At 35.3% G+C, this 57,671-nt stretch carries 52 protein-coding genes and 2 tRNA genes (1 of these 54 only partly in view); 31 read left to right on the top strand and 23 right to left on the bottom strand.

All coding sequences use genetic code 11. The features are described 5' to 3' along the window. Together ATE49_RS12390 and ATE49_RS12395 are read right to left on the bottom strand one after the other, a co-directional pair. Window positions 1-144, bottom strand: the 5' end (the start) of a protein-coding gene (locus ATE49_RS12390) for a DUF3526 domain-containing protein (RefSeq protein WP_065082443.1). Its footprint begins 1,275 nt before the window's first position; only the first 144 of its 1,419 coding nucleotides appear in the window; the start codon lies at window positions 142-144; its stop codon lies off the left edge, out of view. 130 nt (window positions 145-274) lie between these two features. Beyond that, on the bottom strand, window positions 275-976 hold the full coding sequence (locus ATE49_RS12395; protein WP_065082444.1) for an ABC transporter ATP-binding protein: 702 nt from the start codon (window positions 974-976) through the stop codon (window positions 275-277). A gap of 324 nt (window positions 977-1,300) precedes the next feature. On the opposite strand from ATE49_RS12395, the gene ATE49_RS12400 reads away from it, so the two are divergent. From ATE49_RS12400 to pgl, 5 genes are all read left to right on the top strand, one after another. Then, entirely contained in the window at window positions 1,301-1,633 is a 333-nt protein-coding gene (locus tag ATE49_RS12400) for a hypothetical protein (protein WP_059345457.1), read from the top strand. A 6-nt stretch (window positions 1,634-1,639) separates the two neighbouring features. Continuing rightward, window positions 1,640-2,095, top strand: a complete 456-nt coding sequence (locus tag ATE49_RS12405; RefSeq protein WP_166460624.1) for a nuclear transport factor 2 family protein — start codon at window positions 1,640-1,642, stop codon at window positions 2,093-2,095. Window positions 2,096-2,277: 182 nt separating this feature from the next. Beyond that, window positions 2,278-3,696: an NADP-dependent phosphogluconate dehydrogenase gene (gene gndA, locus ATE49_RS12410; RefSeq protein ID WP_065082445.1), complete on the top strand. Its 1,419-nt coding sequence runs from the start codon at window positions 2,278-2,280 to the stop codon at window positions 3,694-3,696. Window positions 3,697-3,708: 12 nt separating this feature from the next. Continuing rightward, window positions 3,709-5,190, top strand: coding sequence for a glucose-6-phosphate dehydrogenase (gene zwf / locus ATE49_RS12415; RefSeq protein WP_065082446.1), 1,482 nt, complete (start codon window positions 3,709-3,711; stop codon window positions 5,188-5,190). 24 nt (window positions 5,191-5,214) lie between these two features. Next, entirely contained in the window at window positions 5,215-5,925 is a 711-nt protein-coding gene (pgl, locus tag ATE49_RS12420; RefSeq protein ID WP_059345454.1) for a 6-phosphogluconolactonase, read from the top strand. A 54-nt stretch (window positions 5,926-5,979) separates the two neighbouring features. On the opposite strand, the gene ATE49_RS12425 is transcribed toward pgl, so the two are convergent. From ATE49_RS12425 to ATE49_RS12440, 4 genes are read right to left on the bottom strand one after another with little or no spacing between them, the layout of a single operon-like run. Further along, window positions 5,980-6,771, bottom strand: coding sequence for a TerC family protein (locus tag ATE49_RS12425; RefSeq protein WP_065082447.1), 792 nt, complete (start codon window positions 6,769-6,771; stop codon window positions 5,980-5,982). Continuing rightward, window positions 6,772-7,971: a cation:dicarboxylate symporter family transporter gene (locus ATE49_RS12430; protein WP_065082448.1), complete on the bottom strand. Its 1,200-nt coding sequence runs from the start codon at window positions 7,969-7,971 to the stop codon at window positions 6,772-6,774. 49 nt (window positions 7,972-8,020) lie between these two features. Further along, the gene (locus tag ATE49_RS12435) at window positions 8,021-9,307 is read right to left on the bottom strand and encodes a CitMHS family transporter (protein ID WP_059345451.1); all 1,287 of its coding nucleotides are present in this window, start codon (window positions 9,305-9,307) and stop codon (window positions 8,021-8,023) included. Between the two features lie 21 nt (window positions 9,308-9,328). Then, window positions 9,329-10,021 (bottom strand): DUF2490 domain-containing protein, encoded by a 693-nt coding sequence (locus tag ATE49_RS12440; RefSeq protein ID WP_065082449.1) that lies wholly within the window; start codon window positions 10,019-10,021, stop codon window positions 9,329-9,331. 230 nt (window positions 10,022-10,251) lie between these two features. Here ATE49_RS12440 and ATE49_RS12445 point away from each other — a divergent pair, with 230 nt between their 5' ends. After that, window positions 10,252-11,286, top strand: a complete 1,035-nt coding sequence (locus tag ATE49_RS12445) for a sensor histidine kinase (RefSeq protein WP_065082493.1) — start codon at window positions 10,252-10,254, stop codon at window positions 11,284-11,286. Next, the gene (locus ATE49_RS12450) at window positions 11,279-11,980 is read left to right on the top strand and encodes a LytR/AlgR family response regulator transcription factor (RefSeq protein WP_065082450.1); all 702 of its coding nucleotides are present in this window, start codon (window positions 11,279-11,281) and stop codon (window positions 11,978-11,980) included. The genes ATE49_RS12445 and ATE49_RS12450 overlap by 8 nt, the downstream gene beginning before the upstream one ends. A 70-nt stretch (window positions 11,981-12,050) precedes the next feature. On the opposite strand, the gene ATE49_RS12455 is transcribed toward ATE49_RS12450, so the two are convergent. The 4 genes from ATE49_RS12455 to ATE49_RS12470 all read right to left on the bottom strand — a co-directional run bounded on the left by ATE49_RS12455 (window position 12,051) and on the right by ATE49_RS12470 (window position 18,159). Next, window positions 12,051-14,477 carry a TonB-dependent receptor domain-containing protein gene (locus ATE49_RS12455; protein ID WP_065082451.1) on the bottom strand — a complete coding sequence of 809 codons (2,427 nt, stop codon included), beginning with the start codon at window positions 14,475-14,477 and terminating at the stop codon, window positions 12,051-12,053. Between the two features lie 67 nt (window positions 14,478-14,544). After that, window positions 14,545-15,831, bottom strand: coding sequence for a sensor histidine kinase (locus tag ATE49_RS12460; RefSeq protein WP_065082452.1), 1,287 nt, complete (start codon window positions 15,829-15,831; stop codon window positions 14,545-14,547). A gap of 6 nt (window positions 15,832-15,837) precedes the next feature. After that, a complete protein-coding gene (locus ATE49_RS12465) occupies window positions 15,838-16,521 on the bottom strand; it encodes a response regulator transcription factor (RefSeq protein WP_065082453.1) in 684 nt (227 codons plus the stop codon). Between the two features lie 252 nt (window positions 16,522-16,773). Beyond that, window positions 16,774-18,159 (bottom strand): MFS transporter, encoded by a 1,386-nt coding sequence (locus ATE49_RS12470; protein WP_065082454.1) that lies wholly within the window; start codon window positions 18,157-18,159, stop codon window positions 16,774-16,776. An 884-nt stretch (window positions 18,160-19,043) separates the two neighbouring features. Here ATE49_RS12470 and ATE49_RS12475 point away from each other — a divergent pair. Together ATE49_RS12475 and ATE49_RS12480 are read left to right on the top strand one after the other, a co-directional pair. Continuing rightward, on the top strand, window positions 19,044-19,856 hold the full coding sequence (locus ATE49_RS12475; RefSeq protein WP_065082455.1) for a M12 family metallopeptidase: 813 nt from the start codon (window positions 19,044-19,046) through the stop codon (window positions 19,854-19,856). A gap of 76 nt (window positions 19,857-19,932) precedes the next feature. Then, complete coding sequence (locus tag ATE49_RS12480) at window positions 19,933-20,829, top strand: omptin family outer membrane protease (RefSeq protein WP_233174483.1); 897 nt, start codon at window positions 19,933-19,935, stop codon at window positions 20,827-20,829. Between the two features lie 76 nt (window positions 20,830-20,905). On the opposite strand, the gene ATE49_RS12485 is transcribed toward ATE49_RS12480, so the two are convergent. The 4 genes from ATE49_RS12485 to ATE49_RS12500 form a co-directional block, all read right to left on the bottom strand. Further along, window positions 20,906-21,376, bottom strand: coding sequence for a nuclear transport factor 2 family protein (locus tag ATE49_RS12485; RefSeq protein ID WP_065082457.1), 471 nt, complete (start codon window positions 21,374-21,376; stop codon window positions 20,906-20,908). Between the two features lie 203 nt (window positions 21,377-21,579). Continuing rightward, window positions 21,580-22,191: an NADPH-dependent F420 reductase gene (locus ATE49_RS12490; RefSeq protein ID WP_065082458.1), complete on the bottom strand. Its 612-nt coding sequence runs from the start codon at window positions 22,189-22,191 to the stop codon at window positions 21,580-21,582. A gap of 99 nt (window positions 22,192-22,290) precedes the next feature. After that, window positions 22,291-23,034: an SDR family NAD(P)-dependent oxidoreductase gene (locus ATE49_RS12495; RefSeq protein ID WP_065082459.1), complete on the bottom strand. Its 744-nt coding sequence runs from the start codon at window positions 23,032-23,034 to the stop codon at window positions 22,291-22,293. 19 nt (window positions 23,035-23,053) lie between these two features. After that, complete coding sequence (locus ATE49_RS12500) at window positions 23,054-23,815, bottom strand: nuclear transport factor 2 family protein (RefSeq protein WP_065082460.1); 762 nt, start codon at window positions 23,813-23,815, stop codon at window positions 23,054-23,056. A gap of 254 nt (window positions 23,816-24,069) precedes the next feature. Between ATE49_RS12500 and ATE49_RS12505 the strand changes: the two genes are divergently transcribed. The 6 genes from ATE49_RS12505 to ATE49_RS12530 all read left to right on the top strand — a co-directional run bounded on the left by ATE49_RS12505 (window position 24,070) and on the right by ATE49_RS12530 (window position 30,365). Then, window positions 24,070-24,438 (top strand): winged helix-turn-helix transcriptional regulator, encoded by a 369-nt coding sequence (locus tag ATE49_RS12505; RefSeq protein ID WP_065082494.1) that lies wholly within the window; start codon window positions 24,070-24,072, stop codon window positions 24,436-24,438. 327 nt (window positions 24,439-24,765) lie between these two features. Then, window positions 24,766-25,905, top strand: a complete 1,140-nt coding sequence (locus ATE49_RS12510; RefSeq protein ID WP_065082461.1) for a helix-turn-helix domain-containing protein — start codon at window positions 24,766-24,768, stop codon at window positions 25,903-25,905. 153 nt (window positions 25,906-26,058) lie between these two features. Continuing rightward, the gene (locus tag ATE49_RS12515) at window positions 26,059-27,120 is read left to right on the top strand and encodes a serine hydrolase domain-containing protein (RefSeq protein ID WP_065082462.1); all 1,062 of its coding nucleotides are present in this window, start codon (window positions 26,059-26,061) and stop codon (window positions 27,118-27,120) included. 54 nt (window positions 27,121-27,174) lie between these two features. Further along, the gene (locus ATE49_RS12520; RefSeq protein WP_169817117.1) at window positions 27,175-28,641 is read left to right on the top strand and encodes a serine hydrolase domain-containing protein; all 1,467 of its coding nucleotides are present in this window, start codon (window positions 27,175-27,177) and stop codon (window positions 28,639-28,641) included. 13 nt (window positions 28,642-28,654) lie between these two features. Further along, complete coding sequence (locus tag ATE49_RS12525) at window positions 28,655-30,013, top strand: serine hydrolase domain-containing protein (RefSeq protein WP_081278475.1); 1,359 nt, start codon at window positions 28,655-28,657, stop codon at window positions 30,011-30,013. Between the two features lie 133 nt (window positions 30,014-30,146). Next, window positions 30,147-30,365, top strand: coding sequence for a DUF4287 domain-containing protein (locus ATE49_RS12530; RefSeq protein ID WP_065082496.1), 219 nt, complete (start codon window positions 30,147-30,149; stop codon window positions 30,363-30,365). 72 nt (window positions 30,366-30,437) lie between these two features. Here ATE49_RS12530 and ATE49_RS12535 read toward each other — a convergent pair. From ATE49_RS12535 to ATE49_RS12545, 3 genes are all read right to left on the bottom strand, one after another. Continuing rightward, a tRNA-Arg gene (locus ATE49_RS12535) sits at window positions 30,438-30,511 on the bottom strand. 126 nt (window positions 30,512-30,637) lie between these two features. Continuing rightward, complete coding sequence (locus ATE49_RS12540) at window positions 30,638-32,395, bottom strand: CocE/NonD family hydrolase (protein ID WP_065082464.1); 1,758 nt, start codon at window positions 32,393-32,395, stop codon at window positions 30,638-30,640. A gap of 288 nt (window positions 32,396-32,683) precedes the next feature. Next, window positions 32,684-32,757 (bottom strand) — tRNA-Arg (locus ATE49_RS12545). Between the two features lie 45 nt (window positions 32,758-32,802). Here ATE49_RS12545 and ATE49_RS12550 point away from each other — a divergent pair. The 4 genes from ATE49_RS12550 (at window position 32,803) to ATE49_RS12565 (ending at window position 36,703) form a co-directional block, all read left to right on the top strand. Next, window positions 32,803-33,849 (top strand): ABC transporter substrate-binding protein, encoded by a 1,047-nt coding sequence (locus tag ATE49_RS12550; RefSeq protein WP_065082465.1) that lies wholly within the window; start codon window positions 32,803-32,805, stop codon window positions 33,847-33,849. 35 nt (window positions 33,850-33,884) lie between these two features. Further along, window positions 33,885-34,496: a Pr6Pr family membrane protein gene (locus ATE49_RS12555; protein WP_065082466.1), complete on the top strand. Its 612-nt coding sequence runs from the start codon at window positions 33,885-33,887 to the stop codon at window positions 34,494-34,496. A 62-nt stretch (window positions 34,497-34,558) separates the two neighbouring features. After that, a complete protein-coding gene (locus ATE49_RS12560) occupies window positions 34,559-35,368 on the top strand; it encodes a helix-turn-helix domain-containing protein (protein WP_065082467.1) in 810 nt (269 codons plus the stop codon). 66 nt (window positions 35,369-35,434) lie between these two features. Next, window positions 35,435-36,703, top strand: coding sequence for an erythromycin esterase family protein (locus tag ATE49_RS12565; protein ID WP_065082468.1), 1,269 nt, complete (start codon window positions 35,435-35,437; stop codon window positions 36,701-36,703). An 89-nt stretch (window positions 36,704-36,792) separates the two neighbouring features. Here ATE49_RS12565 and ATE49_RS12570 read toward each other — a convergent pair whose 3' ends face one another. After that, complete coding sequence (locus tag ATE49_RS12570; protein ID WP_065082469.1) at window positions 36,793-37,281, bottom strand: nuclear transport factor 2 family protein; 489 nt, start codon at window positions 37,279-37,281, stop codon at window positions 36,793-36,795. A gap of 94 nt (window positions 37,282-37,375) precedes the next feature. On the opposite strand from ATE49_RS12570, the gene ATE49_RS12575 reads away from it, so the two are divergent. The 3 genes from ATE49_RS12575 (at window position 37,376) to ATE49_RS12585 (ending at window position 39,100) form a co-directional block, all read left to right on the top strand. Continuing rightward, window positions 37,376-37,783: an Rrf2 family transcriptional regulator gene (locus ATE49_RS12575; RefSeq protein WP_059155066.1), complete on the top strand. Its 408-nt coding sequence runs from the start codon at window positions 37,376-37,378 to the stop codon at window positions 37,781-37,783. Between the two features lie 7 nt (window positions 37,784-37,790). Next, window positions 37,791-38,438 carry an NAD(P)-dependent oxidoreductase gene (locus tag ATE49_RS12580; RefSeq protein WP_065082470.1) on the top strand — a complete coding sequence of 216 codons (648 nt, stop codon included), beginning with the start codon at window positions 37,791-37,793 and terminating at the stop codon, window positions 38,436-38,438. 119 nt (window positions 38,439-38,557) lie between these two features. Further along, window positions 38,558-39,100: an HdeD family acid-resistance protein gene (locus tag ATE49_RS12585; RefSeq protein WP_233174384.1), complete on the top strand. Its 543-nt coding sequence runs from the start codon at window positions 38,558-38,560 to the stop codon at window positions 39,098-39,100. Between the two features lie 71 nt (window positions 39,101-39,171). Here the strand turns inward: ATE49_RS12585 and ATE49_RS12590 are convergent, their stop codons facing one another. Together ATE49_RS12590 and ATE49_RS12595 are read right to left on the bottom strand one after the other, a co-directional pair. Further along, window positions 39,172-39,354 carry a hypothetical protein gene (locus ATE49_RS12590; protein WP_065082471.1) on the bottom strand — a complete coding sequence of 61 codons (183 nt, stop codon included), beginning with the start codon at window positions 39,352-39,354 and terminating at the stop codon, window positions 39,172-39,174. Between the two features lie 15 nt (window positions 39,355-39,369). Further along, window positions 39,370-39,900 carry a hypothetical protein gene (locus tag ATE49_RS12595; protein ID WP_065082472.1) on the bottom strand — a complete coding sequence of 177 codons (531 nt, stop codon included), beginning with the start codon at window positions 39,898-39,900 and terminating at the stop codon, window positions 39,370-39,372. Between the two features lie 441 nt (window positions 39,901-40,341). On the opposite strand from ATE49_RS12595, the gene ATE49_RS12600 reads away from it, so the two are divergent. From ATE49_RS12600 to ATE49_RS12630, 7 genes are all read left to right on the top strand, one after another. After that, entirely contained in the window at window positions 40,342-42,036 is a 1,695-nt protein-coding gene (locus ATE49_RS12600) for an acyl-CoA synthetase (protein ID WP_065082473.1), read from the top strand. A 184-nt stretch (window positions 42,037-42,220) separates the two neighbouring features. Further along, window positions 42,221-42,823, top strand: coding sequence for a TetR/AcrR family transcriptional regulator (locus ATE49_RS12605; RefSeq protein ID WP_065082474.1), 603 nt, complete (start codon window positions 42,221-42,223; stop codon window positions 42,821-42,823). Between the two features lie 16 nt (window positions 42,824-42,839). Continuing rightward, complete coding sequence (locus ATE49_RS12610; protein ID WP_065082475.1) at window positions 42,840-44,186, top strand: TolC family protein; 1,347 nt, start codon at window positions 42,840-42,842, stop codon at window positions 44,184-44,186. Window positions 44,187-44,208: 22 nt separating this feature from the next. Next, complete coding sequence (locus ATE49_RS12615; RefSeq protein ID WP_078795430.1) at window positions 44,209-45,285, top strand: efflux RND transporter periplasmic adaptor subunit; 1,077 nt, start codon at window positions 44,209-44,211, stop codon at window positions 45,283-45,285. A gap of 33 nt (window positions 45,286-45,318) precedes the next feature. Further along, window positions 45,319-48,492, top strand: coding sequence for an efflux RND transporter permease subunit (locus tag ATE49_RS12620; protein ID WP_059155059.1), 3,174 nt, complete (start codon window positions 45,319-45,321; stop codon window positions 48,490-48,492). A gap of 98 nt (window positions 48,493-48,590) precedes the next feature. Continuing rightward, entirely contained in the window at window positions 48,591-49,073 is a 483-nt protein-coding gene (locus ATE49_RS12625; RefSeq protein ID WP_065082476.1) for a DUF2059 domain-containing protein, read from the top strand. 11 nt (window positions 49,074-49,084) lie between these two features. Next, a complete protein-coding gene (locus ATE49_RS12630; RefSeq protein WP_065082477.1) occupies window positions 49,085-49,498 on the top strand; it encodes a hypothetical protein in 414 nt (137 codons plus the stop codon). A gap of 22 nt (window positions 49,499-49,520) precedes the next feature. On the opposite strand, the gene ATE49_RS12635 is transcribed toward ATE49_RS12630, so the two are convergent. The 3 genes from ATE49_RS12635 to dnaE all read right to left on the bottom strand — a co-directional run bounded on the left by ATE49_RS12635 (window position 49,521) and on the right by dnaE (window position 54,821). Continuing rightward, on the bottom strand, window positions 49,521-49,838 hold the full coding sequence (locus tag ATE49_RS12635) for a type II toxin-antitoxin system RelE/ParE family toxin (RefSeq protein WP_065082478.1): 318 nt from the start codon (window positions 49,836-49,838) through the stop codon (window positions 49,521-49,523). Then, window positions 49,829-50,053, bottom strand: a complete 225-nt coding sequence (locus ATE49_RS12640; protein ID WP_065082479.1) for a hypothetical protein — start codon at window positions 50,051-50,053, stop codon at window positions 49,829-49,831. The genes ATE49_RS12635 and ATE49_RS12640 overlap by 10 nt, the downstream gene beginning before the upstream one ends. Window positions 50,054-50,159: 106 nt before the next feature. Further along, on the bottom strand, window positions 50,160-54,821 hold the full coding sequence (gene dnaE / locus ATE49_RS12645) for a DNA polymerase III subunit alpha (protein ID WP_065082480.1): 4,662 nt from the start codon (window positions 54,819-54,821) through the stop codon (window positions 50,160-50,162). A gap of 268 nt (window positions 54,822-55,089) precedes the next feature. On the opposite strand from dnaE, the gene ATE49_RS12650 reads away from it, so the two are divergent. Next, on the top strand, window positions 55,090-55,503 hold the full coding sequence (locus ATE49_RS12650; RefSeq protein WP_065082481.1) for a GxxExxY protein: 414 nt from the start codon (window positions 55,090-55,092) through the stop codon (window positions 55,501-55,503). Window positions 55,504-55,564: 61 nt separating this feature from the next. Beyond that, on the top strand, window positions 55,565-57,637 hold the full coding sequence (locus tag ATE49_RS12655; protein WP_059345411.1) for an alpha-ketoacid dehydrogenase subunit alpha/beta: 2,073 nt from the start codon (window positions 55,565-55,567) through the stop codon (window positions 57,635-57,637). The last annotated feature ends 34 nt before the right edge of the window (window positions 57,638-57,671 follow it).

Genomic DNA, 57,671 nt, shown 5'->3' on the forward strand with positions numbered 1-57,671 from the left:
TGCTGCGGTAAGCTGTACATAATTGCTCCCCCAAACTCCTAATAAAATAAATGTATAAAAGAAGATAAACAGCTTCAGTCCATTTTCCTGAAATGCTTTGAATTCATGTTTAGCTACTAAAAATGTAATTTTTAATTTAATCATTCATTTACTTTTGACCATTATTATATCAACATAAAGCTTCATCAAGAACCAATCATTATTGCAACACTGTAACAAAAATAAAAATACTTTTGAAATAAACGCATCTGTGTTGCAATAATTTTTCAAAGTTTTATTCTTGCATATAATCCAGATAAATTTTTTCCAGCTCATTGGCTGTTACATCAGAAGCTGACATTTCCTTCACCAGTAATCCATTTTTAAGGATTCCTATACGACTGCATGTCTCTCTTACTCTGAAAATATCATGTGAAGCCATCAGAATAGCCGCCCCATTTTCTGCCAGTTTCTTCAGTAAAGCAGAAAGTTCATTGCTTGCTGAAGGGTCAAGACCACTCGCCGGTTCATCCAGCAGATATACTTTGGCTTTTTTGGCATAGGCTATGGCAATTCCTACTTTTTGTCTCATTCCTTTGGAATATGTTTCCGTTTTTTTATTTTGAGAGTCTATCTGCAATCCGCAATCCGAAAGTATATTTGAAAGTTCCGCTGTGCTGTATTTTTTTCCTGCAAGTTGACAGAAATAATAAAGATTCTCAATTCCCGTCAAATAGGGATAGAGGTTTACATTTTCAGGAATATAGCCTATGATTTCCCGGGCTTCCTTCGCATTTGTTCCAGTATTTATATTGTCAAGCAGCGTTATCCCTGAATCTGGCTTTAGAAATCCCAACAACATATTCAATGTAGTAGATTTCCCTGCACCGTTCGGTCCAAGTAATCCATATATTTCTCCTTTCTGTACGGATAAAGAAAGTCCATCCACAGCCAATTTCCCCTTATAAGATTTACTTGTATTCTCAATATTTATCATAGTTTTCAATGTATTTGATTCAGATATTTAAAAATCACCTTAATGCAATATTGTTTCAAAAATAAAAATTATATTCATTATTGCAACAAAGTATCATTAATTACATCAAAATTTAAAAAGGAGGAAATAGAGAAATACAATGGCAGTAAGAGAAATCACAATACTAATACATGAGTCCGGAATAGCGTCAAGAGTATTATTTTATCTGTGTAAAAAAAACTATTGGAATTACAACCTCATAGGTTTTTGAAACCTATGGGGTTATTTATGGTATTCCATAATTAAAGAAAATAACATAAATATATTTTTGTCAAAAATTTATCTATGAAAACAATTTTATTTCTAACTTCTCTAATATTAATTACATTATCTTGTAATCAAAAACGAAATGAGTCTGGTGAAAACACAGCTTTTATTAAAACTAATATAAAAAAAGATTCAGCCATAACTTTATTAAATACAGTAGACTCAATAATGAAAAAAGCTATAAAAAAAGAGATTTCACCAAAAGAAGTTAATAAACAAATTGAGCCATTGATGAAAAAATATGAAAAATACCTTTCTGAACTTTCAACACAAGATTCTATTGAAATTCAGAAATATAGAATTGATCAAATTAATAAAATGATTGACTTACAACTAGAACAACAAAAATAATCTGATATGGAAGACAAAAACAATTCAGAAATCATCAATAGAAATCATCCTGCCTTTAATAATAAGAATGCTGAACCTTTTTACAATATTATCATGGAAGGACTGAAAGGTGAAGTAGATGGGGAGCATTTTTGGGATACAGTTTCAGAAAATGCAGTATTTGAATTTTTGTATCATATTCCAGGCTTCACCACTAAAATAGAAGGCAGAAAGGCTTATATGGATTGGTTTGGTGGATATAGCAACATACTTCATTCATCGGATAACCTAAAAGTATATAAATCCACAAATCCGAAAAATGTAATTATACTGGAATATCAGGTCCATGGTATAGTGCCTTCTACAGGAAAATCATACGGTAATCGCTTTTGCTCTGTTATCACCATTGAAAACCGCAAAATAATCCATTGGCGCGATTATATGGATTCTCTCGCTGTTATGCTTTCTGTAACGCCTGATTAACCTTTACATATCCCGTCTGAATACTATCCTATCACCAAATGGAGAGGTATTGGAAATTTTTATAATGATAGATAGTCTCTAACAGGAAATTAATAATATTTCACATTCTATTATTTTGTTCTCCATACTCATTTCCGTAATTTTATTGTCTGTAAAAACAGAACTCACATAACATTTAAACAATGGAGAAATACAATTACGGAGTGATTGGCCTCGGAGTAATGGGGCGCAATCTTCTTTATAATATTGCTGATCATAATTTTTCAGTTGCAGGATTTGATCTTGATGAAGAAAAAGTAAAAGAATTACACGATGGTGCTACTTCCGGAATGAAGGTAAAAGGGAACACTACTTTGGAAGACTTTGTATTGGCACTGGAAATTCCAAGAAAAATTATCCTTATGGTTCCTGCAGGCAAGCCTGTAGATGCTGTTTTAGAAAATATCACACCACTTCTAAGCCCGGGTGATATTGTTGTAGATGCAGGTAACTCTTACTTCGAAGATACCAACAGACGTATTGCTGATTTAGCAGCAAAAAATCTACACTTTATGGGAATGGGTGTTTCAGGAGGTGAAAAAGGAGCTAGAACAGGTCCCAGCATTATGCCGGGTGGAGATCTGGAAGCCTTCCGTCTTCTTCAGCCAATGCTGGAAGCTATTTCGGCGAAAGTTGGTAATGAAGCCTGTACTGCATATATGGGGAAAGGTTCTGCCGGAAACTATGTAAAAATGGTGCATAACGGAATTGAATATGCTATTATGCAGCTGATTAGTGAAGCATACGATTTGCTGAAAAGAGGAGCAAATCTAAACAATGACCAATTATACGAAGTTTTCAAAGAGTGGAATAACGGAGAAATGAATTCATTCCTGATTGAAATTACCCGTGATATTTTCCAACAGAAAGATACTCTTACAGATGCTTACCTTGTAGATAAAATCCTGGATAAAGCCGGAGCAAAAGGAACCGGAAAATGGACTTCTGAGCAGGCAATGGAAATTGGAGTTTCTATCCCTACCATTGATATTGCTGTGACTTCACGAATTATATCTGCTTATAAAGATGAAAGAGTTCAGGCTTCAAAACTGTATTCAGAAAAAGAAATTACAAGCCCGGAAAATACAGAATTATTCATCAAAGAAGTTGGTGATTCCTTATATCTGGCTACATTAATAAGCTATGCTCAAGGCCTTGCCTTATTAGTAAAAGCATCTAAAGAATATGATTTCCAAATCCCATTACAGGATGTTGTAAAAATCTGGAGAGGCGGTTGTATCATCCGATCAGTACTGTTAGAGAAATTTTATACAGCCTATTCCAAAAATCCGGAGCTTTCTAATATCTTGCTGGACCAGGATATCTCTGTTATCGTTAAAGAAAAAATTGCTTCTTTACGAAAAACAGCAAGCTATGCAGCTTTAAACGGAATCCCGGCTCTGGGAACTCAATCCGCTCTGGGATATTTTGATGCTTATACAACAGAATCTCTTCCGGTAAACCTTCTTCAGGCTCAGCGTGATTATTTCGGAGCACATACCTATCAGCGTGTTGATCAGGAAGGTACTTTTCACACTTCATGGCAATCTGCAAACAACTAAAATCAGGAAATAATGAGCGAAGAAAAAGTCCTGCATCCGACTACTATTATCATTTTTGGGGCAACAGGAGATTTAGCAAAGAGAAAGTTATTTCCGGCGTTTTATAATTTGTATATAGATGGCAGAATGCCTGAACATTTTAATATTGTGGCATTAGGCAGATCGGAAAATACCAATAAAAATTTCAGAAATTACGTCGTAGAAAATCTGGAAAATTTTTCCAGAAAAAAAGGGACTCCTAAAGACTGGTCAGGATTCAAATCTCATATTACCTATTTCCAGCATCAACTGGATCAGGAAGATTCCTATCAGGCACTGAATCAGAAATTAGAAGATTTAGACAAGGCATACGGAACCAGAGGAAACAGATTGTTCTATCTATCAATTGCCCCTAATTTTATTACTACAATTTCTAATCATATTAAGAATGCTTCTTTAGCTCCTGATCCTGCAAAAGATCGGATCATTATAGAGAAGCCTTTTGGCCACGATAAGCAGTCTGCCATTGAACTTAATAATCTTCTTGGCGAAACTTTTGAAGAAGAACAGATCTACCGTATCGACCATTACTTGGGGAAAGAAACGGTACAGAACATTCTGGCATTCAGGTTCGGAAATTCAATTTATGAACCTTTATGGAATCATAATTATATAGAATCGGTGCAGATTACAGTAGCTGAAGAGGTTGGTGTAGAAACAAGAGGTGCATTCTATGAGCAGACAGGTGCACTAATAGATATGGTACAGAATCACCTTTTACAAATCTTGTGTATGGTGGCTATGGAACCACCTGCTTCACTGGAATCAGGTGAAATCAGAGACCGTAAAGTGGATGTTCTTAAATCAATACGCAGAATTTCACCCGATCAGGTCGGCCATTATGCCGTAAGGGGGCAATACGGCCCGGGTATCATCAACGGTGTTGAATCTAAAGGCTACCGCCAGGAAAACGGCATTGCTCCTGACTCCAATACAGAGACTTTTGCCGCTGTAAAATTCTATCTGGATAACGAGAGATGGCAGGACGTTCCGTTCTATGTCCGCACCGGAAAGAAAATGAAAGAAAAGCATTCTTACATTACGATTCAGTTTAAGCCGCTTCCCCACTCTACATTCTCAAACAGTTCGCACCATCTTTCAGCCAACAGACTTATCATCAATATCCAACCGATGATGGATATCAGGTTGCAGTTTATGACGAAAAAGCCCGGACTTTCATTGGTTTTAGAGCCTGTGGAAATGATTTTTGATAACTTTGCCTGTCAGGAAGATACGCCCGAAGCTTATGAAACATTGCTACTGGAAGCTCTTTTAGGAGACCTTACGCTGTTTATGCGTTCAGATCAGGTAGAAGAAGCGTGGGACGTAGTAAAAACCATACAGGAGTCCTGGAAAAATAATAAAGACACCTCTTTCCCTAATTATGCAGCAGGAAGCTGGGGACCGGAAGACAGCATGGAACTTGTGAAAAGACAAGGTCATAAATGGGTGTAAACTATAATAATAAAAAAAGAAGAAATGAATATTACGGTATTTAATGATCTGGAAAAACTATATAAAAAGGCAGCAGATACATTTATTGACCTTTCAAAAAAATCTATTGAAAAGCACAATCGTTTTGTGGTAGCACTTAGCGGCGGCTCTTCTCCAAAAGCTATTTTCAGTTTGTTGGCTACTCCGGAATATGCAGACCAGGTTGAGTGGAATAAGGTTTATTTTTTCTGGGTTGATGAAAGATGGGTTCCTTTGGATGATGAGAAAAGCAATGCACGGATGACCTTTGAGACACTTCTGGATAAAGTTCCTGTTAACAAAGATCAGATCTTTCCTATGTACCAAAACGGAACGGAGCCTGAAAAGTTTGCTGAAGTATATGAACAACAGATAAGGAATGTTCTTGGAGATGAAGGTATTTTTGATTTCATCCTTCTGGGTATGGGAGATGATGGCCACACAGCCTCTTTATTTCCGGGCGAAGCAATCCTAAATGAAAACCAAAAATGGGTAGATGCTTATTACCTGAAACCTCAGGAAATGTTCCGCATCACTTTGACTGCACCTCTGATTAACAAAGCAGCAAATATTCTGGCTGTTGCATTTGGGGAATCTAAAAAGCATGCGCTGAACGAGGTACTGAATGGCGAATACAACCCTGCACTATATCCAATGCAGCTGATTAACAAAAAAGAAAGCTTTCAGTTTTTCACTGACGAGAAAGCCAAAGGATAAATTCTATAAATAAAAAGACCACTAAATAGTGGTCTTTTTTATGCTTAAAAAAAATTATTCAGATCGTTTAGGGATTCCAAACAAATAACTGGTAATAATCGGAACTACAAATAAAAGAACAGTAGTTGCCGAAATCAGAACTTCCATTGTATGACCGCTCAGAAACTCAGCCAGCGATGTGGTTGGATAAAAATGTTCGTACAATGACAATGTGAGCTTAACTCCTAAAATTGCGATAACAATAAAAGCGATGGTTTCTAAAAAAGGAAACTTTTGCATTAAACGCACAAACCATTGCGCTATAAATCTCATGGCTAAAATTCCTATAAAAACGCCTATAGTAACCAAAAGTAGATTTTTTGAAAAAGCCACAGCTGCAAAAACATTATCTATAGAAAATGCCAGATCCATTACTTCTACTAATGCTACAGTCGTCCAGAATTTCCCTAAAAGCCCCACAGAATTTCTATAGAGCCATCCGGATTCTTTGGGGTGCTGCTCTTTCTGTTCTTCTTCTCCATCTGAATTTTTATTCTTTTTAATAAACCAGTCCAGCGCAATATAAATAAGGTATAAACCTCCCAATGGTTTTACCCACCAAACAGAGATGAGTACTGAAGCGAAAACAAGCGCCAGACCACGAAATAAATATGCGCCCCATATGCCATACTTAAGTGCTTTTTTTCTTTGTTTTTCTGGCAGATCCATCACCATTGTTGCCAAAACTGCTGCATTATCTATTGATAAAAGGCTTTCAATAAGAATTAAGTTAGCAATGATGATTACAGATTTTGTTGGGTTTTGAAGAATCTCTTCAAAAAGAATAGAGAAATCGGAAAGTATCATTTATATATTAATGTGTTTTTGATTTATTTTCGAAATAACGGCACCTCCAATAGCAATCCCTATAAAATTGGTAACAGCTCTGGCCTCATTCATAAAACGGTCTACGCTATACAACAGGGCAATTTCTGACATCGGAATTTTTCCAAACCTATCTAGTGTGAACACAAGAGCTAAAAAACCTGATCCGGGAACACCTGATGCTGTTTTTGAAGCTATTGAAACAACAATAAACAGCCAGATATAGTCTGCATAATCTAAATGAATGTTATACAACTGGATAAGAAATAAACAGGCAATTGAAAGATAAATACAGGCACCGGCAAGATTAAAATTATATCCAAGAGGAATCACAAAGCGAAGGATTTTCCTGTTATAACCCTGAGATTCCATCTTTTCAAAAATCATTGGAAAAGAAGTTTTTGATGAAGAAGTTGCCAGTACAAGTACAATCTCTTCTTTGATGCTTATCAGAAAATCCCAAAGATTAATTTTGAAGAGGTAAGATACCGTTCCCAATATTCCTATAATAAAAATAATACAAGCCAGGTATACCGTTGCAACAAGTTTGCTCAACGGCAAAAGGGTATTGATTCCATATATAGAAATCCCGTAAGCTATGTTGCAGAAAACCACAATGGGAAGAGTAAAATACAGATACTTTATTAGTTTATAGAATATCTCCCTGCTGTTATCTAAGAACAGAAGAACTCTGTCTTTATTTTTAAAGAAATTGATAGCTATACCTCCTGCAATTGATAACAGAAGAAGTATCATATAGTTATTGACATACAGCAGCCTTCCGGAGCCAATTACAAGTGTTCCCGACACATATTTACCAACTGATGTAATATCGATTCCTGTATCAGCACCGGGTTTTAATAAAAATCCAAAACCAAAGCCCAGTGCAATACTTATTGTCGTAATCAGAAGAAAATAGCAAATCATTTGCATAATGACCCGAAATGCATTTTGAATACTGAAAACATAGCTGACTCCGTAAGTAATTGCAATAAAGATTACAGGCACTATCAGGAATTCCAGAATCAGAAAAAAGTAATAGCTTACAGTCCTTAATTTCTTTCCTATTTCAGGAAAATAATAGCCCGTTAATGCTCCACAGATAATTGCAGCAAATACATATAAAGAAAGACTTCTTACATATGTGTCAGTAAAAGTTTTTTGTCGGGAAACAGAACTCATCAGAAAGTTACCATGTTAAAGTATATAAGAATACAAAATTATCTAAAAACTAAATAATACCCAGAATCAATGCTCCCACAAGCATAACAATTGAAGATCCAATTGCCCACTTTAGTGTGAACTTCAGGTGATCCGAGAATTCAACACCTGCCAGAGAAACCAGCAAATAGGTAGAAGGCACCAATGGGCTTAGAAGGTGTGAAGCCTGCCCTACTAAACTCGCCCTGCCCAAAACATCAGGCGGAATTCCCAATTGGGTTCCTGTTGCCGTAATAATAGGTAATATCCCAAAATAGTAAGCATCATTGGTAAGAAAAAACGTAAGAGGAACACTAAATACTGCTGTAATAACATTCAGAAAACCTCCCCAACTCTTTGGGATAATCTCTATCATACTATTCCCCATCGCCTGCATAATACCTGTACCATTTAAAATTCCTGTAAAGATTCCGGCTCCGAAAATCATTCCTGCAACCGATAATGCATTGCCGGCATGTTTTGAAATTATTTTCTGTTGGTCTTTCAACTTAGGATAGTTAATAATTGCTGCAATACAAAATGCAATCATAAATGCAATTCCTAAAGGAATAATATCGAGAATCATTACACAAAGAAGGATAACTGTAAGTATAAAATTGATGATCAGAAGCTTGGGACGTCGAAGTGTATTATCCTCATCTCCAACGATGTCCTGCTTGTTGTACTTGGTATATTTTCCGTATTTGCTTATCCTCTTTTTTTCTTTTGTCCCTAAAATATAAGCAACAATAAAGACCCAGATAATCCCTATAACCATTACCGGAATCATTGGAACAAATATTTCAGTATGCCCAAGTTTTAAAGAGCTCATCACACGGGCTGTAGGACCTCCCCAGGGCAGAATATTCATTATACCGCCTGCCAACATAATAATACAGGTAAGCACAAGAGGATTCATTCCCTGTTTTTTGTAGAGCGGAAGCATTGCTGCCACCACAATAATATAAGTAGAAGAGCCATCTCCGTCCAAAGAAACCAATGTTGTAAGAAGGGCTGTTCCTATTGTAGTTTTCACAGGATTATCCCCTACAATTTTCAGTATAAACTGCACAAGCGGCTCAAAAAGCCCCGTGTCAATCATTAAGCTAAAATATAAGATCGCAAAAATGAGCATTACCCCTGTAAGTGCAATTTCTTTTACGCCTTCCTTCATCATTGTACCCAGTTCCGGACCGAAACCTGCTACCAAAGCAATAAGAACCGGCACCAAAACCAAAGCAGTAAGAGGCGTCATTTTTTTATTCATGATGAGCCCCATGAAAATAGCAATCATTAAAAAACCAAGAAATGTAAGCATAGCTATAAATTCGTTATGATGTTATTGTTTTTCTTTTTTTCTCCAGTCAAAATTGTTTCTGAACCCTAAGAATCCATAATTACTGGTTTTTCCTGTTTCCAGCTGGTTTATAAAAGCCAATTCAATAGCAGAATTCCTTCCTACCTTTATTCCAAACCCTGCTGTTATACGATTACTGTCAAAAGGCTCATCTTTCACCATATTCATCCTTATTTCATTCTTCAGAATTCCATATAGCTTCTCCTTCTCTCCTTTCCTGTTAAAGGGGATCCTTATGGAAAGGAGATAACGGATTCTTACAATAAATTCATCAGGGTTGTTTAGGAATCGTTCTTCCACACGAAACCTATTGGAAATGGAAGTTCTTCCGATATTACTTTCCAGAGTTACCTGCTGGAAAGGTCTTTTCTCGTAACGTATTCTTTTCGTATTATCAGAATTATAGGATTCCAGAACAAGGAACATTGCTCCGGCTGCAGGCTTTACTCCTTTTGCTACTTCATAATCGAGATATGCATTCAGCAGGAAAAGCCTTGTATCATATGCCAGGTCGAAAGAACGATACTGCGTAAGTGCTGTCAAAGTACTTTTATCCGATACCTGAGCCGTCATTAGATACTGAAACCACATATTATAATTATCTCTGCTCTGGCCTTTCGAAAAACCGGCAAAAAATATCATAACAATGAAGGTTAATATTAATTTAGTTTTCATGTAATATTTGGTTAACATTATAGTTTCTCAAATATATTTATTCGGAAAAGTGCTTCCGGAATTTTTCAATCAATGGTAATTTTTATCAACGAACAGCATTTTGAGTCGAAAAGATATTATATTTGGCAATTCCCCAAACAGGAGGTATAAAGATGTTTTTAATAGCCAACATAATTATAATATTACTGATTATAAGGATTTTATTTAACCAGAAAATTCTAAAATCACTTATGGAGTATCGCTGGAAGCTTTTGCTAAAGTTTCAGCATATTTTTTTCTTTTTCGTGTTTACTTTAATGATCTTTTTTACCGAAAACTACTTCCTCAACATGCCGGATCTTATTTGGAGTGTTATTTTAAATAGTATTTTTAATATTGGAGTTTATTATTTGGTCTATTATTATTTGGTGCCCCATTTCTACCTTTCAAATAAATATCCGGAGTTTATTCTTTACGCACTTATATGCTTTTTAGTTTCCAGTCTTTTCAGAATTCTGTGGGAGCCTGCTTTATTCAACATGAATTTCAGTAATGAAGTTTCTCATATCAGTTTCCTGTATAATGTATATATCTACCAGGGAATTGTAATATTGGTTGCATCATTTCTAGGGATTACCAAAGACAAGTTCTTAATCGAACAGGATGTTATCGATTTAGGAAAGCAGAAAGACGAGCTGTATCTCAATTTATTAAAGTCAAAACTAAACCCTCATTTCTTACTGAATACACTTAATAATATCTATGCCAACAGCTTTACACCTTCTGTAGCAACCTCTAATTCTATTTTACAGCTTAGCAAGCTTTTGCAGTACATTATATACGACAGCAGTAAAGAAAAAATAAATGTATTACAGGAGTTATCTTCTGTGGAAGCTCTTGCAGCGCTATACCAGTTAAAATATAACAATAGACTCGACCTTGTATTTGACATTCAGGATAAAGAAACGCTGGAACTTATAGAGATTCCGCCCTCTCTTTTTCTTACTCTTTTTGAAAATGCCCTGAAGCATTCTGCAATAGGAGAAAATCCGGAAAGTTTCATAAGACTATCCTGTAAAACTGAAGATCTTGTTCTAGTTTTTAAAGTCATTAACTCCTTTGATAAAAACAAAAAATCACCCATTGATACAGGATACAACGGATTAGGTAATAAGGCTATTATTCGTATATTAGAAAAATACTATCCTGAGAAATTCAACTTTTCTTCGGAGCAAGATGGTGATTTCCATTATAAAACTGTTTTAAAAATTAATTTAAATGAGTGACCTGACTGTCGTGAATATTGATGACGAATATCCTGCCCTGCAAATCATAAAACAATATTGCAAGCAGATTGAAGGCATTGATTTATTGAAATCTTTTCAGAATCCGCACGAAGCATTAATATATCTTGAAGAGAATAAAGTTGACCTTATTATACTGGATATTAATATGCCCGGAATAAACGGGATCGACCTTTTACAGCAGCTCTCCTACAAGCCGCTTTGTATTTTTCTGACATTAGAAACCCAATATGCTGTAAAAGCATTTGAACTGGATGTGGTTCATTATCTTGTAAAACCTGTAGACTTTGAGACCTTCAACAAGGCTATCAATAAAGCAAAAGATTTTTTACAGTTTAAAAACCTCTCTAATAACAGTCCGCAGAAAGATTTCATTATGTTTAAATCCGATTATATAATGAATAAAGTTTTCTTAAAAGATATTCGATGGATTCAGGGTTTCGGGGAGTATATTATCCTTATCACCCCTTTGAAAAAATATATGATATTGGAAAGAATGACAAACTTCGAGGAAAAATTTAAAGACTTCGGATTTATAAGAATCCATAAATCCTATATTGTTTTATCTTCTTCTATCAGTTCTTACGACTCTAACAATGTCTACCTAAAGGACGGACATAATCTGCCTTTAGGTAGGACCTACAAAAGTACTTTAAAGAACATTTTTACAATATAATTAAACTATTTCCCTGGCATATATTAAGAGTTCCCATAGCTATACAATATGCCAAATCAAATAGCTATGCTTAAAACTTGTAACTATATCCTAATCTTATCACCTGAGTTTCGTAATAATCATCGCTTGTATATTTAAATCCGGAACCCTGAATCTGTTTTTTTATAACCATAGTGTTCAGAAGATCTGTAGCATTCAGGAATATTTCCCCTTTTCCATTCTGAACAGATTTTTTCATACCCAGATCTATTGAAAATCTCGATTTTATTTTCCCTTGCGGTATAATATCCGGGGCTAAATATATTGCTGTTAACTGAGCATCGAAACCATTTGAAAATCTGAATGTATTATTAAACTTTACATTTCCTGAAACAGCAGTCTGTTTATCGGCTGAGAAAAAGACAGGCTGTGGATACAGATTCTCAACTGAAAATGCATCGATCTGGTTTCTGTATATGTTTCCATTAATATTGAAAGAGTATATTTTCGAAACTTTCTGATTCCAAATCATTTCTAATCCCGAATTATAGCTTCGTCCTGCATTTTGGAATACTGCATAGATTAAGGTACTTTCCGGAACAATACTGGAAATCCTGGTAATCGTTCCGTTTGCAAAACGATGATATAAAGCCGAATACAAGTAGCCGTTATTCCAATTATATTTATGCCCCAGTTCTATTGAATTGGTAAACTGAGGTCTCAGTCCGGGATTCCCTACTTTTATAATCTCTGCATCATCATATTTTGGAAAAATTCGGATATCTACTTCATTAGGACGGTCTACTCTTCGGTTATAGAATATTGATAATTTGTTATGGTCATTTAGTTTATAGGCCAGTCTCAAGTTTGGAAAAGGCTGTGTATAATTATAGCTGTCACTTTTATAAGTAGGATGATTTGGATTAACATCGTACTGAATCTTCACATACTCTAATCTCAGTCCCAGTTCGGCTTCCCATTTTGCATTTTCAAAGACATAATTTCCGTAAACGGCAGGAATCAATTCTTTATAGTTTGCCCATCCGCCTGCATTCACATCTAATACAGAATTAGCTCCCGGTATAAAATTCATATTGGTCGGAATACTTCTGTTTCTTAATTTAATTCCGGTTTCTATACGCCCATATTTTAAGGGCTTTATATAATCTACATTAAAATCATATACCTGCTCATCGGATAGCAATTTAAAAGCATCTGTTCCGGTTGAAGTTGGTAAATAGTTGTCGTAGAAATATTTTTCGTCTTCACGATGGAATGTATAATTAAACCCTACATTTAGTACATGCCCGGCTTCTTTGAATTTATGCTGATAAGAAGCAGTGCCCATTACAGTCGTTTTCAATTCATCTTCTAAAAACTGCCAAAGTCGCTGGCGCTGAGAGAAATCTCCATTGAAAAAGGGCTGGTCACCACGGTCTATAATCTTTTCGCTTCCATAAAGTCCGGAAATTGTCAGTGTATTTTGGGAATCAATATTCCAGTCGAATCCAGCTTTTGTAGTCAGATAATTTGTATTTCTGTTTCTTTTTAACTGGGAATTAATGATATTTCCGTTATCATAAGTTCTGGTGACAAATTCATTTTTATTAAGCGTCTGCGTGTATAAATTATCAACCTGAAGAAAAACATTTATTTTATCTTTCCTGTAGTTTAATGACAGCGAAGGATTTATCTTTGGCGTAATTGTATACTGTGGCCTTATCGTAGGAAGATTCTCTTTCCTTATCCAAAACGAACCTGTACCATAAGTAAATCCAATCTTACCATTCCAACCGTTTTGCTTATTTTTCTTCATGATAATATTAATGATCCCGGCATTTCCGTTTGCATCATATTTTGAAGATGGATTATTAATAATCTCGATTTTATCAATTGCCGAAGCAGGAATATTATCCAACCCCGACTGGCTCCCAAAACCGGTTAATGCGGTCTGCTTACCATCGATTAACACTGTCACTTTATCATTTCCACGAAGTTGCACTTTCCCATCCTGTACAGTAACACCCGGTAGATTCTGCATGCTTTGCAGAATGGAACCTCCGCTTTGGCTGATATTATCTGCAACAGAATAGGTCTTTTTATCAAGCTGATTGCTTATTTCATTCTTCTTTGAGGACGTTAAAACAACTTCTTCAATTTTGGTTTCTTTGTCGTCCTTAATTTGTTCAAGTTCTATAGACGGAATGTCAAGAAATTCTGAAAGACTGCCTATAAAGACAGATTGTGTATAAGGGCTATATCCTGAAACAGAAGTTTCTAAATAATAATTATCCGGCTTTATTCCTGTTATAGAAAATCGTCCTTCTTCATTGGTAATCGTTCCGGATACAAATTTCTTTTCTTTCGCAGTCTTTAGGGTAACTGTGGTATAAGGTAAAACCGTTTTGCTTTTATTGGTTACAATTCCTGAAATAGTGACAGAAGCTACCTGTGCAAATAAGGAATTGACAAATACTAATGAAAGGAATAATGAGAAAGCTAAAATCTTTTTTTGCATGAATTTGTATCTTTAAGATTAATCGATGATACAAATTTGCAATCCGATTTAGAAGAAATTTAGAATTCTACAGACTTACAGAAAAAATATGCTGATTATTTTCAAATCTGTAATTAACCTTCCATCCGTGGAATGTACATATCTCTTTAATAATTGCCAGCCCTAAACCACTGCCTCCTTTATGAGATGATAATGTTGAGAATCTTTTAAATAATAAATCTGTATTCAATTTTTCCGTTCCGGAATTCGATATTTCAAATAGAGATCGGGTAAGCTTTACAAAAATTAAACCTCCAGCCGGAGTATGCCGGATGGCATTTAAAATAAGATTATTAATTAGAATTTCGGTCAGACTACTGTTTCCCTGTACTCTTACTTCCTCATGAATATTCTCCTGTATTGTAATACTCTTTTGCTCAAAATGTTCTTGTAAAATATCTATACTTTGATGAAGCAATGCATCAAATGAAATCGTTTCGGTATTATCGAATTGGTTATTTTCTATTTTCGCAAGCAGCAAAAGATTCTTATTGATTCTGGAACTTCTCGTTAAGGCATTATTCATTTCCTCTGTAATCTGATATTGTCCTTCCGTAAGGTCTTTACTCTGCTGCAGAATATCCAGTTTGTTTTTCAGAATTGCCAATGGCGTTTGTAATTCATGCGAAGCATTTTCAGTAAACTCTTTCTGCGTTTTATAAACTGAAACATTGTGCTCTATCAATTTACTTAATGAGCTATTCAATTCTTCAAACTCCAAAATATCTGTCCGGTTGAATTCTATTTTGGTCTGGTGATTCAGATTAAAACTTTTTAACTTATCCAGGGTATTCCGAAAAGGCTTCCATACAGAGTTAGAAAGCTTTCTGTTGATCAGTAAAAACCCTAAGACAATTGCGATAAAGAAAAAAAATGTAGTAATTGCAATTACTACAATTGTTTCCTGGGATTCTTCAATATTGGTCTGAACTGTAAAACGGAATGGTTTGTTGTTGACATAAATAACTGTGGAAAGTGCTCTGAAGCGGTCAATATCTATTTCTTTAGTATATGGCTTTTGCTTCTCGTAGGTAAAAATACTATCCTTTAGTTTATCATGATTTCTGATATTCTGAATATTTGTTCCGGGCTGAATATCATTCCAGAGTTTTATACTTTCGGATAATTTTTGGTCTGTCAGGTTCATCCTGTTAAGCTCATAAGCTGTTTTTTCAGCAGTAATCTTATTGTGTTCATCCAGTTCAGCCTTCCATATTGTATCTACCACCCAATAATAAACAGGAACACTAATGATTAATACAAAAAGTACATACATTAGAAAAGGCTTGGTTATTTTACTTAACAATGGCTTCATAGAATACTATTTAGAATTTTCTTCCCATTTATAACCGGTTCCATAAACTGTCTTTAAATATTGATTGCAACCGGCATCATATAATTTCTTTTTCAGATTTTTTACATGAGCATACACAAAATCATGATTATCCAGCATATCTGCGAAGTCTCCGGAAAGATGCTCTGCCAAAGTACTTTTCGAAATCACTCTGTTTTTGTTTCCTACAAAATAGATAAGTAAATCAAATTCTTTTTTGGTAAGTATAATTGTTTGATCATTTACAAATACTGTTTTTGCCAAAAGATCAATCTGCAGTTCATTTTGTATTATAACATTTGAATTGCTGAACTGTTTTCTGCGGATAAGAGAATAAATTCTGGCCATTAATTCTGAGAGATGGAATGGTTTTGTAAGATAATCGTCTGCACCAAGATGCAGTCCTTTTATTTTGTCGTCCAAAGCATTTTTAGCAGAAATAATAATGACTCCATCCTGCTTATTTTGTTTTTTTAATTCTTCTAATATCGTAAGACCATTTCCGTCGGGCAGTGTAATATCCAATAGAATACAGTCGTAATGAAAGTTCTCTATCTTTTGCATCGCTTCTTTAAATGTGGGCGCAAATTCACATAAATAGCTCTCTTCCGAAAGATATTCGGCTATACTTTTTGCCAATTCCGCTTCGTCCTCTATTATTAGTAGCTTCATTTTACAAATCTATAGATTCAATTCTGAATTAATTTTGAATTAAAATAGAAATAAAACTTTATTCCTGAAATACAAGATTAAACATACTTTTATTATTACAGCTTCCAAATCATGTATTAATGATACTCAAGATTATGAGAAAAGACCACTTTTTAGTGGTCTTTTGATCTTTATGACTGTAATATAATATCGGGATTCTCTACAGAAAAATTCAAGGCTAATGAATCTGTTGAAAACCAATTAAAAATTATTCTATGCTTTAGAAAGCAGTTTTACCTGCTTCGTACTCGCCAGTATACTATAGGATAACATCCCTACTGCCAGAAGTGCATAACATACCAGAATAATTATATTTAAAGCTCCTACTGCATATTCTGAAGAAAAAAACTGGCTTATAAGGGTTAGAAATGATAATCCTAATCCGGCTCCTAAGAAATAACTTGTAGTTCCTAAGCTAGATGCTACTCCATAATTAGCTGGTTCCACATCCTGAATTCCGAGCACCGATAAAGCGGTAAAACAAAAAGTCATTCCTATTCCCGAAATGCAGGCTGCCCCCATCAGTACGAATACCAAAGGATGTCCGATAAAAACAGAAACCAATAAAAGCAATGCACCTGTCAACATAAATACCCATCCTAAAGCTCCCATTCGAAAAGAATTCAAACGTTTTGATATATAAGGCAGAGCATATTTAGCAACCAATGCAGACAGTATACTAAAAGGAACGAGCATTAAGCCTGAAGATGCAGCATCATAGCCCATATCTTTCTGCAGCATTAATGAAATAAGAAACAAAAAGCCGATGAAAAATGCCCCTAATAGAAAAAATGCGAGATTAGAAATTACCAGTGACTTGTGTCTGAATATCTGCAGATTTACTAATGGGTAAGAAACAGTTCTCAATCTATAGATTACAAATTTTAAAAATACTACAGGGAGCACTAAAGAAGCAATAATGATTACAGGATTTTCTTTGATATGTGCCAATTCATGTACACCATATGTTAAACTTAAAAATCCTAATACTATAAATACAGCAGAGATCATATCTGTTTTAGCAGCTTTATCCGGTTTATCTGCTGGCAAATAATAATATGCAGCGATCAATGTTACAAGAAGGATGGGCACATTAATCAAAAATACCCAATGCCAGCTTAGATAAGTACTTATAATCCCACCAATGGACAGTCCACTTCCCGAACCTATTGCCGCAAAAGAACCAAAAATTGCCATTGCCCTGTTCCGTTCCTGTTCTGCCAGAAATGTATTTGTTACAATTGATACAGCAGAAGGCATTATAAATGCTGCACCCAGCCCCTGCAACGCACGGAAAATTGCCAGTACTTCAAAACTTGTAGACAATCCGGCTCCTAATGATGCCAGCATAAAAGTAAGTGCCCCAAATAAAAATATCTTTTTTCTTCCTAACTGATCTGAGAGCTTTCCGCCAATAATAAGAAATCCTCCAAAGAAAAGAACATAAAATGTCTGCAGCCATTGTGCTGTCTCGGATGTAATATGGAACTGTTCCTGAATAGAAGGAATCGCCAGATTGATTACTGCAATATCCAATGCTTCTACAAAAGTTCCTATTGAAGCTAAAATTAGTATTATTTTTTTTCTCCTGTCCATCATACTTTAATTCAATAATTCTAAATAATAGCCTTTGTCCAACTACAAGTTCTTTACCACATAGTGTCAGTTAGAACCAAACAAAACACTATATAACAACCACTTACAATACAAAAAGCTATTTTAACGCTGCAAAAATCAAAATAAAAACCATTCAGAAAAAGGACATTTGTCCCAACTATGATAAAATTTATACGTAATTGGTCAACTTATGCTACCCTTTTGTTGATGTTTTTCAGGTAATTAGAAAAAAAAATCAGAAATATTTACATTTTTTAAATCTTCTCCAACACGCTATAAATCTGGATTTATCTCTTATTTTAATTGCATATTAATTATTCATTTGCACATAAAAACAATATTTTCTTTTGGATTTGATATAAATTTGTATATTAGCATCATGATATGATAAAAATTATATCATAAAACCAAATCACGCTTAATTAATTATTATGAAAAAAACATCCATTCCTCTATTGATGGTAGAGATACTATCATACACACCTCCCAATTTGTGTGTATAGAGAAAAGCACTTCAATTTCAGAAATCAATCAGTACAGAACTTTAGCATGAACACTCCTAAATTGGAATTGTTGCATAGCTATTCGGCAACAGCTCGATTTTATCATCTGTTTTAAAAAGTAGTTTATACTGATTTGTATATTCTGAAATAATTAACAACGATTTTTTACAGAAGCAAGGTATTCTTATATAACAGTTTAATATGATATTTATTAATCTTAATTATATACAAAATTGATAGAAATAATAGTTAATTAAGATTATGCCGTAAACAAAGCCGAACTGTAAATTGTCTAAAAACATGATTGACACATTTTATTAATAAGGTCAGGAAAATTAGAAACCAAATTTAACACTAAATATTATGGAATTACACAAGAAGATCCTACTTGGATCATTTATCTCAGTTGCATCGGTATCATGTAATACCAGCGATAATGTGGACGAAAGCACTCCACAAGGATTAACAGAATTGAAAGCTGTACCAAAAGCAGATATTCCTGCTGGCTTTGAAAACACACACATGTGTAAAGATGTTTATCTTCCGGGAACTGATCCAAGAGGAGCTGTTATTACAAGTACAAAATGGCCAAATGGCAGCGTTATCACTGTAAGTCTGAACGGTGGAACGGCCAAAGTTCGTAGCAAAGTAATGCAATATGCTAATGAATGGTCTAAGTATGCTAACATCACTTTTAAATTTATTACCAGCGGAACAGCACAAATTCGGGTTACTTTTACACAGGGAGCAGGATCTTATTCCTATTTAGGAACACAGGCCCTTAACCGTCCTTCTAACTCTGAAACAATGAACTTCGGTTGGTTTGACGATTCAACAACTGATACAGAATTCAGCAGAACAACGATTCATGAATTTGGACATGCTCTAGGTATGATACACGAGCACCAGCACCCTTTAGCTAATATCCCATGGGATAAAGAAAAAGTATATACCTATTATGGTGGTTATCCTAACTATTGGTCAAGAGCACAGGTAGACAGTAACCTGTTTGCAAAATATTCTACTACACAAACGCAATATAGTGCTTATGATACACAATCTATTATGCATTATAGCATCAGTAGCAGCTTGACAACAAACGGATTCAGTGTTGGCAGCAATACTGTTCTGTCTTCTACTGACAAGCAGTTTATCGGATCAGTATATCCAAAATAAGAACTACATTTAATTAAACAATTGTCTACCCTGTGTGATCAGGGTAGACTTTATTTATATATGTTTATATATGATTATGAATAAGTGGCCCCTTCTGTTATTTCTTGGTTTTCTCACTTCTTTGGCAAGCGCACAGGAAAAAGAGCGACAATCTTACATTATACCATATGTTGGCTGGAATCAGGAAAAACTCAACTGGAACATTGCCGGCAATGAAAACGGGCAATACCCCAATGTATTATCTGAATTAAAATGGCAGCAGTTACGTGGCCCGGAAATGGGAATTATCTCCGCTGTATCAATTTCATCAAGGTTTCAGGTAAGGTGGGATTTCAGTTACCAGGCAATTACCTCGGGAACAGTAAATGATACAGATTACGCAGGCGATAACAGAGCGCTTAAAACTGCTGAATTCAATTTAGAGGCCGATAAAGGCTATACAATTAAAACCCGTCTGGAATTATCTTACCTTCTCTGGGCTAACCAAACATTCTCTTTTAGACCACATGCAGGATATTTCGGAAGTTACCAGAAGCTTTATATGCTGGATGGTGATACTCCGCTTATTCCCGGAAAAGAGTTAAAGAGCACTTATAAACCCGAATGGCACGGTGCAGTTCTTGGCTTAGAAACAAACTTCAAAAAGGAAAACTGGAATGTCAATCTCGATATCAGTGGTATGTATTTCCCCCAATATTCGGCCACTGCAAACTGGAATCTTCGGGAAGAACTCAGAAGGCCTGTCAGCTTCGAACACAGATCCAAAGGAGCAGGTTGGGATGCAGGACTGCGTATTGGATATCAGCTCGGCCAGCATATTCAGCCTTTTGTATCTGCAAGATATACACAGATAGAAGCAGGAAAAGGAACGGATAAATTATATATGGCAAACGGAGACATTTACAAAAGCCGGCTGAATGAAGTTAATTCTACCAGCATCAGTATTGGCGTAGGTGTTAAAATACTATTTTAAGATACAAACGCTATATAAATGAAAAAAGACCACTAGTTAGTGGTCTTTTTTTTCTAAGTGAGTATCGATCAAAAATCTATGGCATCACAGGGACTGCCAATCCAAAATCTACTAACGCAACGTAAGGATTCCAGTATTCTCTATAGGTTTTAATTTTTCCTTTTTCCATAGTAACCAGCGAAATATAACTCTGAGTATATAGTTTCCCTGTTGGCTTGATGATAGCAGTTCCTTCATATTGGAACAAATAAACATCCGGCTTTTCTGTTGCGATTGCTTTCCAGCTCTCTCCCGGACCTACATTCAAATTTTCCATATAAGGAGTAAGAGAGCTAAAATACTTGCTAAAGACATCAGGGCCCTTCAGTTCTTTAAAAAAGAGACCAAATTCTTCGGGAGCGTAAGGAAATTCCCAATTGCCATCTGCCGTAAAATATGGAATCATTCGTTTCGGATCTTCTGTCCACCCATTAACAGCATTACAAACAAACTTTGCCACTTCTTGCGGATCTTTTGACCCTGTATAAGTTGTTTCATCTAAATTCATAAGTTAAATATTAATGTTTTTATATAAAATACCCTCCTTTCTCAGTTATTTACAAGTGGTTAAACAGAGACAGGACACCTAAAATCTTGCTAGATTTTTTGATAATCAGATAAGAAAAATATATCTTTTCCTTTTTACAGTATTTAGATTGGGGCTTTGGTTCTAAAGAGACTATTCAGTAATCTATTGCTATATAATATTAATCAGGATACAGGATAATGAATTTCATGAAGATCTCCTCCGACCTCCATTCGAATAGATTGATCTATTCCTCCTATATAAAAAGGTTTAAAACCATTATTTCTGATAACTATTTCAATATCTTCCTGAATACTTGTATCATCTATCGCATAAAACAAAATAGTTTCAGGGATTTGATTGGCTTTAGCCTGGAGACTTTCTGCAGTGAGGGAACCTAAAGCTTTTGCCAATTTCGCTCCATTGGGTAGGCCCAAAGCATTTATTTCACCTGCTGATTCACCATCTTCGATGACCCTTCGAAATCCTCCTTTCCCATCGGGGACAATGGGATTTGATACATCAATTATTATTTTATCTTTTAATAATTGTCCATATTCAGCAAAAAAATCTTTATACCCTGTAAACCAGATTGCCGGAATGATTATTTCGGCCTCATTAATTGCATCACGGATCTCTTTAGCAACAGCAAGGCCATCTGTTTCAGGTTTCTGTGAGAATGAAATGGCGTCTTCGATATTTTTTGATGCCACAATAATATTCTGTCTGTTTTTGACAAGATTTAGGGCTATAGTTTTACCTAAAGCACCCATACCCACTATAGCAACTTTTTTCATCTTTTTTTAATATTGATTATAGACCTGTTTTGTATTTTTAAATAACAGATCTTATTATAAAATATAATAATACACAACGGGGATTAAAAAATATCCTGGCTAGGGAGTTAGTTTAAAGCCTCCGTCCACATCAATAATAGCACCCGAAATCCATTCAGATTGAGGACTTGCTAAAAATGTTACGGCATCGCTGATATAAGCGGGTTGTCCAAGTAACTTTAAAGCCTGATCTTTTAAAAGTATTGCACGTCCTTCATCCGTCTGAAACCAAGGATTCAACCCTGTATCGATAGCTCCTGGCGAAATTGCATTAACCGTAATTCCCCGATTACCAATCTCCCCGGCCAGATACTTTGTAAATGCTTCGATAAATCCTTTAACCGCAACATAAGTAATAAATCCTGGCGCATACGTCTTCTTAAGAGATGACGAAATATTAATAATGCGTCCCCCATCATTGATATGGGGCAGTAGCTTTTGTGAAATAAAAAAAACTGCTCGTAAATTAATATCAATTATTGCATCAAATGTCTTTTGATCAATCTCCTCAAATAATTTTACGGGTGCAATGCCTGCATTATTTACTAGAATATCAATCTTATCTACATTTAATGAATTGGCAATTGTATCCCCGGCATCATGATGGGATAAATCTACCTGAATAAGCTGCTGAACAATACCTCCGGCAGAACGGATTTCATTTACTGTTTCTTCCAGTGAAGCTGTTTCAAGGTCGTGCAGGATAATGGAAGCTCCTTCAGAAGCAAGCTGCTTTGCTATAACAGCTCCAATCCCTCTGGCAGAACCTGTAATAAGCGCTATTTTCCCAGTTAACTTTTTCATATTTTTCCTACTTATTTTTTTAAAAAGGACCGTTATTATGTGGAACAACATCCGGGAATACTGCTGCTACCTGCCATTGTTCTACAATTTTCCCATTGATATCAATCCTAAAAACATCCCAAAACGTATGGACTTGTTCGCGGATTGCTCCCTCGGACTGTACTGCAACAAATTCTCCCTCTGCAACAACTCTGAAGATTTTTTTATATTCTTTTTCATCACTTATCAATACCTTCTTAAGAGCTATTACTCCATCCCCGATAGCCGGATTATGTTGGATCACATCCTCACTTACAAATTGATTAATTTCATCAATCTTACGGTCAATAAGAATATGATTTACATAATCTGATCCTATCTTTTTACTGATTTCTGTGAGTTCAGGATTTTTAATTTCTGCTTGTCCGTCAAACTGGCTTCTTCCCGAAACACTTGCCGGAGCTAAAGGAACAGAAGCATCCCAATGTTCTGCAATCTGATCATTTTCTACTCTGAAAATATCAATACCTACAACCGCTTCTCCGCCTGTCATAATGTTGTTTAACCAATTATGATGTATACCATGCATCACAACAAAATCGTCATCACCTATAAAACGGATTGGCTCATAACTGTAATCCGGGCGTAAGGTTGCTAATAAATCTCTTAGTCCATCGGGACCATTTTTAACATAGGGACTATGCTGGCGATAATGTGGATTTACATATTTTTCAATTACACCAGGATCATTATTGGTCATTAATGCAGACCACATTTCTGAAACGACTTCTTTTGCTTTCATAAGATTTTTTGTTTAAAATTTATTAGAAACTGTTTAAAATAAAACAAGGCTGGAAATTTTATAATTTTCATGAATAATTACAATTTATATTTATATTATTAACATGTAAATACATTTTTATTATATTTTACAACCATTATCCAGCCTTATTATTATTACAAAATTATTATCTTTACCCCTGAAAGTCAAGTACTAACCTAGAGGAATGCTACCTACGTACAGGTTTGAATTATTAATTATCAGTAGCTTAAATGATGAAAAAAGATGAAAAAAAATTAGAGGACTGCCCGATACGAAGAACTTTTAATGTAATTGGAAGTAAATGGCGATTATTACTTATTGAAATCATGAGAGATGAAAAGAAGCGATACGGTGAACTAAAACGACATATTCCGGAAATCAGCGAGAAAGTTTTGAATGAAGAATTAAAGGCGTTGGTAAAAGATGGCTTTCTAAAAAAGAAATCATATCCTGAAATCCCTCCAAAAGTAGAATATAGCCTTACTGAAAAAGGAGAGAAAATACTTCCTATTCTTGATGCCATTACTTTATTTTCTATGGAGTACATGGCCAATGGAGAAGAAGTAAATCAAACGTGCAGCACAAAAAATACTCATCCTTAAATTTTACCTTTAAAGCTAAGCTATAAACACACAGATTGCGACCATTTAAAATACAACATTTTACAAATAAAGACCACTAGTTAGTGGTCTTTTTCTTTCTAAGTGAGCGCGGGAGGAGTCACCTCCAAGCTTTAAAGCTCTAACCAATGGTATAAATAACAGTCACACTTATATCAGTTATTTAATAGATATCTGTCTATTCTTCCATTACAATAAAAAACTATATAATATCAATCTAATTTTTATATTTGCACATATTGGATTTTATATGCCAATAACAAGCAGATTTATAAATAAAAACTAACCATAAACAAAGAATACCAAATAATGGACAAAATTAATTCATTAATTATTGTAACTATAATTTCTTTGTTTATTTCAGTTTTCCTTGCCTTATTTCTAATTACAGTTAAAACAAAGTACAAAACAAGTAATTATCTGTTTGCAGCTTTTCTATTGATAAATGCATTAGATCTTAGTCATCCTTTATTCGATTTAATAGCTGATGGCCCTTCAAATTTTGGAATGTTCAGAACTACATTTGCTTTCTTACAGATTCCGGTTTTCTATCTTTATGTAGTATCAGTTTGTTATGTTGATTTTAGGCTTAAACCTAAATATCTATTACATCTACTTCCATTTTTAATTGTGAATGTAGTTTTACTACCTCGTTTTTACATGGTAGATCCTACCTCTAAAATTAATTTTATTTTCAATCGCCAAAGTAGAATTGAATTACAATTCACCCACTTTCTTATTCTTATTCAGATAGTTTTATATTTTATTGCTGTTTTTAGGATATTAAGAAAAACAAAAAAGCTATATCTGGAAAATTATGCCGGAGCCAATATTAATTCCTACAATTGGCTGTTTCAGTTTACGAGCGTTCTGACTTTTCTATATTTAATGGCCATTTTAAAAAATGCTTTTAAATTTTCTGATTACCCATATATCTCCGAATGGATAAAAATTATAATCCTGGTATTTCAACTGTTTATCATTTGCTGGTACCTATTCAAAGCATTAAGCAACCCTGGTTTATTTAGAAATGTTGATTCTAAATTAAAACTTGTTTCTGAAATTGTTTCAGAAGAAAAAAACAGTGAGCCATCAGGAACACATGAAAAAGAATATAATGCAGAGCTCCTGAAGCTAAAGGAATATATGACAGAGGAAAAACCTTTTCTGAACTCTTCACTGACAATTCAGGATGTTTCCCGTGAAATTAAAATTCCTGTCCGGGAATTATCACTTTTAATCAATCATCAATTAGGGCAGCATTTTTATGATTTTGTGAATGCTTATAGGATAGAAAGTGCTATGGGTATTCTAAAAGACACGACAAAAAACAAGGTAACTATCCTTGAAATTTTATACGAAGTTGGTTTTAATTCAAAATCTTCTTTTAATACTGCTTTTAAAAAGCATACCGGCAATACACCAACCTACTACCGTAAAGCGATATAAATCAATTACTTGTAATTATTCGTACTCTTTTTCGTAAAGATTCGTACTCATTTTTTTACACAAATTCGACCGATTGCATTTATTCGGTCGTATAGCTTATACCTCTTCTACATCTTTGTATCGAAATAAATGTTTAACATCAAATACGATACAATGAAAACTTCATCAAAATTTTTAGCAGCGCTGTTATTTATAAGCAGCTTTTCTTTTGGACAAAACATTTCCAAAAAGATTGATTCTATAATAAGTGACAATTATAAAAAAAATCCGGAGGTAGGAATTAGTGTTGGGTATATCAATAATAACAATGAAGAATATTATACAAGTTATGGTAATCTGAATGCAGAAAGTAAGATTCAAATTAATAAAAACTCCTTATTCGAAATTGCGTCAATCACTAAAATCTTGACCTCAAATTTAATTGCTCAGGCAGTTCTGGATCATAAAATAAAGTTAGATGATTACATAGACGGATTCCTTCCTAAAGAATATATATTACACCAGAATCTTAGAAATAGAATTAAAATTTCGGATCTGACATCACATCAGTCAGGTTTACCTGATATAGATTTTGCAAAATTGATAGAACAGGATCCGCAACAGCCTGTGAATAATGTAACAGCACAAACTTTAGCCGCTATAATCAATAATTGTAGCGAACTAAAGGATTATGGTAAATATCGTTATTCTACGATTGGATATACTCTATTAGGACAGATAGTGGAAAAAGTATATGGTAAGACTTATGATGAGATCATTAGAGCCAAAATAATAAAGCCATTACAAATGACTAATACATTAACCAAAGATTTTAATGTAAAAAACAGAACAACTGCTCACAATCCGGAAGGAGGCATTCAGGAGTTTTTCAAATGGAATATTACAGCACCAGCAGGATTGGTAAAATCTACGGCTTCCGATATGGTTAGATTCTTAAAAGCAGTCCTTAATAAACAAACGACAGTAGGTAAGGCAGCCATTATCATGGAAAGAGTCGTGTACAAAGATGAAAAAAGGGAAATGGGACTAGGGCTCAACATCGTAACAGATGATAAAAATACAATTTATATGAAATCAGGAGATTCTATGGGTCAGTCTTCAATCATCTGTTACAATAGGGATAAAAAATGGGGAATTATTATACTCCTTGACCAGAGAAATTCAAAAATGAGACAAGATCTGTTGAATAAAATTTATGATACGGTCCTGAAATAAATAATGCCGCAAATAAAACAGCCTGAAAGCCATTTTAACTATAAAAATTATACAATGAAAAACACTTTATATCTGCTAATAGTTACACTTATAATATTGAGTTGCCGTACGAACAATAATATATTGACCTCAAAAAGGAATTATAATTTTCTTACAGATAGCTTGAAGATCAATCAACAGTTAGAAAAGTATAAACTTCCCGGGTTCAGCCTTGTCGTTTTTGAAAATTATAAGATTGTCTATTCCAATCAATTTGGATTGAAATCTGTAAATTCTAAAGAAAAAATAGACGAAAATACCGCTTTTTCAACAGCATCAATTTCAAAACCAATAACAGCACTTCTTTGCCACATTCTTGAAGAAAAAGGCTTAATTAATCTGAGTGATCCAATAGATAAGTACTTAAAACGCTGGCATCTGCCGAAAAGCAAATTTACGGAGAATAATAGCCCTACCTGGAAGCAGTTTTTGAATCATACTGCTGGTACAAGCCAAGGTGGATTTGAAGATCATTATGAAGGAGATACAATTCCAACCATCACGCAAAGTCTTTTAGGGCAGATACCAAGATATGATAAGGAAATTGAATTCCTTTTCACACCAGGAACCAATTTTGAATATAGTGGTGGTGGCTATGTAATTGTTCAAATGGCATTGGAAGATACTCTGAATAAATCTATTGCAGAACTTGCACAAGAGTATATTTTTTCTCCGCTTGGAATGAAAAATACTACAATGATTCAGCCTAACGAAAAAGGATTTTTATCAAATGTAGCGCTGGTTCATGATAAAGATGGAAAGGTAATTAGAACAGGATTGCCAATAACACCACAAGTGGGCGCTTCCGGAATGTGGTCGACACCTACAGATCTGGCTAAACTTGCTATCGAAATACAAAATGCTTTACGCAATAAAAACAATAAAGTGATTTCTCATTCCGTAGCAAAAAAAGTAACCGAAGTAACGGCTTTTAAAAATGCGGTTGGAGGCTGGAGCTACGGATGGCAAAAGTCTTTTGGTTATAGTAATTATGATTGGTTTTCATGTAATGGTTCTAATACCGGAGTTGGAGGTAATGTTCTTGCTTCCATGACGGATGGTAATGGCATGGTATATCTTGCCAATGGTGAAAAGCCAAATCGTTTTCCTGTCATGAATCAGACCAGAACAAAGGTTCTCACCTTGATGGATTGGAACAAAACAACTAATGAGGATACTCAGGAAATACCATTAAGTATAAAAAAGCAACTCATCGGGACTTATGACGATTTCTTATACGGACAGGGAATGGAAACCAAAATAGTAGAAAAGAATAATCTTCTTTATGTTGAATCTATGCTTTTGGATTTTTTTAAAGGAAAGAATGATAACAAACTGTTATATCTCAAAAATGGATTGTTCAAAATTGTAGATTATCCAAACCTATTGAAACTGGATTTCAGTAATGGAAAATTGAATTCTGTCACCTTACAAAGAGATACTTTGAAAACTAAAATTCTGGTTGGTAATAAAGATAAATAATAACTGATTCCCCATGAAAAATCACTCAAAAGCAATACTATTTTTAGGAATAAGCTTTCTCCCCTTCAACAGCTTTTCACAAACCAAAACGCTCAACTTAACGAAAAACCAGACCGATCTTTCCGATAAGTTATCAAAATATATGCAAGCCCAGGCAGACGTGAATGGATTTAGCGGCACCGTTCTGATTGTCAGAAAAGATGCTGTGCTTTTGCGGAAGGCTTATGGTTTAGCAGATTACGAATGGAATATTAAAAATACAATAGACACCAAATTCCAGTTAGCATCGGTAACAAAGCAATTTACAGCAACCGCAATTCTTCAGCTAGTAGAAAAAGGAAAATTATCACTTGATGACAAATTAAATAAATTTTTCCCGGATTATCCTAATGCCGAAAGTGTTACCATTCATATGTTGTTATCACATTCTTCCGGACTTGCCTTAGGCTTTAAAGAATTGGCTTTAAGTACCATATCAGCTGATTCTGCCTATAATGAGATAAAAAAAATACCATATGAATTTTCGCCAGGAACTAAAAGCGAATACAGTAATATTGGGTATTATTTATTAGGTAAGATTATTGAAAAAGTATCAGGAGAAGAATATGCAGTTTTTCTGAAAAAAAATATATTTGAAAAAGTAGGAATGAAGAACACTGGAATTAGTAATAATGATTCGATAATTCTGAAAAAAGCAAAAGTTTATTACCATACGGAAAATAAGTTAGCTCATAATCCATATATCAACTGGGGATTTAACATTGGACATGATGGCGCTTATTCCACTATTGAAGATTTGGCGTTATGGGACAAAGCACTTTACAGGACATCTATTTTATCAAAAGAAATGAAAAACCGAATGTTTACCTCCTATAATGATCACAACTTTGGATATGGCTTTCTTGTCAACCCTTTCTACAATCAAGGGCATCAATTAATCGCACATGATGGTGGTTTTTTTGGAACAATGACTTCCTTCAACCGTTATACAGATGATGGTTTGTTTATCACTGTTCTTTCAAATAATCAGTCTCCGGCATATATGCTTGCATACGGATTGGCTGCAATATGCTTTGGTAAAGAGGTTGAACTCCCATATCATCATAAGAAAGTCAGTAATAATCTGTCTCTTTACAAGCATTTTGAGGGTGATTATGAAGATATCAAAATTCGTAACGACAATGGAAAGATCTATTATAATGACTTTGATATTGAATTACTTCCGGAATCAGATTATAAATTTTTCAGATCAGATGATGACAACAGAACTGTTGAATTTATTAAAGATTCCAAAGGGGAATACTCTACTATTAAACTGACTAAAGCCGGAGTTGCAGAAATACGAAAGAAAACATTTTCAAATAAACAATAACCAAACATAATAAGTATTATTACAATTATTTAGCAACAATTCTGCAAATAACATATTTATTAATTATAAATTTTCTCTATTTTTGATGATACTTGAAAACATCATAAAATCAATCAACCAAAACAAAATAAATATGTCCTTTCAAACTTATATTAAAAATATTGAAGAAAAAACTGAAAAGTCCCGTTCAGATTTTGAAAAACTTGCCGCTGAAAAAGGATTTACCGAAGATGGTAAAATCAAAAAAGGAATAAAAGCAACAGAAATAATCAACTGGTTAAAGGAAGATTTTGAATTGGGACATGGACACGCTACAGCAATGTATGCCTATATTAATGGAAAACGTGAATAATAAAGATTAGTTTTTTATTAATATACGTCCATAAAAACAAAATATCCCTCCTTAAGGAGGGATATTTATACGTGAGCGCGGGAGGAGTCGAACCCCCAACCTTTAGAGCCGTAATCTAACGCTCTATCCAATTGAGCTACGCACCCGTTTTAAGTCTGCAAATATAGCATTTTTATGTGATTATACCGCTATCTATCCACATAAATATCAATATTTTTATTTCAATACTGAAATCACTTCCAGGGTATCTTTCAGCTGGAAAATAATATTCCTTATTTCAAAACAGGAATTTTCACATAACTATCTGTATACCATTTAATCAATAAAGGCTCTCCAGCATCTTTCATTGTTTCGGTACTTACATCCTTTCCGGTTCCGTAATTAAGTTGAGAAAATGGATTTTTATTGACATTAACTGCAACAACCAAGCGGCTCCCTTTATCCAGATGCTTACTAATCAAATGTGTATTGGAAAAATCTATTACTGTTGCTTCTCCCGGCTTCAGAAGGTTTCTTTTCGTTATATCTTTAGCATAACTTGCCCGGCCTATATAATAAGACAAATGAAAATACTCCCCGTTCGGTGTCAACTCATATAAAGTAACTCCAATATCAGCATCCCTTTTATTAATACTAAGTTTCAGCTGCCCCAGAAAAGAACCATTTATTAAAATTGCTTTATCCATTGGCTGGCTAATAAATACAAAACCATTACTCGCATCAATTTCTTTTCTGACAATTGGTGAGGGATAATAATCGTTATTACTATTTTCTCTGTCCCTGAAATCTACTGTTTGTTCCAGATATCTTTTATCAGAAGGCTTTTTAGTCACTAATGAATAAAAAGAATCCTTTTTTAAATCTGATAAATAAAACTTTAGAAAACCATTATACATTTTGTCTAATCCTGAAGCACCTCTCCATTCATTACTTCCCATAACTTCATAAGTGATTCTGTCTTTAAGAAATTCAGGTTTTTTTCCACTCTTCAGAATATAATCAAACCATTCATAAGTGATCTTTTTTATATCAAACAAAGCCACTTCATCTACTTTATAATCATTAATAACAGGCTCACCTCCTCTTTGTGTACCAAAATGTCCATATGGCCCTATAACCAGATAATAAGGTGTCTTTGGATTGTATTTTTGAAGCTCACGGAGATAATACAGGCTCGAATTTTGAGAATCATTATAATAACCATCAAAAGCAAGAACCGGAATATTAATTTTAGCAAATTCTTTTTGGAAGGGGGCCATATCCTGCCAGTATTGATCAAAATCAGGGTGCATTATCCAACGTTGAAACCATTTATTGGGAGCTCCGTCAATACTATCCATTTTATTATAAGCAGCCCCGCTATACCACCAGTCAAACATCATTTTCCGAAAACGTTTCCTGTCATTGTTGACTTCATTATCAAGAAATTTATTATTTCCCACGTAAAAAGCCCATTCATAATTGGGGTTAATAAATATATTATTTTCCATCGGATGTCCCATCCCCGGTCTATTGGCAACATAGGGAACTATTGTTTTGAGTGCCGGATGCAAATTTTTACAGGCAGCCCATTGTGTAAATCCATTATAACTGCCTCCATACATTCCTACACTTCCGTTACACCATAATTGCTTACTGATCCAGTCAATAATTTCATAAGCATCCTTTGCATCAGTTTCATAAGGGTATATTTTATTGGGACTATATCGTTTTCCTCTGGTATAAGCCACCACACCAATATATCCCCGGTCTGCGGCTTCTTTTAGGGATTCCAGATCCCGGCCTTTATCTCTGACATAGATCGTATACTGCAAAATAACAGGTAATGGCTTTGTTACATTTTTCCTTTTTACAACTATAGCGGATATGCTGCCCCCGTCTTTAGTTGTAATCATAACATTATCCTGGATACTATAAAGACTGTCGGAGTCTGTTTTTATAATGTCTTGCGACTGTCGGAGATCGAAGCAGTAAGCTTTAAAAAGGATAAAAAAGAAAATAAAAAGTAATATTCTTTGTATGGTTCTCATAAGCATATTATAATTTGAAAGATATTTTTTTAAGCTATTTCTTTTCTAGCCTATAAATACAAAATTATAAAAAGCAAACATTTAAATATACATAATTATCAATTTTACAGCTGGTTACAATAGAAAAATCTGTTATTTCCAATATCAATAGTATGATGTAAGGCAATACATCTTAGTATAATCCACGTTTTGAAAATTCAATTCCTTTCCTTTTTGATCTGTATCGGGAAAAATAAAGGAGGATTAAAATAAAAAAGACCACTAAATAGTGGTCTTTTTCTTTCCGAGTGAGCGCGGGAGGAGTCGAACCCCCAACCTTTAGAGCCGTAATCTAACGCTCTATCCAATTGAGCTACGCACCCGTTTAAAGGTTTGCAAATATAGTACTTTTTTTCTTTCTTTGAAGAATGAAAGCACTTTTTTTGTCATCGGGTCTCCTATTTTTTCTGTTTTCTTGTAAAAAAACAGAGCAGAATTTTCCAAAAGAAGATACTCAGATTTCTCAACGACTTCATTTTAAAGAAGATAAAGATAACTTCCGAATTACCTCCGGAAAATTCGATATTGAGCTAAAAAAATCAGTTTTTCCGCTAAAAAAAGTGATTTTCCTAAACTCAACGCTCATCGGATACATGACAGAGCTTGGGTTGGAAGATAAAATTGTCGGAGTCTCCAGTCCGGAATATATATTCTCAGAGAAAGTTCAGCAGCTTATTAAAGCCGGAAGAATCCAGAATGTGGGATCTGAACAAAAATATGACATAGAAAAAATACTGGCTTTAAAACCTGATGCTGTTTTCACTAACTACATCGCTTCATTTGAAAATACTTATGAACTGCTGAAGAAAAATGGTATTAAGATCATCTTTCTTGATGAATACATGGAACAAAAGCCTTTGGAAAAGAGTGCTTACTTGAAATTATACGGAAAGCTATTTGGTATTGAGAAAAAATCAGATTCTCTATATAAGCTTATCGAAAATAACTACAATCAACTAAAACTTCAGGCTTCTCAGGCGAAAGACAAACCAGAAGTTATCTGTAATGAGATGTATGGAAACCAGTGGTTCGTTCCGGGTGGAAACAGCTTTGCAGCGCAATACTTTAAAGATGCCAATGCCAGCTATCCATGGCAGTCTTTACCTAATGAAAATTCGGTTCCGCTAAGCTTTGAAGAAGTTTTTGCAAAATCTACCAAAGCAACTTATTGGGTAAATGTTGGAGAATATAAAAAGAAAAGCGAATTATTGGCCTTTAATCCGGTATATGCAAAACTTCACCCTTTTAAAAACGGAAAAGTTTACAGCCTTTATGGCAGCGTAAAAGGTAAATCCAATGATTATTTTGCTTCCGGCGTAGTCCGTGCCGACAAAGTACTTCATGATTACGTGAATATCTTCCATCCAAATCTGTTGAAAGATACAGCTATGGTATACATGAAGGAGCTTAAATAAAAAATATAATAATACAGATCATTTAAACCATCCCAATGAAAAGAAATCTAGCTTTTATATTTGCTGCATTAGGATGGTTTGCTGTTATTATACAATATTATCTGATGATTGAGAGCAGGACTATTTCTGTTCCTGAAGCCACAATAAGGTTCTTCAGCTTTTTTACTATTCTCACCAACATACTTGTAGCTCTTTATTTCAGTATTATTTTCTTCTCCCGAAGCAAATCAGTTTCTTTAATAACCGCCCCCGGAACACTTACATTTATTACTATTTATATTACCATAGTGGGGTTAGTTTATCAGGTGGCACTGAGACACCTTTGGCACCCTCAGGGAATGCAGAGACTCGTTGACGAATTACTGCACTCTGTTATTCCAATCTTAGTTATTCTCTTTTGGTACCTGTATGAACCAAAGAAAAGTCTGAAATATAACCTGAGCATAAAATGGCTCTCCTATCCTCTCATCTATTTCATCTATATTCTTTTACGCGGAAATCAGTCCGGTTTTTATCCTTATCCTTTTGTTGATGTTTCAGTATTAGGATTTGCCGCTGTTATCCAGAATGCACTTTTTCTGTCACTTTTTTTCCTTGGGTTATCTTTAGCTTTTATTTTCATAGGAAAACAGCTGGATAAAAAATAGATTCATCAATATATTCTGTAATAATCAAAAACCTCCTTATATTTGAACAGTTGCAGAAGTATATGAAGATCGAAGCAGAATTTTATAAACCAGAAAACAATATCCTGAATAAGTATATTGAAGGGTTTTATTTTATTTCCAAACAGGAGATTGAAAATTCTTTTAGTTATCAGACCTTTCCAAACAATTATAACATTATTTCCACTTATCTGAATTCAGATGTAAAACTGGAAAAAGGTAAAATCACAGTTTCTTCTGCCGAGAACAAGTTTGCCTCTACTCTCGTAAAAAAATATATTACGCCAATAGAAATTAAAGTCAACGCAATAGTAGACGAAATTACCATCTATTTTAAACCTGCCGGCCTCAATTATTTTGTAGATGATATATCCTCTCTATTTGAAAATGATTTCAGCTACTTCTATCCTTTTAGTGATTATGAAGCTGAAATGACAAAAATATTGTTAACCAAGGAGAGAAATATTCAACTGGAATTATTGGAAAAGTATTGGATTTCAAAGCTTATTCAAAAAGATCTGACCAATGTTGAAAGCTGGATTTCAGATGTCAATTCCACAATGAGTATAGAAGAAATTGCAGAGAAAAATCAGATTTCCAGACAATATTTTAACAAGATGTTCCGGAAATATATAGGAAAATCTCCTTCTGAATTTCGGAAAGTTAATAAGTTTAGAAATTCAATTAGCCAGAAGAATAAGAATACCAACCTTATCGAACTATCCCTGGATGCTGATTTTTATGATCAGTCCCATTTTATCCGGAATTTCAAAGAACTCACCAAAGTAAATCCTGGTTCTTTTTTCAATAATGTAGACATCTCTAAAGAAAATATCTGGCTGTTTGAAGAATAGTTTCCATTTGTACAATTATAATAGTCCGGCACATTTTATTTTTGCCCAACACTATTATAAAACAACATGAAAAAGATATTTTTAGCATTATCACTTACGGCAGGATTTCTATATGTAGAAGCGCAGGATAATGCTATAAAAACAACAGAGCTCAATTTAGCTAAAAATTACCTGAAAATAGCAGCCCCAATTGCAAAAGAAATCGGGAGTAGCACCATTGTAGGTCTTGGAGAAGGAACACACGGAACCAAAGAATTCAATGAAATAAGAGCTGCAATTTCTAAAAACCTGATCACCAAACAACATTTCAGCATCATATGCTTTGAATCGCCATATGGCGATATGTTCTATCTGAATAAAGCTGTTAATTCTGATACCGACATTAAAACTGCCATGAAACAGTATCTCCTTTCTATATGGCAGACTAAAGAAATTGAAGAATTCTTATTATGGGTAAGAGATTACAATAAGAAGAATAAAAATCAGATTTTGCTTTCCGGAGCTGATTTCAATTTTGTTTCCAATTCGGCTAAAATCCTTGAAAATGAATTTAAAAATAACAGCACACTAAAAGCTCTAACAGATGATTTGCTGGCTAAAGCAAAATATCAGGATGAGATGTGGAGTAAACGAAATGATAAAAACTTCCGTGTCGATATGCCGGCAGTTATAAAAAACGGTACTCAAGCCTACGAATTGGCCAGTAATATAGAGGAAACGCTAAAGAAAGATAATATTAGTATCTCTACTGAAGCTAAACTGGCATTACAAAACATCAAATTAGGCTTTAAAGTGATGTATGAGGCGAGCAAGCAAAACTATGATATTTCAAGAGACCAGATGATGGCAGAAATGGTTACTAAGACTCATCAGCTTTATGATAATAAAAAAGTTATAATTATAGCTCATAATGGACATATAGCTTTTACTTTCCCTTTTTCTGATGATTTAGGTATGGGAGGCTACCTCAAAAAGCAGTTTGGTGAAAAATACTATTCATTGGCTACATTAACAGCGTCTGGTACTTATAGTGCAACTTTGGATAATACAGATACTAATGATAACAAATATCAGGCATATCCACTCCCTGCCCCATTAAAAGACAGCTGGCAAAATTATTTTTCAGAATTTAAAAATGAGAATTTTTACCTGAACCTTAGGGGTAGCAATGGAAATCTGAAAGGGAATTTCTCTTTGGCTCTATGGGGATACTTCTATCTGGATCCTGTAAAGTTTGAGAAAAACATATACACTCAGAAGATCAGTAATTTGAGTAATTACTTCGACGGCATTATTTTCCTCAAAAAAACAAATGCCTCTGAACATTTAAACTGATATCGTAAAACTATAATTAACAAAGAAGGAGCTGAATCTTAAAGATTCGGCTCCTTTATTTTCTGTCAGATATTAAAAATATTTATCTGTTAAAACATCGGATGTGCATTTGCAGCTTCTTTTGGAACATCTTCCTGAGCATCCCAGTGCTCAACAATTTTACCATCTTTGATTCTGAAAATATCAATAGTCGATTTCAGACTTCCATCCTCATTCTTATTTTTCAAATGTATAAAAACTAAATCTCCTTCTGCAGCAATATGCTGTACATCTATTTTAGTTTTAGGAGCCCCTTCAAACCATTTTGCAGCCGCTTCTTTAAAAGCTTTTGCACCATCTGCCACAGTAGGATTATGCTGGATATATTCAGGTGCTATATATTGATCTACTGCCGACAGATCTTTATCACCAAACATCTTTTGATAAAAATCCAATACCAATTGCTTATTAGCCGCTGCCTGATCTTTTGAATCATTTGTAACAATTTCTTTAGTGGCTACAGTTTCCTTTTTACTGCAACTTGCAAGTGCCACCACTCCCATTGCTGCCATTCCAATAATTAAACTTTTTGTACTCATTTTAATTTTTTTTCAAATGTATAAAAATATTCTGTAACAAAAAATATTACAGTTTAAAATATTTTATTACCTTTGCATCATCATTATAATAAAAATGCTTAACAATTTAAGATTTGCAACAGCTATTCATATCCTTATCCTTCTGGAAAAAAATCCGGAAGTATGGATGAGTTCTGAATATATCGCAGGAAGTATAAATGTAAACCCTGTTGTTGTAAGAAAGGAAATAAAGAACCTGAAAGCCTTAGGATATATACAGAGTAAAGAAGGTAAAGGCGGCGGTGCTAAACTAGCAACAGATGCAGAGAAAATTACACTTGCTGCAATATACCGCAGTGTAAGCGAGGATCAGAAAGGTAAACTAAATTCACCGAATCCGGCTTGTCCCGTAGGAAGACAAATTAATGAACATCTGACAGATCTCTACGAGGAAATTAACAGAAAGACTGAAGAAGTTTTAGGGCAATACACATTAGAAAATTACAGTAAACAATTTAAATAAAAACAAGATGAAAGTAGCAGTAATCGGAGCAACAGGATTCGTTGGCTCACATATCGTAAGCGAATTAGCAGAAAGAAATCACGAAGTAACAGCGATTTCCAGAAACACAAATGAAAATCAGCTTTCTGAAAATGTAAAATCTGTAACAGCAGATGTAACTAATACAGCACAGCTGGCAGAAGTACTTAAAGGTAATGATGTTGTAATCTCTGCATACAATGCAGGATGGACAAACCCAAATCTTTACAATGATTTTCTTGCAGGATCTGAAAGCATTCAGCAAGCCGTAAAAGAAGCTGACGTTAAGAGACTGATTATAGTTGGAGGAGCCGGAAGTTTACTAATTGATGGTAAGAAAATAGTTGATGGGCCTGACTTCCCTGAAGCATACAAGGCAGGAGCAAAAGCAGCCAGTGACTATTTGGATATTATCCGTAAAGAGCAAAATCTTGATTGGACATTCTTCAGTCCTGCATTAGCTATGAATGCAGGAAACCCAGGTGAAAGAACAGGAAAATACAGAACAGCTCTGGACAGCCCTGTATTTGATGCAGATGGTAATTCTTACCTTTCTGTGGCAGATACTGCAGTAGCTTTAGTAGATGAAGCAGAAAACCCTAAGCATATTAAAGAAAGATTTACCGCTGCTTACTAGACGTTTTTCGACTCAGAATAAATAAAAAATCCTCAAATAATTGAGGATTTTTTATTTATTATTCCTAAATTAAGGCTTCAAAAGCACAAACAATTAATCTAAATTAAATTTATATGACTATGGACAATTACAACAACCCTGGCAGACTTTGGTTTCTTCCTCTTATTACGGGTATCCTCTTTATCGTTGTAGGAATCTGGATTTTCAAAACTCCAATGGAATCTTATCTTACTCTTTCAATATTTTTCGCTGTAACTTTCCTGATAAGCGGACTGTTTGAAATTATTCATGCATTAAGCAATACTCACCTCCGCAACTGGGGCTGGTCACTTGCTGGCGGGCTTATCGACTTATTATTCGGTATCATTATGATCTCGTCTCCCCTGCTGTCTGCTACTGTACTGGCACTGTATGTAGGTTTTATTATTTTGTTCCGTTCCTTTATGAGTATAGGCTTTGCTCTTAACCTAAGGGAGCTTCATTCCAAATCATGGGCTAGCCCTCTGATCTTTGGAATAATAGGTGTTATTTTCGCCATTATTATGATTGTTAATCCTGCGTTTGGAGGTTTAAGCATTATCATCTATACAGCATTGGCGTTTATTCTTGTAGGAATTGTACAGATTTCATTCGCTTTTATGATCAGAAAACTGAAAAGATAAATACTCTTTCTTAAAATAAAAAAATGAGACAGTCCTTTTTAGATTGTCTCATTTTTATTTTATAAAAAAGCCTAAATAAACTGCTTTCCAACAATAATACCATACAAGGCAACTAAAAACAGAACAGCTACTACTAATAAAGTAATAGGTTTATACCTGAACTCAATGCCCTTTTTCACTGCATATTTGTAATAAAAAAATGTTCCTGCTAAATACAGTCCGGTAAATATTAGTATCAAATAATTAACGCTCATAATATATTCTTTAATCTAATCTTTTTGGACAGTTACATCAGTTATTTCATAGCTGTAATCCAGACCTTCATCCTTCATCGTCTCTTTACCTGTTTTATAATCTTTTACCAAAGATTCTTTTTTCACTCCTTTATGAGGATAAACAATGCGTCCTGTAATCTTTACTTTATCGGAGGTTTTTAATTTATTCCCGTCTTTATCAAAGATAACAACATCCGACTGCTCAAATTTATTGTCAGTCCCTGCATTAATCAATACAGTATTTTTCCCTTCACCATAGTTCATACGTATTCCGGTGATGACTTTATTCTTTGTCTGAATTATATAAAAATCATTAAAGACTTCAAACTCCATAGAAATAGTGTTCCCTGTTCTGGTTAAAAATGGTGCTTTAAACTTTCCCGCCAGCTCTATCACTTGCCCATCATATGTATAACTATTTTCTATTTCTTTGGATAGCTTTACACTTTTGTTGTTATAAAATATAACGAGAAGGACAAATACGACAATTGCCAGCGGAATTACTTTTGTTTTAATAGTCTTCATTTTGAATATAAATTTAATTTGGTGTTAATCAATACAATAAAGCTCTGTTTCTAAAATATCAAACCTATTTAAAAGCTAAATAAAAATTTCACAAAACTTTGATATAAGTTGACAAATATAAAATAAAATCTTGTATTTGATCCGTCACTTGCTATTTATACTCACATTCTGCTAAGAACCTGTCTAAAAATAATGCTAGACTTCGACAGGCTCAGTCTGACACCTCTAAAGGAAGATACTTTGAATAAGCTATGCCATTTTGAGCTGAGTTTATAGGGAGCTTAGTCTATGGTGAGCCTGACGAACTAAACTATCGAAGAGTATTAACAATAAAATTTAAACAGACTCTAATTCCGGAACAAACATTATCCAGCTATATAGTGCGGGAATTTGTTTTAAATTCTTAAATTAAAACATTGAAAAACCAAACTAATTAACAATATGAAGGAGATCTTTTTAAAAGTCAAAAAACTTATTGATGAAGAAAACTTCGCCGCTTTAAGTGAAATAAAATACAATAAACCAGAGTCCTTTAACTGGGTAAAAGAAATTTTTGAAGGCGTTCATTTACTGGAAAGACCCGAAAAAACTGCTTTATTATGGACAAATGGAACTGATACAAAAGAATACAGCTTCCTGGCACTAAGTAATGAATGCAATCAGATATTAAACTTTTTACGTAAAAAGGGTGTTCGGCAGCATGATATTGTACTGACACAAATGATGCTGGAGCCGATTAACTGGACTGTTATTCTTGCAGTAATTAAAGGAGGTTTACAACTTATTCCTGCTGCCGGTATACTAGGCTCGAAAGATATTGCGTACCGTTTTGAAAAAACATTACCAGTGGTGGTTTTCGCCAATGAAGATAATGCATATAAAATTGATGAAGCTGAAAAGTTAACCGGCAAAAGCATAAAAGTGAAAATCCTTGTTGATGGTAAACGTGAAGGCTGGTATTCTCCGGATGATATCATACATGAAAGTACTGAAGCAGAAGCTGCAGACACAGCTGCAGATGATACGTTATTCATGTTCTTTACTTCCGGAACTACAGGATTACCCAAAATTGTATGCCATTCACAGCTTAGTCAGCCATTTGGACATCTTACCACAGCATCGTGGATTGGGTTAAAAGATAGCGATATTCATTACAACATTTCACAACCCGGATGGGCAAAGTTTTCATGGAGTAGTTTTTTCGCACCATGGAATATAGGCTCTACAATTTTTGCTTTTCATACCAACGATCGTTTTAATGCAGCAAGAACATTAGAGCAAATACAAAAACACAAGATTACCACACTTTGTGCCCCTCCAACAGTGCTTCGCTTATTGATTAACGAAGATCTGAAATCCTATAACTTTAGCCTCCGTCAATGTGTAGCAGCTGGCGAACCACTAAATCCGGAGATTATTGAGCAGTGGAAATCCGGCACTGGCATTGTAATCAGAGATGGCTTCGGCCAGACCGAGACCAGCTGTATTGCAGGCAATCTTCCAGGAAGCAGTATAAAATTCGGATCAATGGGAAAGCCTACCTTCCAGTATGACGTGGTTATTGCAGATGAAAATGGAAAAGAACAGCCTCTGAACGAGGAGGGCAATATTTGCATAAAGATGAATAAAGGTGATATGAATGGCGTTTTTAAAGGATACTTATATGCTAAAGATAAAGAAGAACAGGTATTTAAGCATGGGCTTTATTATACCGGTGACAAAGCTTACAAAGATGAAGACGGTTATATATGGTTTATAGGCCGTGACGATGATGTGATCAAAGCTTCCGACTACCGGATTGGTCCGTTTGAAGTAGAAAGTATTCTTATAGAACATGAAGCTGTTCTGGAAAGTGCTGTTGTAGGCTCGCCCCACCCTGTAAAAGGTTTCGAAGTCAAAGCCTTTATTATATTACAATCCGGAGTTCAGGCATCTGCAGAGCTTGCTGAAAAACTATTTCTTTTCTCAAGAGAACATCTTGCCCCTTATAAAATTCCACGTATTATCGAATTTGTTCAAGAGCTTCCAAAAACCATCAGTGGAAAAATCAGACGTGTAGAATTAAGAGCAAGAGAAGCCGAAAATAAAGCCAAAGGACTCCTTTCTCCCGATGAATACAATTACAGCAAGAAATAGCGTCTTTTTGACAAAACTTTTTTTATTATAAAAAACTATGTAAAAAAACTCCTTATTAATGATAAGGAGTTTTTTTATGACATTATTCACAAAAAATTAACACAAATTTTATAAAAAAAAGATTTGACAATTTTGTTAAACAAAAAATTCGAAGTACATTTGTCGACGAAAATGTCAAACAATAATGTCAACTGAACAAAAAAAAGAAGACACAGAAGAGTTAATTAAAAAAACTGCTATGCAGCTATTTTTTGGGGAGGGCCACTTCAAAGCTACAACTCAGGAAATTGCTGATGCTGCAGGAGTTAATAGAACTTCTATCAATTATTATTTTAGATCACGGGACAATCTTTTCAAGGTTGTCTTCGAAGAAGCTATAGAGCAAATGCATCAAAACCACAATGCAATTTTGCTTTCAGAACTTCCTTTCAGGGACAAATTAAGTCGTTGGCTGGATGATGAACTGGCATCTGCCCTGAAATATCCTTTTCTGGAAATTTATATTGTAACCCAACTATCATCCGATAAATGTGCACATATAAAAGATGAAGAGCATGTAGAATCTATAACCAAAGTTCTGGAGAAGGAGCTAAAAATAGAAATAGAAAAAGGAAGTATAAAACCCATATCAACTATTCAGTTCATGCTGAATATTGCTTCACTGGTATCATTCCCTACCTGCATGAGGCCTTTACTTCAGGAATCTTTTAAGCTAAGTGACAGTGATTTCGAGCAGATTCTTAAAGAAAGAAAGCAAGTGATACTGGATACGATATTTATTAATTAAGATAATAAACTAAAATATGAATAGAAAAAATAATGTACGTATTGCTGCATTCTTACTTATGCTGGGCGCTTTTCAAGCCAATGCACAGCAGACAGTAAGTCTGAAAAATGCCATACAGTACGCATTACAAAATAAGGCAGATGCTATAAAAGCACAGTTAAATGTCCGTAATGCGGAATATCAGATTGCAGAAGCAAAAGCCGGTGCACTACCTACTCTTACAGGAACCGGAGCATTGAACTACAATCCTATTCTACAAAAAAGTGCATTACCTGGAGATATTTTCGGGCAACCAGGGCAAATCGTTATGGTACCTTTTGGGCAAAAATGGAACTCTAACATTGGAGTCAGCCTTCAACAGGCTCTTTTCAATCAGCAGGTATTTATAGGATTAAAGGCTGCCAAGACTACAAAAGAGTTTTATCAGATCAACAAACAGCTGACAGAGGAACAGGTTGTAGAGAAGGTTTCTACTGCATACTATCAGGTATTCTCCCAACAGCAGAAGCTTGAAGCTGTAGAAAGCAGCTATGAAAGTACACTGAAAGCAAGAAACATTATCAAAAGTCTTTTTGAAAACGGACTTGCTAAAAAGGTAGATTTAGACCGTACCAATGTAAACCTTACAAATCTGGAAACAAACCGTTCTCAGTTGAAAAATGCTGTAACCCTTCAGGAGAATGCACTAAAATTCTACATGGGTATGCCTATTGAAGAGCCTATTGCATTGGTAAAAGAAGATGTACAGGTTAATCCGCAATTGCTTACGGATCAGATCAACACAGATAACAGAACCGAAGTAAAAGTTCTGGAAAAGAAAAAACAACTGCTTCAGTATAATGTAAAAGCTACACAGGCTGCTTACTATCCTACTCTTTCTTTAGTAGGAAATTATGCTTGGCAGGGACTTGGTGCCAAATTCCCGATTGGTAACGGAAAAAGCCAGGGAGTTTACTGGTCAGACTATGCTTCAGTAGGTTTATCACTTAATATTCCTATTTTCAATGGTTTCCTGACTAAATCAAAAGTGGATCAGGCAAAAATCCAATTAGAGACGCTTGAGCAGGATCTGAAAGATACCAAACTAAACATGAGTCTGGATTATCGCAATGCTAAAGCACAAATGGAAAACAGTCTGGATGCTATTAAAAATCAGACGGCTAACATGGAGCTTGCACAAACAGTACTGGACAATACCCGTAGCAATTACCAATATGGGCTGGCTACTTTAACAGAGCTTTTAGATGCTGAAAATGCTTTAGTACAGGCTAAAAACAACTATTCTAATTCTCTATATGATTACAAAGTTGCCGAAGTACAGCTTTATAAGGCCCAGGGTGAACTTTTAAATTTAACAAAATAATAAACTATTAAATTATAACAAAATGAAAATTGGTAAAACATTACTTTATATTCTCATAGCTGCAGGACTTTTGGGTGGTGGAGCCTATATCATTAGCAAAAACCAGAAGGAAACCAATAAACAGACAGCTATTATTGCAAGTAGCAATGCTGAAATTCCTGTAAATATAGTTACAGCTTCTTTTGAACATGTTAGTGCGGATTATTCTTCAAACGGAACATTTGCACCTTTACAGAATATGCAGCTTTCATCTGAGATTGCCGGAAAAGTAATTCGCGTTTTGGTAAAAGAAGGTGACTTCGTACACGCAGGACAAACTGTGGCAACGATTAAGAAAGATGCACTGGAGGTTGATCATTCAACAGCTCAGGCTGCTTATCAGAATGCTGTTGTAGACAATCAGCGTTATGAAAATGCATATAAAACAGGCGGTGTAACCAAGCAACAACTTGACCAATCCAGACTTCAGCTAAAAAATGCTAAGAGCTCATTAGATCAGGCAGGTATTAAGATTGGTGACTCCAATGTAAGAACGCTAATTAGTGGTTATATCAACAAAAAAACGGTTGAACCAGGTGCTGTAGTATCTACAGGAACACCGCTTTTTGAGATCGTAAATGTTTCTAAACTGAAGTTACAGGTAACTGTGAACGAAAGTGAAGTAGCAAAATTAAGAATCGGAGATCAGATCAAAATAAAAGCAAGCGTTTATCCTGATAAAGAATTTTCAGGTAGAATTACGTTTATTGCTCCGTTAGCTGATGCTTCTCTTAACTTCCCTATCGAAATTACGGTAGACAACAATCCAAACAATGAGCTAAGAGCCGGTATGTATGGTACAGCTGTTTTTTCTGCTAAAGAAACCGGAATGCAGCATGCTTATATGACTCTTCCTAAAAATGCTTTTGTAGATGGTGTGAGCAACAACAAAGTATTTGTTGTACAAAAAGACAACACTGTAAAACTGACAAAAGTAGTTGGCGGAAGAATTTTTGGGGATAAAATTGAAATTATCAGCGGGCTGAATGAAGGAGACAGAGTTGTAACCAGCGGTCAGATTAACCTTACCGACGGTACTAAAATTTCAGTTATCAAGTAAGCAGGCAGTAGCCACAACTAAAATTAAAAAGACGTGAAATTAGCAGAAATATCCATAAAACGACCAACCCTGGTTATTGTATTGTTTACAATACTAACTCTGGGTGGGATACTCGGTTACTCCTCCATGGGGTACGAGCTAATCCCGAAATTCGAAATCAACGTAGTCAGTGTTTCCACCATTTATCCGGGAGCATCACCTGCCGAGGTTGAAACAACCGTAACCAAGAAGATTGAAGATGCCGTTTCTTCACTGGAAAACGTAAAGAAAGTAGAATCCAAATCATTTGAGAGTTTATCACTCGTTACGATTACCCTGAATGCAGGCGCTGATACCGATTACGCACTGAATGACGCTCAGAGAAAGATTAATGCCATTATTGCAGACTTTCCGAAAGATGTAAAAGCACCATCACTACAGAAGTTCTCCCTGAGTGACCTTCCTATTATTACAGCTGGTGCTACTTCTAATTTGAGTAGTGTAGCTTTCTATGACCTTTTGGATAAAAAAATCCAGCCGGTACTATCAAGGGTAAAAGGTGTTGCACAGGTAAACCTTATTGGTGGACAGGAAAGAGAAATTAAAGTAAATCTGGATAAAAATAAACTGGAAGGTTACGGACTATCCATTCCACAGGTACAACAGGCGATTCTTACATCCAACGTTGACTTCCCTACCGGGAACGTAAAAACCCGTGAAAATAGTACTATCATCAGATTATCCGGGAAATACAAAAACGTAGAAGAACTTGCTAATCTTGTAATTGCTGTTAAAGACGGAGCACAAATCAGACTTTCGGATGTTGCATTTGTAGAAGATGCTCAGAAAGATGCTGAAAAAGTAGCAAGAATTGACAGAAAACCTGCTATCCTTCTTCAGGTAGTAAAGCAGTCTGATGCCAATGCCGTTGAAGTAAGTGAACTTACAAAACAAACGATAGAAAAAATTGAGAAAGATTATGCACAACAAGGTGTAAAACTTAATGTTGTAAATGATACCTCTACATTTACCCTTACTGCTGCAGACAACGTAACGCATGACTTGTTTATCGCGATTATCCTTGTAGCCGTGGTAATGTTATTATTCCTTCACAGTATCCGTAATGCCTTTATCGTAATGGTATCCATTCCGGCGTCACTGGTTGCTACCTTTATTGGTATGGCACTAATGGGATATACGCTGAACCTAATGAGTTTACTGGGACTTTCCCTGGTTGTAGGTATCCTTGTGGATGATGCGATTGTGGTACTGGAAAACATCTACCGACACATGGAGATGGGTAAAAACAAAGTAAGAGCTTCTTATGATGCAACTGCGGAAATCGGTATGACAGTAACCTCCATTACATTAGTAATTGTGGTAGTATTCTTACCAATTGCGATGAGTACTGGTTTGGTATCTAATATTATCTCCCAGTTCTGTGTAACCGTAGTTATTGCAACGTTGCTATCATTATTAGCTTCCTTTACTATTGTACCTTGGCTATCTTCAAGATTTGGTAAACTTACACACCTTACAGGAAAAAATATTTTCGAAAAATTCATCCTTGGATTCGAGAAACAACTGGACAACTTCACTCACTGGGTATCCGACTTACTTAAATGGTGTCTGAAAAACAGATGGACAAAGATTTCTACAGTAGTTATTGTAATTGTATTATTCTTCATGTCATTTGGTTTGATGAAGTTTATCGGGGGAGAATTCTTCTCTAAAATTGATAAAGGTGAATTCCTTGTTCAGATAGAACTTCCTAAAGATGCGTCTGTAGAAAAGACCAACTTTATGACACAGAAAGCAGAAGACTATTTGTCTAAAAAATCAGAAGTTGTAAAAATGATTACAACCGTTGGCCAGCAAAGTGATGGTTTCGGTGGAGCTCAGGCAACAGCATACAAATCAGAGATCGATGTGATCCTGGTTGGTAAAGATAAAAGAGCAGATAACTCATTCGTATATGCTGCTAAGGTTAAAAATGAACTTTCTAAGGTATTAGTAGGTGCTAAAATTAAAACAGTACCTGTAGGTCTGATGGGTGCGGAACAGGCTCCGTTGGCATTAGTAGTAACAGGACCAGATTTGAAAAGCATCAACGAATTTGCTAATCAGGCAATGGCACAACTAAAAACGATTAAAGGGGCATCCGAAGTAAGATTATCTTCCGAAGGTGGTAACCCGGAAATTAATATTGCTATTGACCGTGATAAAATGTCTGCCCTAGGATTAAATATTCAGGATGTAGGATTGACAATGCAGACGGCATTTAGTGGAAATACCGATGGTAAATTCCGTGCAGGTGACTATGAATATGATATCAACATCCGTTTCAATCAGCTGAACAGATCAAGTGTAGACGATGTAAAAAGCATCATCTTTGTAAATGGTAAAGGAGAAAAGATCAAACTGGATCAGTTCGCTACTATTACAGAAGGTTCAGGACCTAGCTTCCTGGAGAGAAGAGATAAATCTCCTTCTGTAACGATCAACGCACAAACTGTAGGTATTCCGACAGGTACCGTTGCACAGCAGTGGGAAGCTCAGTTCTCTAAACTGAAAAGACCTTCAGGAGTTAACTATGTATGGAGTGGTGATATGGAAAACCAAAGTGAAGGTTTCGGTACTCTAGGTATTGCCCTTATGGCTGCTATCATCCTGGTATACCTTGTAATGGTTGCTCTATACGACAGCTTTGTATATCCGTTTGTGGTATTATTCTCGGTTCCGTTATCTCTTATCGGGGTATTAGCAATCCTTGCATTAACCAATAACTCTCTGAACGTATTTACCATTCTTGGGGTCATCATGTTGATTGGTCTTGTATGTAAGAATGCGATTATGTTAGTAGACTTTGCTAACCACAGAAAAGAAGCCGGAGAAAGTACATTCAATGCGTTGCTTCAGGCTAACCATGCCAGACTTCGTCCAATTCTTATGACCACTATTGCGATGGTTTTCGGTATGATCCCAATTGCATTGGCACAAGGAGCAGCGGCTGAGCTTAACAACGGATTAGCATGGGTAATTATAGGTGGTTTAACATCTTCATTATTCCTTACCTTAATCTTTGTACCAGTTGTATATTCTATATTCGATAGCATTATTGCACGTTTCAACAAAGGTGGAAAAGTAGATTATGCTAAAGAAATGGTTGCAGATTATGAACCATTAGAAATGAGTGAAGACGGCTTTACACCAAAGCACAATCACTAAATAGTAGTAAATAGTTTAATTTATGTTTATAGGATCCCGGCAGATATTTTTTTCTGTCGGGATTTTTTTTATTGTACTTTTGGTTTAAATAAATACTAATGAAAAAAGCTACAATACTTTTCTTAATCGTGACTAGTAGTTTAATTTTTGCTCAGGAACAAACAATTTCGCCTGCAAAAAAAGAAAAGATAAAAACTTTTCTAAAGCTTACTAACGTATTAGGAGTTGCTAATCAGGTAATGGACAATATGATTAATTCTTATCAGACCTATTACAAACAAGTCCCTGCTGAATACTGGAACGAATTAAAAAAGGAAACATCCAATACAAAAGACTTCGAAGAACTTCTTATTCCTATATATTCCAAATATTACACAGAAAAAGAACTGGATGATATCATTGCTTTCTATAAAACATCTACTGGGCAAAAAGTAATAAAAACAATGCCGGACATGACAAAAGAATCTATGCAGGCAGGACAAGAATGGGGCATGAAGCTTGGACAGAAGGTTATGAAGAAAATTAATGAAAAATATCCTGCTCAGAAAGAAGTAATTATGGACTATCCATCTTCTAAATAATATAAAACTATATGAAATATCCCATTATAATCACCTGCTTTGCCTCTCTTTTGACATTTGGTCAAACTGCTAAAGCTAAAAAAGCAGAATCGTTAATCCGTTTGGAAGAATCTGAAGCAAACTTTAAAAAAGATCTTTCTGCAAGCATTACAAAATTAAGAGTTGCGGACAACAGGAATCTTTCACCAATATATTATCAGACACTGGAATCCGGGCTAAACTATCAAAGTATGCTGAAAAGCCTTGTACCGGTCTATGAAAAATATCTTACCAACGAGGAACTGGATGCCAGAATAAAGAATCATAAAAGCAAACTTCAGAAACCTCTAAATAATAACCACACTTTCGATACAGAAAGACAGAAAGCCGTTATCCAATGGCAGACTCAGGCAAAGCTGGCAGCTGAAAAAGCTGTATCTAAATAATTAAAAACGTCGAAAATAAAATTTATTTTCGACGTTTTATTTTAATCGGATTTTGCCTGGCATCAAAAACATCACTAATCTCTATCCTGTTTTTCTCTTTATTATACCAGTATATAATCTTATAATTTTTATAAACTAAATATCTGAAACTTTGAATACGGTCTAAAAGTAATTCCTCTTTTTGACCAATATCCATTTGGAATGTTAAAATCTCAGTGCTCTCAATAATATTAGTAATTAATTTTATTGAAACTTTATAACCTGCTTTGATTTTGTAATAGTCAAAAATTTTCTTTAATTCTTTTTTAGCAAAATTGGTCCAAAATATCTTTATTGCCATTGCTTAATTTCAGAAAGCAATTCATCAGATGCAATAACGTTATCATTCTTAGAATCTTCTAAAGACCTATCAATTCTGGAATTAAATTCCTCAACTGTAAAAGGTGAAAAATCATTATTATCCTTCAATATCCCCTCTAAGCGAGAAAGTAACTCTTCGCTTTGTATTTTCAGAAACTCCTGGATAAATTTTAATTTTCTGGTTTGAATATCCATTTTAATAATCTAAAACAATTCAAAGTTACAAAATAAAATCATAAAACTTTAAATAACAAAAACTTAAATAAAAAATCCTCAGTCAATGCTGAGGATTTTTTATTTATTAATTTAAGAATAATTCATATTTCTTATACTCGTGCAGAAGCCTTATCGTTTCAGCACTTATATCTACTGAGGTCTGCATTGAATTGAGTTCTACATAATGATTTTCAACCGGATCTTTCAGATAGAAACTTAGTTTATGTACCCCTTTGTTATGGGCAAAAGTACGTCTGAAAAATTCTATATCATCCTGATCTACTTCATTAAATGGCACTACTAAAGAGAGTTGGTTGGCATAGCGATCAAAAGCTTCTTTAAGATCAATAACCTCCGTAACATTTACATACAGTCTGTCAAAGTCTTTGGAAGGAGCAAATTTGATCTTAAAAATCACAAATCTATGCTCTCCTAGCTTCTCTCTCAGGCGCATATAGTCTTTATCATTCAGTCTGAAAGAATAGGAACCTGTGTAATCTTCCAATGTAATAAAGGCGATCTTAGTCCCGCTTTCATAACCATCTCTTATCACATACTCCGTAATAAGACCGGAAACCATATATTCTTTGGAATTGTCATTTCCTTTACTCCGGAATTTTTTCTCTTTTAACTTTGAAATTTCTGCCGGTGTAAGGTTAGAAAAATCTCTTTGAAGCACAAAATCTCTGTAAGGATCCACCTCATCCAGGTTCAGGAAATTAAACTTCCCTCTCGGGTCCACTTTTTTAATAACCTCTTCGATAATTTCATCTCCGTCTATCTCCAACATATCAGCAGGGAAATCAATATCTGTAGATACTTCATCCTTATCATCCTGCTCTTCTACTTTTTCATTTTCAGGAGCCTTCTCCAGTTCTTCATCCAGTTTTTTACTGACCACCGATTTTTTACTCAATGCTCCCTGAATAAACTTATATTGATAATAGAATTCATCCAACGGATGTGCAGAAAGATAGAAACCTATGGCTTCTTTTTCCCGGTTCAGTTTATGCATATTCTGCCATTCCGGAGCCGGATTTATTTTTGGTCTTTCAATCTGAACCTCATCTGCAAAATCAGCAAATAGAGAATTCTCCACCGAATTTTTACTGTCCTGAAAACTGCTGCTATATCTTAGTAAGCGTTCAATATTTGTTCTTCCTGCTGTATCTACATCGAAATATTGGGCACGGTGATAAGAATCTAATTCGTCGAAAGCTCCGGCAAACACCAAGCTTTCCACTACTCTTTTATTTAGTTGTGACGAAGGAATTCTTTCAAAGAGACTGTAAATATCTGTAAATCTCCCCCCTCGTTCTCTTTCCTTACAAATAGCTTCAGACGGTCCTTCTCCAATCCCTTTTATCGCACCAAGTCCAAAACGAATCTGCCCTTTCTCGTTTACTGCAAATTCATATTCAGATTCATTAACAGACGGCCCCAATACATCTACTCCCATTGCCTGACAGTCCTCCATGAATAGGGTAATCTGCTTGGTATTGTTAATGTTATTACTCATTACACTTGCCATATATTCAGCCGGATAATTGGCTTTCAGATAAGCAGTGTGATAAGCGATATAAGCATAACATGTAGAGTGAGACTTGTTAAATGCATATTCTGCAAAGGCTTCCCAGTCTTTCCAGATTTTATGAAGTTTCTCTTCATCCAGGTTATTTTTCTTCCCGCCTTCAATAAATTTAGGGAACATCTTATCCAGTACCGCTTTTTGCTTTTTACCCATTGCTTTTCTCAGCGTATCGGCCTCACCTTTGGTAAAGTTTGCCAGCTTCTGAGAAAGCAGCATTACCTGCTCCTGATATACAGTAATTCCATAGGTTTCCTGTAGATATTCCTGTGTCTCCGGAAGGTCATAGATAATCTCTTCCAGACCATGCTTACGGTTGATAAAGTTCGGTATATACTTAATAGGCCCAGGCCTGTACAATGCATTCATGGCAATAAGATCGGCAAATACCGTAGGCTTTAGCTCACGCATGTATTTTTGCATACCGGCAGATTCATACTGGAAAATTCCAATCGTACGTCCCTCTTTAAAGAGCTGATAAGTCTTGGCATCGTCCAGCGGTATATCATCCGGAATAATTTCAATACCGTGTCTGTTCTTAATGAGCTTAACAGCATCTTTAATAATGGTAAGCGTCCTAAGTCCTAGGAAGTCCATTTTCAGCAATCCGGCACTTTCAGCCACCGAGTTGTCAAACTGAGATACCAAAATATCCGCATCTTTTGCTGCAATGGTTACCGGAACCAGATTACTGATATCTTCCGGCGTAATAATTACCCCACAGGCATGGATACCTGTATTTCGAATACAGCCTTCCATCTTGTAAGCACTGTCCAGCACATTGAAACGGCCGTCGTCCGGATTGTTTAGAATTCCTTTTATTTCATCTACCAGCGGAAGATCTTCCGGCTTGAATTTCTTCAAATCGGATTTCATTACTTTCGCAATGTTCATCCCCGGTGTATTCGGAATTAGTTTTGCTATATTATTGGTTTCAGGAATAGATACATCCAGTACTCTTCCCGCATCTTTAATAGCCGATTTACCACCCAATACTGAGTAGGTAATAATCTGTGCTACCTGATTTTGTCCATATTTATCGATTACCCATTTAATAATCCTGTCACGGCCTTCGTCGTCAAAGTCGATATCGATATCGGGCATCGAAATCCTTTCCGGGTTAAGAAAACGCTCAAAAAGGAGATCATATTTAATAGGGTCTACATTGGTAATTCCGATACAGTAAGCTACAGCAGATCCTGCTGCAGACCCCCGTCCCGGACCAACCGAAACCCCCATATTTTTAGCTTCGTTACAGAAATCCTGTACAATAAGGAAATATCCCGGATACCCTGTTTTAGCAATAATATCCAGCTCAAAGTCTAGTCTTTCCCTTATATCATCGGTAATTTCTTCATACTTTTTCCGCGCGCCTTCATAGGTAAGGTGTCTCAGGAAGTTCATCTCCCCTCTTTTACCACCGTCATTCAGATCTTCAGCATCCTGGAATTCCTCAGGGATATCAAATTTAGGTAAGAGAACATCTCTTTTTAGTTTATAGGATTCAAACTTGTTCAGAAACTCGTCATAAGCTATGAAAGCATCAGGATACATCTGGAAAGCCTGTTTAATCTCTTCACTATTTTTGAGATAAAACTGTTCACTGTTCAGACCTTTTCTTTTCCCAAAACCTTTACCTACAGGTGTAGAAAGTTTCTCACCATCTTTAATACAGGCTACAATATCCTGGATTTTGGCATCCGATTTTCGGGTATAATAAGTTTCGTTCTGCGCCAGTATTTTTACATTGTGCTTATCCGCAAACTTCAGCAAAATCTCATTAACATAATCTTCCTCATCCATCTGGTGATTCTGTATCTGCACATAGAAATCATCACCAAATTCATTCAGCCACCATTGGAAAACTTCTTCACCACGCTGCTCCCCCAATTCCAGAATGGTAGAAGGAACTTCACAAGACAAGCTTCCTGTCATTGCAATAAGATTGTCTTTGTATTGTGATATTAGTGCACGGCTTACCCTTGGAACTCCGGCATAATAACCTTCTTTAAACCCTATAGATGAAAGCTTTGCCAGATTTTTATATCCTTCAAAATTTTTAGCCAATAATACAACCTGAGTTCTTCTGTCCGGATCATCTTTAGTAAACTGTCTCTGCTGATAACGCTCCGAAATATAAAGCTCTAGCCCCAAGATAGGTGTAAGGAACTTTGCACTGTTAATTTCATCATAGTTATCCGGCTTTTCTTCAGCAGCTTCGGCATCCTGCTTTTTCTGCTTAAGATTTCCATTGAACTTTTCAACCTCATCGATAAACTTAAAAGCTCCCATCATATTGCCGAGGTCAACAAGGCCTACAGCCGGAAAATTATTCTTTTCGGCTATGGAAACCATATCAGCCAAACCAGTCGTCGCCTGTAAAGTCGAATAAATACTGTGGCTATAAAAATGGAAGAAATTCCCAATATCGATATCATCGGTATCACCAAAGTCAGCCGTTTTTTTCCGTTTCTTAGAATCAGCAACCTGTCTACGGATAACAATATCGAAAGGTTTGAAGACAGCAGGATTATGATCCTTAAAGGCCTTCATCTGTACATCGTCGAAGAAAATTCTATCCAGCGGATAAACTTCCAACCTCATCATTTCGAAGAATGCCTGTGCTGTAGCATTTACGTCGGCTGCGGCATTGTGGGCTTCATCGAATTTGTGTCCGAATAATTTTTCAGAGAGTTCCTCTAACTTAGGCGATTTGAACCTTCCACCTCTACCTCCAGGGAGCTGACATACGTTGGTACCAAACTCCATCGTATCAACGATAGGTTTGTCTTTTAGGCTATCCTCCAATTCCTTTCTAAGAAATTCAGACCCTACAATGCTGTAGTCAAAGTTTACATTATGCCCTGCAACTACTTTCGTTTTTTTCAGTACTTCTTTAAACTCATTAAGTACCTCTTTAAGATCGCGGCCTTCACGCATCGCCATCTCTGTAGATATCCCGTGGATGCGGTATGCATTAAACGGAATATCGTAGCCCTCAGGCTTTATAATATAATCCTGATTCTCTATAAGATTTCCATGCTCGTCGTGTAACTGCCATGCAATCTGAACCATGCGCGGCCAGTTGTCGAAGTCAGTTAAAGGAGCATTAAAATTTCGGGGTAAACCAGTTGTTTCTGTATCAAAAATCAAGAACATAATCCATCAGAAATTTGAGTAAAATTACAAAAAAAGTGAACGTAAAAAAAGTTTCAGGTTCAATTGATTTTCTGTACAACATTGTATTTCAACATAAGCTTTTTTCATTACAAAACATATAAAACCTAGCTTGAACAAAAATTAACAAATTGATTTACAAAAATTTAAGTACATTAATCCTTCAAAAATATTTTACCTAACGATCGTTAAGTAAATTTGGTTATATTTGTTAGCACCTCAAAACAAAACCACAATAGGTACATAGCTTATGCTGACAAAAAAATATTTAAATGAATTAACCTACGAAATTATTGGTAGTGCTATTGAGGTGCACAAGGTAATGGGCATGGGGTTGCTGGAAAGTGTTTACCATCAATGTTTAAAAGAAGAGTTATTGCATAGGAAAATAAATTTTCTAACAGAGATGAAAGTTCCGGTAACATATAGAGGAAAGATACTGGATGTTGATTTCAGATGCGATTTGTTTATTGAACAATGCATTGTGGTAGAGCTAAAATCTGTACAAAATTTAACACCAGTATTTGAAGCACAGCTTCTAAACTATATGAAACTACTGTCCTGCCCGAAGGGCATTTTAATAAACTTTAATTGTTCTAATATTTTTCGTGAAGGACAAAAAACATTCGTTAATGAATATTTTAATGCTTTACCAGATCTATAAAAGAACTATGTTCCTATGTGGTTGAAAAATGTTGCGGACCTTTTTAATTTATAATGATAATATGGAAGTTGACTTTAAAAAACATCTCGATAAAAAAATACTACTACAGGCTTTTGAAGACATGATGAAAGCCAGAGCTATCGCTAATTTGTATGATGAAAAAAAACAAATCTGCAAATATGTACATAGTACTTCCCGCGGACATGAAGCTATCCAGCTGGCAACAGCCTATCATCTTCAGAAACATGATTGGGTAAGTCCATATTATCGGGATGAGAGTATGCTTTTAGGAATGGGATACACTCCGTACCAGCTAATGTTACAACTGCTTGCAAAGGCAGACGATCCTTTCTCAGGTGGCCGCTCGTATTACAGCCACCCTTCCAATCTAAGTGATGATTATCCAAAAATGATTCACCAGAGCAGTGCTACCGGCATGCAGGCAATTCCCACAACCGGAATTGCACAAGGCATACAATACATAGAGCATTTTAGCCTGAAATCATATCCTACCCCGCCAGTTGTGGTTTGCAGCTTTGGTGATAATAGCGTAACCGAAGGTGAGGTAAGCGAAGCTTTCCAGTTTGCAGCACTACACCAGTTGCCTATTATTTTCTTGGTACAGGATAACAATTGGGGAATTTCTGTAACTGCCGAAGAAGCCCGATCACAGGATGCTTACGATTTTATCGCAGGCTTCAAAGGCATCGAAAGAATGCGTATTGACGGAACAGAGTTTCCGGAGTCTTATCTGGCTATGAAAAATGCTTTCGACTATGTTCGTACCGAAAGAAAACCAATTTTAGTTTGTGCTAAAACTGTTCTGATTGGTCACCATACTTCCGGAGTAAGAAAAGAAATGTACCGTCCTTTGGACGATCTGGCTAAACATGAAGCCCATGATCCGGGAAAAAAACTATGGAAATACCTTCTGGAAAATGGTATCAGTGATGATCAGTTAAAAGAAATTGAGAAGAATGCAGAAATACAGGTTCGTGAGGATTTTGAAAAAGCTTTGGCTGCTGAAGATCCAAAACCTGAAGATGCTGTAAAATATATTTTTGCTCCTACTCCTGTTACAGAAGAGAAAGGAGAAAGAACACCCGAAAACGGACAAAAAATAGTAATGGTAGATGCCTCTATACATGCGATTGAGGAACTGATGCGCAAACATCCCGAAGCATTACTATATGGTCAGGATGTAGGCGGCCGTATTGGAGGTGTATTCCGGGAAGCTGTTACACTGGAATCTAAATTTGGTACCAAAAGAGTTTTCAATACCGCTATACAGGAAGCCTATATAATTGGTTCTACAATCGGTATGAGTGCATTAGGACTAAAACCAATTGTAGAAGTACAGTTTGCTGATTATATCTATCCGGGAATCAATCAGTTGATTACCGAGATTTCTAAATCCTGTTATTTAAGTGAGGGGAAATTTCCGGTAAATAATATCATCCGTGTACCAATTGGTGCTTATGGTGGTGGCGGGCCTTATCACAGCGGTAGTGTTGAAAGTATTCTGGCTAATATCAAAGGAATTAAAGTAGCATACCCGAGCAATGCAGCTGACTTCAAAGGTCTGTTCAAAGCAGCATTCTATGATCCAAATCCGGTAATCATGCTGGAACATAAAGGTTTGTATTGGTCTAAAGTACCTGGAACCGATGAGGCAAAAACCATTGAACCAGCAGAAGACTATATATTGCCATTCGGGAAAGCGACAAGTACAATGACTGCAACCGAAGAGAATATCAGTAAAGGAAAAAGTATCTGCATCATTACATACGGAATGGGTATTTACTGGGCCAAAGAAGCTGCTAAAAGTTTTGAAGGTCAGGTAGAGGTTGTAGATCTCAGAACTCTAGTTCCAATGGATGAAGAATATGTTTACGAAGTCGTAAAAAAGCATGGTAAATGTATTGTACTAACCGAAGAGCAGATACAAAATTCTTTTGCAGAAGCTCTAAGCTCCAGAATATCCCAGGAATGCTTTAGATATCTGGATGCTCCTGTCACTCCTGTAGGTGCTCAGAATGTACCTGCAATTCCGATTAATATAGATTCTGAAAGAGAAATACTCCCTAACCCCGAAAAGCTTAAAAAAACAATAGAATACTTGTTAAATTGGTAATACAGAATACTTTATAAATCAAATTTTGTTTCAT

The organism is Elizabethkingia miricola (assembly GCF_001675285.1).
Taxonomy (GTDB): Bacteria; Bacteroidota; Bacteroidia; order Flavobacteriales; family Weeksellaceae; genus Elizabethkingia; species Elizabethkingia miricola.

Coding starts and splice junctions, on each gene's coding strand:
- ATE49_RS12395 (WP_065082444.1), bottom strand. CDS start 976: ATGATAAATATTGAGAATACAAGTAAATCTTATAAGGGGAAATTGGCT.
- ATE49_RS12400 (WP_059345457.1), top strand. CDS start 1,301: ATGAAAACAATTTTATTTCTAACTTCTCTAATATTAATTACATTATCT.
- ATE49_RS12405 (WP_166460624.1), top strand. CDS start 1,640: ATGGAAGACAAAAACAATTCAGAAATCATCAATAGAAATCATCCTGCC.
- gndA (WP_065082445.1), top strand. CDS start 2,278: ATGGAGAAATACAATTACGGAGTGATTGGCCTCGGAGTAATGGGGCGC.
- zwf (WP_065082446.1), top strand. CDS start 3,709: ATGAGCGAAGAAAAAGTCCTGCATCCGACTACTATTATCATTTTTGGG.
- pgl (WP_059345454.1), top strand. CDS start 5,215: ATGAATATTACGGTATTTAATGATCTGGAAAAACTATATAAAAAGGCA.
- ATE49_RS12425 (WP_065082447.1), bottom strand. CDS start 6,771: ATGATACTTTCCGATTTCTCTATTCTTTTTGAAGAGATTCTTCAAAAC.
- ATE49_RS12430 (WP_065082448.1), bottom strand. CDS start 7,971: ATGAGTTCTGTTTCCCGACAAAAAACTTTTACTGACACATATGTAAGA.
- ATE49_RS12435 (WP_059345451.1), bottom strand. CDS start 9,307: ATGCTTACATTTCTTGGTTTTTTAATGATTGCTATTTTCATGGGGCTC.
- ATE49_RS12440 (WP_065082449.1), bottom strand. CDS start 10,021: ATGAAAACTAAATTAATATTAACCTTCATTGTTATGATATTTTTTGCC.
- ATE49_RS12445 (WP_065082493.1), top strand. CDS start 10,252: ATGGAGTATCGCTGGAAGCTTTTGCTAAAGTTTCAGCATATTTTTTTC.
- ATE49_RS12450 (WP_065082450.1), top strand. CDS start 11,279: ATGAGTGACCTGACTGTCGTGAATATTGATGACGAATATCCTGCCCTG.
- ATE49_RS12455 (WP_065082451.1), bottom strand. CDS start 14,477: ATGCAAAAAAAGATTTTAGCTTTCTCATTATTCCTTTCATTAGTATTT.
- ATE49_RS12460 (WP_065082452.1), bottom strand. CDS start 15,831: ATGAAGCCATTGTTAAGTAAAATAACCAAGCCTTTTCTAATGTATGTA.
- ATE49_RS12465 (WP_065082453.1), bottom strand. CDS start 16,521: ATGAAGCTACTAATAATAGAGGACGAAGCGGAATTGGCAAAAAGTATA.
- ATE49_RS12470 (WP_065082454.1), bottom strand. CDS start 18,159: ATGATGGACAGGAGAAAAAAAATAATACTAATTTTAGCTTCAATAGGA.
- ATE49_RS12475 (WP_065082455.1), top strand. CDS start 19,044: ATGGAATTACACAAGAAGATCCTACTTGGATCATTTATCTCAGTTGCA.
- ATE49_RS12480 (WP_233174483.1), top strand. CDS start 19,933: ATGAATAAGTGGCCCCTTCTGTTATTTCTTGGTTTTCTCACTTCTTTG.
- ATE49_RS12485 (WP_065082457.1), bottom strand. CDS start 21,376: ATGAATTTAGATGAAACAACTTATACAGGGTCAAAAGATCCGCAAGAA.
- ATE49_RS12490 (WP_065082458.1), bottom strand. CDS start 22,191: ATGAAAAAAGTTGCTATAGTGGGTATGGGTGCTTTAGGTAAAACTATA.
- ATE49_RS12495 (WP_065082459.1), bottom strand. CDS start 23,034: ATGAAAAAGTTAACTGGGAAAATAGCGCTTATTACAGGTTCTGCCAGA.
- ATE49_RS12500 (WP_065082460.1), bottom strand. CDS start 23,815: ATGAAAGCAAAAGAAGTCGTTTCAGAAATGTGGTCTGCATTAATGACC.
- ATE49_RS12505 (WP_065082494.1), top strand. CDS start 24,070: ATGAAAAAAGATGAAAAAAAATTAGAGGACTGCCCGATACGAAGAACT.
- ATE49_RS12510 (WP_065082461.1), top strand. CDS start 24,766: ATGGACAAAATTAATTCATTAATTATTGTAACTATAATTTCTTTGTTT.
- ATE49_RS12515 (WP_065082462.1), top strand. CDS start 26,059: ATGAAAACTTCATCAAAATTTTTAGCAGCGCTGTTATTTATAAGCAGC.
- ATE49_RS12520 (WP_169817117.1), top strand. CDS start 27,175: ATGAAAAACACTTTATATCTGCTAATAGTTACACTTATAATATTGAGT.
- ATE49_RS12525 (WP_081278475.1), top strand. CDS start 28,655: ATGAAAAATCACTCAAAAGCAATACTATTTTTAGGAATAAGCTTTCTC.
- ATE49_RS12530 (WP_065082496.1), top strand. CDS start 30,147: ATGTCCTTTCAAACTTATATTAAAAATATTGAAGAAAAAACTGAAAAG.
- ATE49_RS12540 (WP_065082464.1), bottom strand. CDS start 32,395: ATGAGAACCATACAAAGAATATTACTTTTTATTTTCTTTTTTATCCTT.
- ATE49_RS12550 (WP_065082465.1), top strand. CDS start 32,803: ATGAAAGCACTTTTTTTGTCATCGGGTCTCCTATTTTTTCTGTTTTCT.
- ATE49_RS12555 (WP_065082466.1), top strand. CDS start 33,885: ATGAAAAGAAATCTAGCTTTTATATTTGCTGCATTAGGATGGTTTGCT.
- ATE49_RS12560 (WP_065082467.1), top strand. CDS start 34,559: ATGAAGATCGAAGCAGAATTTTATAAACCAGAAAACAATATCCTGAAT.
- ATE49_RS12565 (WP_065082468.1), top strand. CDS start 35,435: ATGAAAAAGATATTTTTAGCATTATCACTTACGGCAGGATTTCTATAT.
- ATE49_RS12570 (WP_065082469.1), bottom strand. CDS start 37,281: ATGAGTACAAAAAGTTTAATTATTGGAATGGCAGCAATGGGAGTGGTG.
- ATE49_RS12575 (WP_059155066.1), top strand. CDS start 37,376: ATGCTTAACAATTTAAGATTTGCAACAGCTATTCATATCCTTATCCTT.
- ATE49_RS12580 (WP_065082470.1), top strand. CDS start 37,791: ATGAAAGTAGCAGTAATCGGAGCAACAGGATTCGTTGGCTCACATATC.
- ATE49_RS12585 (WP_233174384.1), top strand. CDS start 38,558: ATGGACAATTACAACAACCCTGGCAGACTTTGGTTTCTTCCTCTTATT.
- ATE49_RS12590 (WP_065082471.1), bottom strand. CDS start 39,354: ATGAGCGTTAATTATTTGATACTAATATTTACCGGACTGTATTTAGCA.
- ATE49_RS12595 (WP_065082472.1), bottom strand. CDS start 39,900: ATGAAGACTATTAAAACAAAAGTAATTCCGCTGGCAATTGTCGTATTT.
- ATE49_RS12600 (WP_065082473.1), top strand. CDS start 40,342: ATGAAGGAGATCTTTTTAAAAGTCAAAAAACTTATTGATGAAGAAAAC.
- ATE49_RS12605 (WP_065082474.1), top strand. CDS start 42,221: ATGTCAACTGAACAAAAAAAAGAAGACACAGAAGAGTTAATTAAAAAA.
- ATE49_RS12610 (WP_065082475.1), top strand. CDS start 42,840: ATGAATAGAAAAAATAATGTACGTATTGCTGCATTCTTACTTATGCTG.
- ATE49_RS12615 (WP_078795430.1), top strand. CDS start 44,209: ATGAAAATTGGTAAAACATTACTTTATATTCTCATAGCTGCAGGACTT.
- ATE49_RS12625 (WP_065082476.1), top strand. CDS start 48,591: ATGAAAAAAGCTACAATACTTTTCTTAATCGTGACTAGTAGTTTAATT.
- ATE49_RS12630 (WP_065082477.1), top strand. CDS start 49,085: ATGAAATATCCCATTATAATCACCTGCTTTGCCTCTCTTTTGACATTT.
- ATE49_RS12635 (WP_065082478.1), bottom strand. CDS start 49,838: ATGGCAATAAAGATATTTTGGACCAATTTTGCTAAAAAAGAATTAAAG.
- ATE49_RS12640 (WP_065082479.1), bottom strand. CDS start 50,053: ATGGATATTCAAACCAGAAAATTAAAATTTATCCAGGAGTTTCTGAAA.
- dnaE (WP_065082480.1), bottom strand. CDS start 54,821: ATGTTCTTGATTTTTGATACAGAAACAACTGGTTTACCCCGAAATTTT.
- ATE49_RS12650 (WP_065082481.1), top strand. CDS start 55,090: ATGCTGACAAAAAAATATTTAAATGAATTAACCTACGAAATTATTGGT.
- ATE49_RS12655 (WP_059345411.1), top strand. CDS start 55,565: ATGGAAGTTGACTTTAAAAAACATCTCGATAAAAAAATACTACTACAG.